55 protein-coding genes and 1 pseudogene are annotated in these 57,671 nt (G+C 52.8%); 36 read left to right on the forward strand and 20 right to left on the reverse strand.

The genetic code is table 11. From position 1 onward, the window contains the following. Positions 1-137 precede the first annotated feature (137 nt). A pseudogene (locus tag Q9291_RS13440) lies at positions 138-467 on the forward strand (N-6 DNA methylase); the annotation flags it as partial. A gap of 22 nt (positions 468-489) precedes the next feature. On the opposite strand, the gene cobC reads toward Q9291_RS13440, so the two are convergent. The 4 genes from cobC to Q9291_RS13460 all read right to left on the reverse strand — a co-directional run bounded on the left by cobC (position 490) and on the right by Q9291_RS13460 (position 4,545). Further along, on the reverse strand, positions 490-1,056 hold the full coding sequence (cobC, locus tag Q9291_RS13445) for an alpha-ribazole phosphatase (protein ID WP_306390632.1): 567 nt from the start codon (positions 1,054-1,056) through the stop codon (positions 490-492). After that, positions 1,053-1,844 (reverse strand): adenosylcobinamide-GDP ribazoletransferase, encoded by a 792-nt coding sequence (locus Q9291_RS13450; protein ID WP_306390700.1) that lies wholly within the window; start codon positions 1,842-1,844, stop codon positions 1,053-1,055. The genes cobC and Q9291_RS13450 overlap by 4 nt, the downstream gene beginning before the upstream one ends. A gap of 57 nt (positions 1,845-1,901) precedes the next feature. Continuing rightward, positions 1,902-2,954, reverse strand: coding sequence for a nicotinate-nucleotide--dimethylbenzimidazole phosphoribosyltransferase (gene cobT, locus Q9291_RS13455; RefSeq protein ID WP_306390633.1), 1,053 nt, complete (start codon positions 2,952-2,954; stop codon positions 1,902-1,904). 130 nt (positions 2,955-3,084) lie between these two features. Further along, the gene (locus tag Q9291_RS13460; RefSeq protein WP_306390634.1) at positions 3,085-4,545 is read right to left on the reverse strand and encodes a DegQ family serine endoprotease; all 1,461 of its coding nucleotides are present in this window, start codon (positions 4,543-4,545) and stop codon (positions 3,085-3,087) included. Between the two features lie 155 nt (positions 4,546-4,700). On the opposite strand from Q9291_RS13460, the gene Q9291_RS13465 reads away from it, so the two are divergent. Then, positions 4,701-5,252: an MOSC domain-containing protein gene (locus Q9291_RS13465; protein WP_306390635.1), complete on the forward strand. Its 552-nt coding sequence runs from the start codon at positions 4,701-4,703 to the stop codon at positions 5,250-5,252. A gap of 59 nt (positions 5,253-5,311) precedes the next feature. Here the strand turns inward: Q9291_RS13465 and Q9291_RS13470 are convergent, their stop codons facing one another. Next, a complete protein-coding gene (locus Q9291_RS13470) occupies positions 5,312-5,779 on the reverse strand; it encodes a DUF2721 domain-containing protein (RefSeq protein WP_306390636.1) in 468 nt (155 codons plus the stop codon). Between the two features lie 338 nt (positions 5,780-6,117). Between Q9291_RS13470 and Q9291_RS13475 the strand changes: the two genes are divergently transcribed. Beyond that, positions 6,118-8,715 carry a chemotaxis protein CheW gene (locus Q9291_RS13475; RefSeq protein ID WP_306390638.1) on the forward strand — a complete coding sequence of 866 codons (2,598 nt, stop codon included), beginning with the start codon at positions 6,118-6,120 and terminating at the stop codon, positions 8,713-8,715. Beyond that, positions 8,716-10,911, forward strand: coding sequence for a sensor domain-containing protein (locus Q9291_RS13480; RefSeq protein ID WP_306390639.1), 2,196 nt, complete (start codon positions 8,716-8,718; stop codon positions 10,909-10,911). Here the strand turns inward: Q9291_RS13480 and Q9291_RS13485 are convergent. Beyond that, positions 10,891-12,012, reverse strand: coding sequence for a mechanosensitive ion channel family protein (locus Q9291_RS13485; RefSeq protein WP_306390640.1), 1,122 nt, complete (start codon positions 12,010-12,012; stop codon positions 10,891-10,893). The genes Q9291_RS13480 and Q9291_RS13485 overlap by 21 nt on opposite strands. Before the next feature lie 232 nt (positions 12,013-12,244). On the opposite strand from Q9291_RS13485, the gene Q9291_RS13490 reads away from it, so the two are divergent. Next, positions 12,245-12,664, forward strand: coding sequence for a YeeE/YedE family protein (locus tag Q9291_RS13490; RefSeq protein WP_306390641.1), 420 nt, complete (start codon positions 12,245-12,247; stop codon positions 12,662-12,664). Between the two features lie 14 nt (positions 12,665-12,678). Further along, positions 12,679-13,098, forward strand: coding sequence for a DUF6691 family protein (locus Q9291_RS13495; protein WP_306390642.1), 420 nt, complete (start codon positions 12,679-12,681; stop codon positions 13,096-13,098). 53 nt (positions 13,099-13,151) lie between these two features. Here Q9291_RS13495 and Q9291_RS13500 read toward each other — a convergent pair whose 3' ends face one another. Further along, positions 13,152-13,277, reverse strand: coding sequence for a hypothetical protein (locus Q9291_RS13500; RefSeq protein WP_306390643.1), 126 nt, complete (start codon positions 13,275-13,277; stop codon positions 13,152-13,154). Between the two features lie 52 nt (positions 13,278-13,329). Between Q9291_RS13500 and Q9291_RS13505 the strand changes: the two genes are divergently transcribed. Continuing rightward, positions 13,330-14,232 carry a LysR family transcriptional regulator gene (locus Q9291_RS13505; RefSeq protein WP_306390645.1) on the forward strand — a complete coding sequence of 301 codons (903 nt, stop codon included), beginning with the start codon at positions 13,330-13,332 and terminating at the stop codon, positions 14,230-14,232. Positions 14,233-14,243: 11 nt separating this feature from the next. Here the strand turns inward: Q9291_RS13505 and Q9291_RS13510 are convergent, their stop codons facing one another. Next, a complete protein-coding gene (locus tag Q9291_RS13510; protein ID WP_306390646.1) occupies positions 14,244-15,599 on the reverse strand; it encodes a sigma-54 interaction domain-containing protein in 1,356 nt (451 codons plus the stop codon). 176 nt (positions 15,600-15,775) lie between these two features. Between Q9291_RS13510 and Q9291_RS13515 the strand changes: the two genes are divergently transcribed. The 8 genes from Q9291_RS13515 to cydX all read left to right on the forward strand — a co-directional run bounded on the left by Q9291_RS13515 (position 15,776) and on the right by cydX (position 23,349). Further along, positions 15,776-16,480: an MBL fold metallo-hydrolase gene (locus Q9291_RS13515; RefSeq protein WP_306390647.1), complete on the forward strand. Its 705-nt coding sequence runs from the start codon at positions 15,776-15,778 to the stop codon at positions 16,478-16,480. Between the two features lie 20 nt (positions 16,481-16,500). Next, positions 16,501-18,180, forward strand: a complete 1,680-nt coding sequence (locus Q9291_RS13520) for a bifunctional protein tyrosine phosphatase family protein/NAD(P)/FAD-dependent oxidoreductase (RefSeq protein ID WP_306390648.1) — start codon at positions 16,501-16,503, stop codon at positions 18,178-18,180. Next, positions 18,177-19,919: a SulP family inorganic anion transporter gene (locus tag Q9291_RS13525; protein ID WP_306390649.1), complete on the forward strand. Its 1,743-nt coding sequence runs from the start codon at positions 18,177-18,179 to the stop codon at positions 19,917-19,919. Before Q9291_RS13520 ends, Q9291_RS13525 begins: the two co-directional genes overlap by 4 nt. 160 nt (positions 19,920-20,079) lie before the next feature. Beyond that, positions 20,080-20,262 carry a YgaP family membrane protein gene (locus Q9291_RS13530; RefSeq protein ID WP_306390650.1) on the forward strand — a complete coding sequence of 61 codons (183 nt, stop codon included), beginning with the start codon at positions 20,080-20,082 and terminating at the stop codon, positions 20,260-20,262. Positions 20,263-20,309: 47 nt separating this feature from the next. Beyond that, positions 20,310-20,528: a cytochrome oxidase putative small subunit CydP gene (cydP, locus tag Q9291_RS13535; RefSeq protein ID WP_306390651.1), complete on the forward strand. Its 219-nt coding sequence runs from the start codon at positions 20,310-20,312 to the stop codon at positions 20,526-20,528. Beyond that, the gene (locus tag Q9291_RS13540; RefSeq protein WP_306390652.1) at positions 20,525-22,078 is read left to right on the forward strand and encodes a cytochrome ubiquinol oxidase subunit I; all 1,554 of its coding nucleotides are present in this window, start codon (positions 20,525-20,527) and stop codon (positions 22,076-22,078) included. Before cydP ends, Q9291_RS13540 begins: the two co-directional genes overlap by 4 nt. Before the next feature lie 11 nt (positions 22,079-22,089). Beyond that, complete coding sequence (cydB, locus tag Q9291_RS13545; RefSeq protein ID WP_306390653.1) at positions 22,090-23,229, forward strand: cytochrome d ubiquinol oxidase subunit II; 1,140 nt, start codon at positions 22,090-22,092, stop codon at positions 23,227-23,229. 12 nt (positions 23,230-23,241) lie between these two features. Further along, complete coding sequence (cydX, locus tag Q9291_RS13550; protein WP_306390654.1) at positions 23,242-23,349, forward strand: cytochrome bd-I oxidase subunit CydX; 108 nt, start codon at positions 23,242-23,244, stop codon at positions 23,347-23,349. On the opposite strand, the gene Q9291_RS13555 is transcribed toward cydX, so the two are convergent. Beyond that, on the reverse strand, positions 23,346-23,807 hold the full coding sequence (locus Q9291_RS13555; protein ID WP_306390655.1) for a hypothetical protein: 462 nt from the start codon (positions 23,805-23,807) through the stop codon (positions 23,346-23,348). The genes cydX and Q9291_RS13555 overlap by 4 nt on opposite strands. Positions 23,808-23,963: 156 nt before the next feature. On the opposite strand from Q9291_RS13555, the gene Q9291_RS13560 reads away from it, so the two are divergent. Beyond that, positions 23,964-24,956, forward strand: coding sequence for an AraC-like ligand-binding domain-containing protein (locus Q9291_RS13560; protein ID WP_306390656.1), 993 nt, complete (start codon positions 23,964-23,966; stop codon positions 24,954-24,956). Here the strand turns inward: Q9291_RS13560 and Q9291_RS13565 are convergent. Next, positions 24,953-25,960: a zinc-dependent alcohol dehydrogenase family protein gene (locus tag Q9291_RS13565; protein ID WP_306390657.1), complete on the reverse strand. Its 1,008-nt coding sequence runs from the start codon at positions 25,958-25,960 to the stop codon at positions 24,953-24,955. The two genes, Q9291_RS13560 and Q9291_RS13565, sit on opposite strands and share 4 nt — an antisense overlap. A 285-nt stretch (positions 25,961-26,245) precedes the next feature. On the opposite strand from Q9291_RS13565, the gene Q9291_RS13570 reads away from it, so the two are divergent. From Q9291_RS13570 to Q9291_RS13580, 3 genes are read left to right on the forward strand one after another with little or no spacing between them, the layout of a single operon-like run. After that, entirely contained in the window at positions 26,246-26,701 is a 456-nt protein-coding gene (locus Q9291_RS13570; protein WP_306390658.1) for a (2Fe-2S)-binding protein, read from the forward strand. A gap of 10 nt (positions 26,702-26,711) precedes the next feature. Continuing rightward, positions 26,712-28,883, forward strand: a complete 2,172-nt coding sequence (locus Q9291_RS13575; protein ID WP_306390659.1) for a xanthine dehydrogenase family protein molybdopterin-binding subunit — start codon at positions 26,712-26,714, stop codon at positions 28,881-28,883. A 21-nt stretch (positions 28,884-28,904) separates the two neighbouring features. Next, positions 28,905-29,885: an XdhC family protein gene (locus Q9291_RS13580; protein WP_306390660.1), complete on the forward strand. Its 981-nt coding sequence runs from the start codon at positions 28,905-28,907 to the stop codon at positions 29,883-29,885. Here Q9291_RS13580 and Q9291_RS13585 read toward each other — a convergent pair. Next, positions 29,838-30,497, reverse strand: a complete 660-nt coding sequence (locus tag Q9291_RS13585) for a nucleotidyltransferase family protein (protein ID WP_306390661.1) — start codon at positions 30,495-30,497, stop codon at positions 29,838-29,840. The two genes, Q9291_RS13580 and Q9291_RS13585, sit on opposite strands and share 48 nt — an antisense overlap. 137 nt (positions 30,498-30,634) lie before the next feature. Between Q9291_RS13585 and Q9291_RS13590 the strand changes: the two genes are divergently transcribed. Further along, positions 30,635-33,139: a sensor domain-containing protein gene (locus Q9291_RS13590; protein ID WP_306390662.1), complete on the forward strand. Its 2,505-nt coding sequence runs from the start codon at positions 30,635-30,637 to the stop codon at positions 33,137-33,139. Positions 33,140-33,222: 83 nt separating this feature from the next. After that, on the forward strand, positions 33,223-34,146 hold the full coding sequence (locus tag Q9291_RS13595) for an extracellular catalytic domain type 1 short-chain-length polyhydroxyalkanoate depolymerase (protein ID WP_306390663.1): 924 nt from the start codon (positions 33,223-33,225) through the stop codon (positions 34,144-34,146). Between the two features lie 12 nt (positions 34,147-34,158). Here the strand turns inward: Q9291_RS13595 and Q9291_RS13600 are convergent, their stop codons facing one another. Next, positions 34,159-34,953 carry a MipA/OmpV family protein gene (locus Q9291_RS13600; protein ID WP_306390664.1) on the reverse strand — a complete coding sequence of 265 codons (795 nt, stop codon included), beginning with the start codon at positions 34,951-34,953 and terminating at the stop codon, positions 34,159-34,161. A gap of 325 nt (positions 34,954-35,278) precedes the next feature. Here Q9291_RS13600 and Q9291_RS13605 point away from each other — a divergent pair, with 325 nt between their 5' ends. Next, positions 35,279-35,725 carry a DUF3429 domain-containing protein gene (locus Q9291_RS13605; protein WP_306390665.1) on the forward strand — a complete coding sequence of 149 codons (447 nt, stop codon included), beginning with the start codon at positions 35,279-35,281 and terminating at the stop codon, positions 35,723-35,725. Here Q9291_RS13605 and Q9291_RS13610 read toward each other — a convergent pair whose 3' ends face one another. Next, complete coding sequence (locus tag Q9291_RS13610; protein ID WP_306390666.1) at positions 35,726-36,676, reverse strand: serine protease; 951 nt, start codon at positions 36,674-36,676, stop codon at positions 35,726-35,728. Between the two features lie 747 nt (positions 36,677-37,423). On the opposite strand from Q9291_RS13610, the gene sbmA reads away from it, so the two are divergent. Beyond that, positions 37,424-38,650, forward strand: coding sequence for a peptide antibiotic transporter SbmA (gene sbmA / locus Q9291_RS13615; RefSeq protein WP_306390668.1), 1,227 nt, complete (start codon positions 37,424-37,426; stop codon positions 38,648-38,650). 202 nt (positions 38,651-38,852) lie between these two features. Next, positions 38,853-39,896 (forward strand): NAD(P)-dependent alcohol dehydrogenase, encoded by a 1,044-nt coding sequence (locus Q9291_RS13620; RefSeq protein WP_306390669.1) that lies wholly within the window; start codon positions 38,853-38,855, stop codon positions 39,894-39,896. Between the two features lie 181 nt (positions 39,897-40,077). Here Q9291_RS13620 and Q9291_RS13625 read toward each other — a convergent pair whose 3' ends face one another. Next, the gene (locus Q9291_RS13625; protein WP_306390671.1) at positions 40,078-40,299 is read right to left on the reverse strand and encodes a hypothetical protein; all 222 of its coding nucleotides are present in this window, start codon (positions 40,297-40,299) and stop codon (positions 40,078-40,080) included. A gap of 119 nt (positions 40,300-40,418) precedes the next feature. Next, positions 40,419-41,279, reverse strand: a complete 861-nt coding sequence (locus Q9291_RS13630) for a Tim44 domain-containing protein (protein WP_306390672.1) — start codon at positions 41,277-41,279, stop codon at positions 40,419-40,421. A 214-nt stretch (positions 41,280-41,493) separates the two neighbouring features. Between Q9291_RS13630 and Q9291_RS13635 the strand changes: the two genes are divergently transcribed. Next, a complete protein-coding gene (locus tag Q9291_RS13635) occupies positions 41,494-41,748 on the forward strand; it encodes a hypothetical protein (RefSeq protein ID WP_306390673.1) in 255 nt (84 codons plus the stop codon). A 15-nt stretch (positions 41,749-41,763) separates the two neighbouring features. Then, positions 41,764-42,024: a KTSC domain-containing protein gene (locus Q9291_RS13640; protein WP_306390674.1), complete on the forward strand. Its 261-nt coding sequence runs from the start codon at positions 41,764-41,766 to the stop codon at positions 42,022-42,024. A gap of 84 nt (positions 42,025-42,108) precedes the next feature. Here the strand turns inward: Q9291_RS13640 and Q9291_RS13645 are convergent, their stop codons facing one another. Beyond that, entirely contained in the window at positions 42,109-42,363 is a 255-nt protein-coding gene (locus Q9291_RS13645) for a hypothetical protein (protein WP_306390675.1), read from the reverse strand. A 73-nt stretch (positions 42,364-42,436) separates the two neighbouring features. Then, entirely contained in the window at positions 42,437-42,952 is a 516-nt protein-coding gene (locus tag Q9291_RS13650) for a YgjP-like metallopeptidase domain-containing protein (RefSeq protein ID WP_306390676.1), read from the reverse strand. Between the two features lie 228 nt (positions 42,953-43,180). Between Q9291_RS13650 and Q9291_RS13655 the strand changes: the two genes are divergently transcribed. From Q9291_RS13655 to Q9291_RS13695, 9 genes are all read left to right on the forward strand, one after another. Then, complete coding sequence (locus Q9291_RS13655) at positions 43,181-43,723, forward strand: hypothetical protein (protein WP_306390678.1); 543 nt, start codon at positions 43,181-43,183, stop codon at positions 43,721-43,723. Next, positions 43,617-45,074 (forward strand): sensor domain-containing diguanylate cyclase, encoded by a 1,458-nt coding sequence (locus Q9291_RS13660; RefSeq protein WP_306390680.1) that lies wholly within the window; start codon positions 43,617-43,619, stop codon positions 45,072-45,074. Before Q9291_RS13655 ends, Q9291_RS13660 begins: the two co-directional genes overlap by 107 nt. 129 nt (positions 45,075-45,203) lie before the next feature. Next, a complete protein-coding gene (locus Q9291_RS13665) occupies positions 45,204-45,383 on the forward strand; it encodes a hypothetical protein (protein WP_306390682.1) in 180 nt (59 codons plus the stop codon). Between the two features lie 191 nt (positions 45,384-45,574). After that, positions 45,575-47,086 carry a sensor histidine kinase gene (locus tag Q9291_RS13670; protein ID WP_306390683.1) on the forward strand — a complete coding sequence of 504 codons (1,512 nt, stop codon included), beginning with the start codon at positions 45,575-45,577 and terminating at the stop codon, positions 47,084-47,086. Continuing rightward, the gene (locus tag Q9291_RS13675; RefSeq protein WP_306390685.1) at positions 47,058-47,501 is read left to right on the forward strand and encodes a response regulator; all 444 of its coding nucleotides are present in this window, start codon (positions 47,058-47,060) and stop codon (positions 47,499-47,501) included. The genes Q9291_RS13670 and Q9291_RS13675 overlap by 29 nt, the downstream gene beginning before the upstream one ends. Positions 47,502-47,504: 3 nt before the next feature. Then, positions 47,505-49,244: a two-component system response regulator gene (locus tag Q9291_RS13680; RefSeq protein WP_306390686.1), complete on the forward strand. Its 1,740-nt coding sequence runs from the start codon at positions 47,505-47,507 to the stop codon at positions 49,242-49,244. A 263-nt stretch (positions 49,245-49,507) separates the two neighbouring features. After that, a complete protein-coding gene (locus tag Q9291_RS13685; protein WP_306390687.1) occupies positions 49,508-51,832 on the forward strand; it encodes an FdhF/YdeP family oxidoreductase in 2,325 nt (774 codons plus the stop codon). Then, entirely contained in the window at positions 51,822-52,208 is a 387-nt protein-coding gene (locus Q9291_RS13690; RefSeq protein WP_306390688.1) for a hypothetical protein, read from the forward strand. Before Q9291_RS13685 ends, Q9291_RS13690 begins: the two co-directional genes overlap by 11 nt. A 127-nt stretch (positions 52,209-52,335) precedes the next feature. Continuing rightward, positions 52,336-53,787: an aminotransferase-like domain-containing protein gene (locus Q9291_RS13695; RefSeq protein WP_306390690.1), complete on the forward strand. Its 1,452-nt coding sequence runs from the start codon at positions 52,336-52,338 to the stop codon at positions 53,785-53,787. 39 nt (positions 53,788-53,826) lie between these two features. Here the strand turns inward: Q9291_RS13695 and Q9291_RS13700 are convergent, their stop codons facing one another. From Q9291_RS13700 to Q9291_RS13710, 3 genes are all read right to left on the reverse strand, one after another. Continuing rightward, a complete protein-coding gene (locus tag Q9291_RS13700; protein WP_306390691.1) occupies positions 53,827-54,279 on the reverse strand; it encodes a DoxX family protein in 453 nt (150 codons plus the stop codon). 17 nt (positions 54,280-54,296) lie between these two features. Next, the gene (gene bufB, locus Q9291_RS13705; RefSeq protein WP_306390692.1) at positions 54,297-55,958 is read right to left on the reverse strand and encodes an MNIO family bufferin maturase; all 1,662 of its coding nucleotides are present in this window, start codon (positions 55,956-55,958) and stop codon (positions 54,297-54,299) included. Between the two features lie 72 nt (positions 55,959-56,030). Next, positions 56,031-56,300, reverse strand: coding sequence for a hypothetical protein (locus tag Q9291_RS13710; RefSeq protein WP_306390693.1), 270 nt, complete (start codon positions 56,298-56,300; stop codon positions 56,031-56,033). Between the two features lie 415 nt (positions 56,301-56,715). On the opposite strand from Q9291_RS13710, the gene Q9291_RS13715 reads away from it, so the two are divergent. Continuing rightward, the gene (locus tag Q9291_RS13715) at positions 56,716-57,618 is read left to right on the forward strand and encodes a bestrophin family protein (protein ID WP_306390694.1); all 903 of its coding nucleotides are present in this window, start codon (positions 56,716-56,718) and stop codon (positions 57,616-57,618) included. Positions 57,619-57,671 lie beyond the last annotated feature (53 nt).

Genomic DNA, 57,671 nt, shown 5'->3' on the forward strand with positions numbered 1-57,671 from the left:
CCGGATGAGTTTTACTTTAAACACCTGCCCGCAACACCCAAGGCAGCTTAAACAGAATCGCAAGATATTTCACTTAAAACTTCAAAGATTCTGTCCAACTAAACGGGGCCACCTCTCTCAAGCGCTGTAAAAAGCCAGATGATGTGTTGTTTATTAACGCTAGTGACCACTTTGAAAAAGGTAAACGCCAAAACCGTTTGCTGGATGGTCACATAGACAAAATTGTAGAAACCTATCAATATCGCAATGAGATTGAGCGTTATTCTCGCCGTGTTTCAATGGCTGAAATTGAGAAGAATGATTACAACCTGAATATCTCGCGCTATATCAGTACTTCAGTGGCGGAGCAGGAAATTGATTTGCGCCAGGTGAATGCCGATTTATTAGCTGCCGAAGAAAAAATCAAGGCAGCTAAAGACAAACACAATGAATTTTTAAAGCAGTTGGGGTTGCTAGCCTTACCCTAAGGTCGCACACATCAGTTCTGGATTAGCGATTCACAAACTCAATATTGGGAATGCTGCTCGAAAAATCCAGCCGGGTCAGGCTGGCATAATCGACATGAAACCTGAAGAGGCCTTTAAGTTGCATATTGATTGTATGCGCAATCAGCGCGCGGATCATGCCGCCGTGGGTGACTACCAGTACATGCTGGCCTGCATGGCGAGCGCTCACTTCTTCTAGAAACTGGACACCACGTTGTTGCAATGCGGCAAAAGTTTCACCGTTAGGCGGGGCCATTTCGGCATAGTTCTGCGCCCAGACATCAAACAGCTCGCGGGGGATATCGTTCCAGGATTGCATTTCCCAGTCACCAAAATGCAGTTCCTTTAAGCGCTCGTCATGCAAAATGCCGTCGAAGCCCAAGGCATGCGCCAGTTTGCTGCAGCGCTGCAAGGGGCTGGCATACACGGCATCTATTTTTTCGTGCATGAGTTTCTGCCGGACTTGCGAGAGTTCAGTGGCAAAATTGATGGACACATCGACATCACTCTGGCCATAGCAAATGCCTTCGGCGATTTGTAAACTGGTGTGCCGGACTAAAGTAAGCTTCATGCCACATGTTCCCAGGCCACGAGGCCCAAATAAAAAGCGAGTTCGGTGAGTTGTTGCGTGGCGCCCAGCGTATCGCCGGTGTAGCCCTGCAAATTGCGTAAAATTAAATTACGCCACCACATCCAGATGGCCAATACAGGCAAGCCGGTGAGTAATACAAATCGCATGGCCGCAGCCGGGGAGTGGTTGACACCCAGCATCAGGCTGAATCCCAGCCAGCAGAGCAGGCCAAACACGCTGGCATAGACCAACTCAGCGTGCGTTAATGTCGTCGCTATGGGTTTGGATTTACCCGCAAACCGCACATAGCTGGCTGTGGCCATGATGTACACAGCCATCAGACGGCTCAGCGCATGGGCAGTGATCATGGCAAACGGCAAAATGGCGGGGGTGAGCGCAGACAAGGCCTGAAACTTGAACAACAACATGCCCACCAGCGCAATGGCGCCATAGCTGCCCAGCCGGGAATCCTGCATGATTTCCAGTCTACGTGCGCGGTCCATGCCTCCGCCCAGGCCATCCGCACTGTCGGCCAGGCCATCTTCATGAAAAGCGCCGGTGAGGTAAATGGTGGCTGCCATGCTGCACAAAATCGCCAGGGCTGGGGGAAACAGCCAGCTCGCCAGCCACCAGAAGATGGCTGCCAACAGGCCGATCAGCACACCGACCAGCGGAAAATATCTGGCCGCATGCTGCAGTTCACTTTCCTGAAAATCAGGCAGTGACGGGACTGGCAGGCGTGTAAAAAAGCCAACCGCCAGCAAAAAATAACGCCGCTGTTGTGACAGGCTTGCGCGCAGTGATTGAAAGCGGTTTTGCACAGAATTCATCTAAACATCAGTGTTTCAGGTGGACGCACTGCTTTGACTGACGCCAGCGCTTTCAAAGCTGGCCATTTCATTTAAAAAGGCCAGAGACGATTGCAACAAGGGGTAAGCCAGCACCGCACCGGTGCCCTCGCCCAGCCGCAATGACAAATGCAGCAAGGGCTGCGCTTTTAAATGGCTGAGCATGGCACTGTGGCCGCTCTCGTCAGAGCAATGCGCAAATACGCAGTAGTCCATCACACTGGGGTAAAGTTTGGCCGCCACAAGCAATGCAGAGGTGGCGATAAAGCCATCAATCAGCAACAGCGTGCGCGCCTCGGCGGCAGCCAGCAATGCACCCACCATCATCGCCACTTCAAAGCCACCAAAGGTAGTGAGCACTTGCAACGGATTTTGCGCATCGACATGATGGGTTTGCAATGCGGTGGTCAACACACTGAGTTTCCGCTGCAATCCGGCATCATTCAAGCCGGTGCCACGCCCTACACACTGGTGCAAGGGCAAACCGCAGAGCAGGCTCATCATGCAACTGGCACTGGAGGTGTTGCCGATACCCATCTCGCCCAGCGCCAGCACATTACAGCCCTGGCTGATTACATTACGCGCAATTTGCGCACCGCGCTGAATGGCTTGCGCACACTGGTCATCGGTCATGGCTGGCTGATGCAGGAAGTTGGCGGTGCCCATCGCAATTTTGGCATCGATCAATTGCGGATGTGGCTCAAAGATGGCATTGACGCCACTGTCGACCACACTCAGGGAAAACCCATGCTGGCGCGCGAACACGTTGATGGCGGCACCGCCGTTCAGAAAATTCAAGACCATTTGCGAGGTGACCGCTTGTGGGTAAGGGCTCACACCCTCCTCAACCACGCCGTGGTCTGCAGCAAACACCAGCATGCCTGGTTGCCTGAGCGCCGGGTGCTCGGCCTGCTGCACCAGTCCGATCTGCAAGGCCAGGGTTTCGAGACGGCCAAGCGCGCCCAGCGGTTTTGTTTTTTGGTTGATCTGATGCAGCAATGCTGCGTGGAGAGCTTCATCCGCGATGGGGGCAATATTAAATGTATGCATATCTGCATTCTACCTGAGCAACTGGCGTTGCCAAACCACCACCGCCAGTGAAGATAAAAAAGCCCCGCACATGCGGGGCAACAGGGAATCACATCCACAATATCCAGTGATTTTTATTCACTGGTGATTGCTAACTGATTTTCACGGGTACGTAAATTTTAGTGTCTCCGCGCATCACCAGTAATGCCACATTCTTGGCGTTTTGATCCAGCCCTTTTCGCAGGTCATTCACACTGCTGACCTGGTCACCATTCACCGCCAGAATCACATCCCCCGGCTGTATGCCAGCCAGGGCCGCCGGGCCATGCGCAACTTGCTCTACCAGCAAGCCTTGCTTCACTTGCGCCTGGGCCAACTCTTGTGCAGAAAGCGGGCGCACACTTAAACCTAATCTCGCCTGCTGGTCTTCGGCAGGCACAGCAGTTGTGGCGCCCGCCACCTGCATTTCATCTACTTTAACACTCAGTGTTTTGAGCTGCTTGTTACGCCAGACTTCCATTTTGGCTGAACTGCCAGGGGCCATATTGGCCACCAGAGGCGGCAGCTCGCTGGAGCGGTCTATGCTTTGCCCATTAAATTTGAGAATCACATCTCCTGGCTCCAACCCGGCTTTATCAGCAGGGCCATTTTTTTCCACATTGCTGACCAGCGCGCCATCCGGCCTAGTCAGCCCGAAGGAGCTGGCCAGATCCTGATTGATGGACTGGACACCCACACCCAGGCGACCGCGACTGACCTTGCCTTTTTCAACCAGCTGCTGTTCGACCCCCATGGCCACATCAATCGGAATAGCGAATGACAGCCCCTGATAGCCCCCACTGCGGCTGTAAATCTGCGAGTTGATACCAATGACTTCACCATTTAAATTAAACAGCGGGCCGCCAGAGTTACCGGGGTTGATGGCCACATCGGTTTGCAGAAAAGGCACATAGCCTTCATCTGGCAGCGCACGCGACTTGGCGGAGATAATGCCGGCAGTCACCGTATTTTCAAAGCCGAACGGCGCACCAATCGCCACCACCCAGTCGCCGACGTGACTGTTCTGGATATTGCCGATTTTTACGGTGGGTAAATCCTTCGCCTCAATTTTAAGCACAGCCACATCGGTCAGCTTGTCTACGCCGATCACCTTGGCTTTAAACTCGCGCTTGTCAGTCAATTTGACGGTGACTTCGTCGGCTTTATCCACCACATGGGCATTGGTCAGAATCACCCCGTCAGACTTGACGATAAAGCCGGAGCCCATGCCGCTCACCGGCGTTTCCGATTGCGGCATATTGGGTTGAAAGCGGCGGAAAAACTCGAACATCGGGTCATTTGGATCCACACCGGGGATGGCGGCTGTTTTCACGGTGCCTGTCACACTGATGTTGACCACTGCCGCGCCCTGACTGTCCGCAATGCTGGCGAAATTGGGCAGGGTAATATAGGCGCTTGGCGCAGTCATGCGTTGCGCGGTGACCGGCGCAGTCGCCTGGGCCTGAGTCATCAAAGGGGACTCTTTGACCAAGTAGCCCGCACCAAACAAGGCTGCCACGGCCAGCGGTACGGTGATCCAGTGTTTGGCTTTTGATTGAAATATTTCTTGCATGTGGGATTCCTTTCCTGCAAATGAATGACATTACTTTTTAAAGCAAATTCACTTGGTTAGAATCGGCCGACGCCCTGAAGTTTCCTGGCTTTTGTATCAAAATGTGTCGGGTTTGGCAGGCTGACAACGCACGCACTTTCGGGCAAGATGCGTGCATGTATACAGACTCTTTGCGCCAGTTGACACTGCAATTTGGTCAACCCGGTCTCTTGCAGGCCATTTATTTGCGACCACAACGTGGACAACCCTGTGTTTCGGTGCAACAGGCCGAGGCATTGGCCAGACAGGGCCTGCGCGGAGACTACACCGGTGAACGGGGCTCCTCCCAGCCACTGGGCAGCAAGCGCCAGGTCACGCTGATCCAGGCCGAACACCTGCCGGTGATTGCCGCGCTCACAGGAAAATACAGCCTGGATGCGGCTGTATTACGCAGAAACCTGGTGGTTTCCGGACTCAACCTGCTGGCAGCCAAAAGTTTGTTTAAAGACCAGCCACTGGTGTTAACGATAGGGGAGGTGATCCTGCAAGTCACTGGCCCTTGCGAGCCCTGTTCAAAAATGGAAACGGTGCTGGGCAGGGGTGGCTACAATGCCATGCGCGGCCATGGCGGCATCACCGCCAGGGTGATTCAGGGTGGCCTGTTACAGACGGGCGCCACCGTAAGCTACCAGCCGGAAAGTCCCCTGCCATCCCAGCACGCACCATGACGATGCACAGCCGGGTGAGGCCTGCGGTCACAAACGGATGCTTGCGGGCTTTTATCAGGCTAATCGGCAGGGGGGGGATTAGCCTGCTGATCGAGTTGTTTAAATGGCACAATCACTTCTCGCGAAGCCAGCACAATCTCGCGCAAAAAACTGAGCAGCGCCAGAATCAGGGAGGCCATGGAAATAATAAACGAGACCATCACCAGATGCGGCATGCGAAACCCGGTTTCTACCGAAATAAACATACTGGCAATGGATACGCAAATACACAAGGCCGCAAACGTGGCCAGGCCAATCGCCCGCCGCAGCCATTTGGTACGCCGGACAATGATCCTGAGTTCATCTTTGAATCGCTCTCTTTTTTCTGCCGGAGAGTCCGTCAAAAAGCGCGCACGGTCTATCGAACGCCCCAAACGGCCAATCAACACCCCTAGCACAGAGCCTATGCCTGTCAATAAAAAAACCGGGGCAACCGCGTCGCGAATCGCCTCGGAAACATTGTGAATTTCAAATGCACTATTAATCATTCTTGCTCCTTCATGCCTTTACGAGCAGTTCTTGTGCCCGTTTAAAAAAAATCAATCATCCTCCTATAATGGCACAAATAACAGACATTCTCGCTGCACCAATCTGGTGAAATCCGCTCCATCTCAGTGCAAAACGGCCTCATCCATGGCTGTTTTATGCCCAATAAATTGTGATAAACATACTTTTACACGCAGTCTAGATGGCGTCTGCGGTTCAATTCAGAAGAAAGAGGCCAATTCCCCCTGCTTATCCCATCCCACACCTGCGGTTTCAGGAACCGTTTTTGCTCTTAAAGTCCCGATGTAGACCCGAACAGCCCGGTTTTTGAAAGTAAAAGATGTACAAACAGCCCCTGACAGAAGAGCTCGCCAGCCATTTTAAGAAAGTGAACGACTTTCGTGCACGCATTTATCAATTACAAAACGCTTGGGACAGCCTGGCATTGCTTGCCCAACTCTCTGGCACCGGTTCGGAAATGGAGCATACGCGCAGTGCATTTAACACTATTTCGAACGATGTGTTGCATCATCTATCCAATGAAACTTTGCACAAAACAGCAGCACAACTTTCATCCAAGGCATTTGTGATCATTAATTTGCTGGTACGAAACCTGTTTGAACGCACGGCGGATATTGGCTTTTTTGCCACCGATGATGATGTGAGGGATTTTCTGCAACACCATGCAGCAGGCGCGCTGGAAGCAAGACATACCGACAATATCGCGATCCGTTTTCAGGAGTACCAGAAAAAATATACGGTGTATGAAAATATTGTATTGTTCGACGCGCAAGGCAAACTGATTCATCAGCTGGAGTCTGACCAGACTACGCTGGACGATCAGCATCCGATTGTCGCGCTGGCACAGCAGTCCGACGCCCCTTACATCGAGCGATTTTATGAAACAGAAATTAACGGACGCACATATAAATCATTGGTGTATGCCCATACAGTGCGTAGCAGAGACGGACGTACGGTACTGGGTGTACTGTGTTTGTGCTTTAAATTTGTCAATGAACTGGATACTATTTTTCGCAATCTGATCAGCCACGATGACTGGGCGATTGGTGTATTACTGGATGAACAGCGCCATGTGATTGCCTCCAGCGATGCTTACCAGATTCCATTAGGCGCAACTTTGTGTGCTGAACCGGCGCAGGACTGGTTTATTTGCCGCTTCTCCGGTCGCGAGTATCTATGTGTAACCAAACAGTCTGAAGGCTATCAGGGCTATCTTGGCCCCGGCTGGCTGGGACAGGCGATGATTCCGCTGGAACAGGCCTTTAATCACACCATGCGTGAAGTGGTCGAGCATATTGACCCGGATGTGCTGCGTAAAGTCATGCGCAGCCCGCTGATTTTTTCTGACAGCCTGCTCAATATCCCCAAGCAGGCTGCCAGCATTCAGAGCAAACTGAACCAGTCAGTCTGGAACGGCAATATCTGGCAAAGCAATTATGTCGATACCCAGCAAAAAAACTTCTCGAAAACCCTGTTGTGCGAGATCAGCAATACCGGACATAAAACCCAGCAGATCATTGAACAGATGGTTTCCGAGCTTTACCAGACCGTGGTCTCGGTGATGCTGGAGAACTCCAGTTTTTACGCGCAACTGGCCGTCGACATCATGGACAGAAACCTGTATGAACGTGCCAATGACGTTCGCTGGTGGGCACTGACATACAGCTTTCGTGCGCTGTTAGGCCAGAACCATCTTTCTGTAGATGATAAAAAGAAGGTCAGCAGTATTCTTGGCTATATCAACAGCTTGTATACGGTGTATGACAACCTGATCGTGTTTGACCGCAAAGGCGAGGTCATCGCAGTGTCTAACCATCGCTATGAAGCCTTGGTCGGCACACCGTTGCAGGAAGAGTGGGTGGGCCGCACACGCAGTTGCCAGTCAACGCAGGATTATGTGGTTTCGCGCTTTGAGCAAACGGCCTTGTATGAGGGCAAGCACACCTACGTGTACGCTGCACCCGTCCGTCATCTGGATGGTAACAGCATTGTGGGCGGCATTGCCATCGTATTTGACAGTGCACCACAGTTTGAGGCCATGCTGAAAGATGTGGTTCCTAAAGATGGTGACAACCTGCCGGTGGCGGGTAGTTTCACAGTGTTTGTCAGCGAACAATCACACGTGATTGCCAGCAGTCGGCGCGACATCGTCGTCGGCAACAGCTTTGAACTGATGCCGGCCATTGGCAAACTGCAAGAAGGAGAACAGCTGTTTGATATTGCTGTCGATCAAAACACATACTATGCAGTTGGCGCACATGCCGCCTATGGCTATCGCGAATACAAAGGTCCACAAGACAGTTATCGCAACAAAGTGGTGGCGATGATTTTCACACCGCTGGGCAAAGTCGATGAAATCAACCAGCGCATCAGTGCAGAGTCACAAATTATTCATAACAAATTCAATCCGAATTTGTTTTTGGAATATGGTCAGGAAACACAGGAATACGCGACTTTTTATGTAGGCAATACCTGGATGGGCATTGAAACACGGCATGTACTGGAGGTCTGTGACGAGGGTCAATTGCGCACATTGCCTGCTGCCGCGCCATTTATCGCAGGCATGCATGCCTATCGTGACGAGGTGATTCCGGTGATAGATCTCGCGCGCATGTTGGGGCATGCACATTACTTTACCGACTATCGGCAAATGATCGTCATCGAAGACAAAGCACGTAATCTCAAATTTGGACTGTTTGTCTCGGCACTGGGTGAAATTCCCTATTTATCACAATCACAAATCCAGCCTATGCACAGCCTGTTTAAAGGGGGCAGCCATAATCCAGGCATTGCGATTGCCAATATTGCACAAGCGGATGCTCATCACAGCATGCTCACATTGGTCACAGCAGAAAGTCTGTGGCAAAAAGCGGTCGCCAGACACGCGGTACAAGCAGACGCGTTGGCGGTTTCCTGAATGAAACATCCAAACATTCCGCATTTACTACAAAACGAATTGATGGACCCAACACTCACTTCAAACCAGCAACGACTTCTGGATACCCTTCTGGATAATCTGGACGGCATGGTCTATCGCTGCCTGTATGATTTGAACTGGACCATGACCTATATCAGCAAGGGCTGTGAAGCATTGACTGGCTATCCAGCGCAAGCTTTGCTTAATAACCAGCAAGTCTCCTACGAAAATATCACCTATCCTGAAGACCGTGCCCGAGCCAGAGAAACTATTGCGCAAGCCGTTACCCATGGTCAACGCTTTCAATTGGAATACCGGATTATCCGGGCCAATGGCGACATTATCTGGGTGGCCGAGCGCGGCAGTGCCATTTTTGACCAATCGGGACAAGCGATTGCACTGGAAGGGATTATTCAGGACATCAGTAACCGCAAGCGCATAGAGCAGGATCTGTTCAGTGCAGAGCAGAAATACCGCTCGATGTTTGAGAACTCCACACTTGGCATGTTTCAAACCACCAAGTCAGGCATGTACCTGAATGCCAATCAGGCACTGGCAGACTTATATGGCTATGCCTCACCGCAGGCGCTGATTGGCTATCTGAACAATATCAGCACGCAATTGTATGTTTCTGACAGCCGTCGTGCCGAGTTTACCGAAGCCGTGCGTGCGCAGGGTCGTGTGCAGAATTTTGAATCGCAGGTTTATAAACATGATGGACAGCAAATCTGGATTTCAGAGAATGCCCATGCCGTACATGATGCAGAGGGCGAAATTCTCTACTATGAAGGCACGGTGGAGGACATCACCGAGCGCAAGAACAATGAACACATCATCCGTCAGCAAGCGGTTACTGACAACCTGACAGGCTTACTGAACCGCCATGCGTTCAGTGGCAAACTGGCGAGTCTGATTGCAGAAGCAGACAAAGCGCATCGCAAAATTGCGATCGCGTTTATCGACCTTGACCACTTTAAACTGATTAATGACACGCTGGGTCATCGGGCCGGTGACAAGTTGCTGGAAAAGATTGCGCAACGACTGATTCAATGCACACGCCCGACCGATGCGATTGTACGCTTTGGCGGTGACGAATTTGTCATGCTTTATCCGGGATTGCGTGCTGCGGACGATGCCGAACCGCTGCTGGCACGCGTCATGGAAACCATCTCGCAACCGATAGAGATTAATGATTATGTGTTTAACATGACGTGCAGTGTTGGTGTCAGCATTTATCCCGACCATGCTACCGAGAGTGACGCGTTGCTGAGTTGTGCGGATTCAGCCCTGTACAGTGCAAAAAATGCCGGTAAAAACAAGGTACAGTTATTCAGCGGCCTGTTGGCAAAACAACTGGGGGAGCGCAATGAAATTGAATATGGCTTGGGGCATGCGCTGCAACGAGAAGAGCTCATGCTGTACTATCAACCGAAAATTGATATGAAACACGGCGGCGTCAGCGCGCTGGAGGCCTTGATCCGCTGGCAGCACCCTGACCGGGGACTGGTGCCGCCAGACCAGTTTATTCCTGTGGCCGAAGAAACCGGCCACATTTTTGCGATTGGCGAATGGGTATTGCAAACCGCCTGCCGCAAAGTCAAATCCATGCAGCAGGAATTCGGCTACCTGATCCCGGTATCGGTCAATGTTTCCCCGATTCAGTTTTTACGCGGCAACCTGGTTGAAACCGTGCAAAGAGTGTTGCGGCAAGAGCGCATTCCACCCTATCTGATCACCCTGGAAGTGACCGAGAACGCGCGCTTCAAAGATGAAGTGATGTTCATGCGCACACTGGAACAACTCAAGCGTCTGGGGGTATGTATTGCGATTGATGACTTCGGTATTGGCTATTCGAACATGGCTTACCTGAAAAACTACCCGATTGATGAGCTCAAAATTGACAAGGCGTTTGTCTGCGATCTGGAACAAAGTGTGACCAATGGCAATATTCTGCTGGCGTTGATTAACCTGGGTAAAAGTCTGCACAAATCGGTGACTGCCGAAGGCATTGAAACCGAATATCAGCATACTTTCCTGTTGCATAGTGGCTGCGATCTTGGACAAGGCTTTTATTACAGCAAACCCCTGTCTGAACAGGCGCTTTCGGCATTTATGCTGGAACAGCAAGCTCGGCTGGCCCATCTGGATCGTATTCCGGAAGACACTGCTATTGGCCTACCTGACCAGCCGTTCTGAGGGCTGTTCGGCGGTCACCGGCAGCGGCGGTGCCATGTGCAGGGTTTGCGCGGGCAAGGCAAGTTGTGCCCCATGTGCGAGAATAATTTCGGCAATTTTTAGCAACACATCCTGTTTGACCGCATGGTACTCCACCCATACCCGGGTCCGCGTAAAGGCATACACCATAAAATCGAGTGAGGCGCTGTTGAAGGTAACAAAATTGACAATCAGCGTTTGCGTCGCATCAATGTCCGGGTGCTGTTCCAGCATGTGTTTAACTGCACTGACGATGCCAGCCATTTTGTCGAGGTCTGCAAAACGGATACCGATCACCTCATGAATGCGTCGATGGCTCATGCGAGACGGGTTTTCGACGGTAATGGTAGTAAATAGCATATTGGGCACATAAATCGGATTTTTGTTAAACCGCCTGATCCGGGTATGCCGCCAGCTGATCATTTCTACTGTACCTTCAATGTCCTTGTCTGGCGAGCGTATCCAGTCGCCCACGCTGAACGGCCTGTCGAGATAGATGGTCAGGCCGCCAAAAAAATTAGCCAGGATATCCTTGGCGGCAAAACCAATGGCAATCCCGCCTATCCCACCGGCAGCCAGCAATCCCGACACGCTGACCCCCATCGTTTGCAGCAGCGTGATCAGCGTAATCACGAACACCACCAGATGCCCCAGCTTGGACAAGGCGTCTACCGTGGTCTGATCAACGTCGGCCTCGGACCTCGTGTTGCGCATCAGGTATACCTGGCGGAACTCATTGATCGCCCGCCAGAAAAACCAGGCAACGCTGAATAACAGTCCAATATTACGTGCCTGCGTCACGACTTCCAGCAGTTCTTCCCACTGTTGGGCTTTGGCGTAGATACGCACCACATAGCTCAGCCCAAGTAGCCACAGCGCCAGCGGTACAGGTTTGATGGCTGCATACGTCACAATATCGTCCAGCGTGCTTTGGGTGCCGGCGGCGGCCCTGCGCCATCGCCGCAGTACAAAGGTCGCCAGACCATGCAGGATCAGTGTCAGTACAAATACCAGCAGCATCCTTGTAAATACCGGTTCTTTAAATAATGGCACATGCCAACTCTCAATCCATGCTTGTAACATCACACTCCAGACAATACCCTTAAAAAATTAATTTTATATCAATACAATGATATGACTGCATCATTTCATGAAAGATCACAAGTCTTTAGGAGGACACCGCGATATCCTCTCTGTGACCAGCCACTGACATCAGGCGCAGCGATTGCGTATAATTGACAGTGTGGCAAACGAAACCCGGCCATGTGCATTCAACGGGAATCTGGTGATATGACGCAAAGGCAGTGACCAAGACATGACAGCATTTACTCCATGGCAATCCCTGATCGGCGGCCTGCTGATCGGCCTGTCCGCAGCGCTGATGGTGCTCTATCTCGGCAAGATTGCCGGAATCAGTGGCATCGTCGGCCAGCTTTGGCAGGGCGCCAAATCAGACCGGCAATGGCGAGGCGCATTCACCCTGGGCTTGTTACTGTCACCGCTGCTGTACCAACTGATTGCCCCCTTGCCTGCAATGTTGATTACCGCCGATTGGCCGCAACTGGTAGCAGCCGGCTTACTGGTTGGATTTGGTACGCGCCTCGGTTCAGGTTGCACCAGTGGGCATGGAGTATGCGGCCTGTCACGCCTGTCCATACGTTCCCTGGTGGCCACCCTCACTTTCATGGCAACAGCCATCGTGGTCGTCTGGCTGACCAGACATGTGCTGACTTAACGGAAGGATTCCCCATGCGCACTATTTCCCTGATCGCTTTTTTTTCCGGCCTGATATTTGGCATCGGCCTGATCATCGGCGGCATGACCAATCCGGCCAAAGTGCTGGCATTTCTGGACATCACCGGCGACTGGGATCCTTCGCTGATGTTTGTGATGCTGGGGGCCATTGCCGTCAGTTTTTTTGCCTTCAGGCAGGCCGCCAGAAAATCCACCAGCCTGTTGGGCTGGCCGGTCAATCTGCCGGACACCACACGGATAGACCGCAAGCTGGTGATGGGCGCAGTCTTGTTTGGCGCAGGCTGGGGCCTGGCCGGATTTTGTCCGGGGCCTGCCATGGTCGCATTGCTGTTTGGCAGTGCCAAACCGTGGATTTTTGTGACCAGCATGCTGGCTGGTATGTGGCTGCACAGCCGCTTGTTTGGAAAAGGCTGATTCACATAGCGTTGTCACTGCGCGCAATGCGCGGCAGTCTATTGCTCATTGAGTCACTTGACGGGAGTCGGCTGGTATTGCTGCGGAGTTTGCTCTCGCAAGGACACCAGACCAATTGCAGCGCATGGCAAGTCTGCCTGCCATGCCATCGCCCAGTCATCCAAAAATGTTATCTTCAAGCCATTACTATCCTATTTTATGGAATAGCTCTGTGTTGGAAAGCCAATCATCATGCTAAACAAAGTCGAAATGCTGAGAATTTTCTGCGCAGCTGCAGAAACCAGCAGTTTTAAAGAGGCCGCTATCCGGCTTGGCGTTTCGCCACAAGCCGTCAGTAGGGCCATCAGCGCGCTGGAAACACAACTGGGCGAAGTGTTATTTTTCCGCAATACGCGCCATAGCCAGATCACGCCGTTTGGCATTTCACTGGCGCAACGTGCCAGACTCAGCCTGCATCAACTGGATGCTATTTTCACCCCTGCCGAAGCCGCAGACAATGGCCTCAGCGGCGTGGTGCGCATCGCTGCGCCCAATGCGCTTACCCATTCCAGCCTGCCCATGCTGATCAGCGAATTGCTTGCATTGCATCCACAGTTACAGATCGAACTCTGTTTTTCAGATGACCACAGTGATGTAGTGGCCGAGCAAATTGATATCGGCATACGCGTAGGCATCATGCGTGACAGCCAGCTGATTGCCAAAGTGGTGGCACAATGCCATTTTTGCATGGTGGCCGCCCCCGCACTGATTGCACGCTATGGCATGCCCCAAACACTGGAAGCACTGGGAGAATTGCCGACCATTGTCATGCTGGACCCGAAAACAGGCCGACCCTGGCCATGGTTTTTAAATGCGGGCGCCACCTGGCACCCCAGGCAACCCGTGATCGCCAGTAACGATGCCATTTATGAATACCAGGCGGTATTGGCTGGCACCGGGATCGGGCAATTGGCCAGCTTTCTGGCGACCCCGCATATTCAGGCGGGCACGCTGGTGCAAGTGCTGCCAGAAATCACGCCCACACCATGGAATGTATATGTCTATCGTGCCAACAAATCCCCGGTACCCGCCAGAATACGTCTGGTCTATGACTGGCTGGCGAAAGGCCTGGCCGACACCCTGCACAAGCCATAGGCAGTCATGGCTCAAGCCTTGATGGCAGACTGTTTGCGATAGCGCCACAGTGTCGTGCGCCCGACGCCCAGGCGTTTGGCAGCCAAGGTTAAATTGCCAGCACAAGCTGTAATTTCTGCTTCAATGATGTGCGCTGACAAAGCCTGGCGGGGCGATTTCGCCGTGTCCTGCGTTGCTGCGACACTGGTCTGAATCTCCGGCGGCAAATCAGCCACCTGAATGTAATGGCCATCACTCATCACCAGCGCATAATGCACAGCATTGCGTAACTCACGTACATTCCCCGGCCAGTCGTACGCCAGCAACTGTTGCATGGCAGACTCGGTGACCTGAGGCAATGCCCCCTGCGTAAACTGTTGTTTCAACAACTGGCGCACAATCAGCGGGATATCCTGTTTACGGGCCTGTAAATCCGGCAGAAAAATGGGGATAACCCGCAAACGGAACAGCAAATCCTGTCGAAACCTGCCCGCCTTCACCTCTTCACGCAAGGCCTTGTGCGTCGCCGTGACAATCCGCACATCCGTCTGCAGCGGCCGCTCGGCACCGACCGGTAAATACTCGCCGGTTTCCAGCACACGGAGCAATTTGGCTTGCAGTTCAAATGGCAATTCTGCAATTTCATCGAGAAATAAAGTGCCGCCATGCGCACGTTCAAATAGCCCGGCATGGTCACGCACAGCACCACTGAACGCGCCTTTCACATGCCCAAACAACTCGCTTTCCAGCACGCCCGCATTTAAAGTTGCGCAGTTGATCGCAACAAAAGGGGCATGACTGCGCGCACTCTCACCATGAATAGCCTTGGCCACCAGCTCTTTACCAGTGCCTGACGCCCCGCGGATGAGCACCGGAATATCGGTCGCAGCCACCCGTCGTATCATTTCCAGCACTTTAAGCATTTCTGGCGAGTGGCTGATCAGGCCATATTTTTCACTCAACTGCTGCAAGGGCAAATCAGTCGCAGCCAACGCGCGCTGCGGAATCAGCACCTCCAGCCCGCCATCAAATCCACCATCTTCGCTCACATACGCCATGGCATACTTGAGTACTGCCTGCGTACGGCCATCGTTGCGATGCAATAACAGAGGGGCTGCCTCAACCTTGCCAGAATCGATTAACCCGCATCCGCGCATACACTGCACGCAGCGGTTGGCGGTGAGGCAACTCTCCCCTTTCAGCTCGGCTTCACCAAACCCCAGCAACTTCTCGGCCCCGGGGCTCCAGTAACTGATTTTCTTGTGCTGATCGACGGTAAACACCGCCGCATCAGGCATGATCAAAGAAATCATACGCGCAAGTGACTCGCCCTGCGCGCGACTCAGTCCACGGGCAGTTGCGAAAAATTCAGGGGTAATTTGTTTCATCCTTTATTATGAAACAAATAATTGAAACATATCAAGTGTTTCATTGAAACACGATACACTATGAGATGACATGGAAAATATCGTTAACCCTTTGAAATATATTAAGAAATTACATAACCCTCTCCATGGCACCGGTTTTGCTATATTTTTGTAAGTCTTACTCAGGAGAAGCCCTCATGATTTTTCAGCAGTTTTTTGAACCGGACAGCAGCACATTCACCTATCTGCTAGGCTGTGAGCAAACCCGCCAGGCGGTATTGATAGACACCGTGGAGTGCGACGTAGAACAGTATGTGCAGGCATTAGCCTCGCATGGCCTGACGCTGGTATACACCCTGGAAACCCATGTGCATGCTGATCATGTCACCGGCGCAGATACCTTACGTAAAAGATTGGGCAGCAAGAGTGTGGTCCACCGCGATGCAGGGGCCATGTGCGGTGATTTGCTGGTGACCGACGGTATCCACTTATCGGTTGGCCATATGGATATTGAAGTGCGTTACACCCCGGGGCATACCAACGGCTGCGTCAGTTATTACGTGGGAGACCGTATTTTCACAGGGGATGCACTGCTCATCGGAGGGTGTGGCCGAACCGACTTTCAGCAAGGCAATGCCGGACAACTCTACGACAGCATACACAGCAAAATTTTCAGCTTGCCGGATGAAACACTGATTTTTCCAGGACATGACTACAACGGCAACACGGTCTCTAGCGTCGGCCAGGAGAAACAGAATAACAAACGTCTGGGTGGTCAACAATCGCGTGAAGCATTTATCGAGATCATGGCTAATTTAAAACTGGCGTATCCCAAGCATATTGATGTCGCCCTTCCCGCCAATCAAGCTTGCGGAAACATCGCAGTCAAGCAATCCGCCTGAACCAGCACAGGAGCATAATAATGAAAACAGGGAAGATTAATCAGGAAATTTCAGTGGCTGACCAGCTATTGGTCAGTGATCTGCCGTCATTGGCTGCGCAGGGATTCAAGTCTATTTTTTGCCATCGCCCCGATGGCGAAGGCCCAGACCAGCCCAGTTTTCACGAAATTGATGTCGCGGCCAAAGCGCTGGGGCTGCATACTGCCTACCTGCCGGTGACCAGCGGAAAAGTCAGTGACGAGGATGTCGCCGCTTTCGCCAGTCAATTTCAACACGCGCCCAAACCGGTGCTGGCTTATTGTCGCTCTGGCATGCGTGCCATCACCTTGTGGAGTTTGCAGGCTGCCGCAAGCACGCCCTTGCCTGAACTGCTGAGCATTGGCCAGCAGGCAGGCTATGACTTGTCAGGCTTAACCCTACGCCTGGCGGCGGGTAAGCAAGGGGGCGAGGTGCCGGTGAGTCACTACACCGTGGTGATTATCGGTGGCGGTGCTGCCGGGATTGCCGCCGCCTCCAGCCTGTTATCCAGAGATCCATCGCTAGAGATTGCATTGATCGACCCGGCGGAGACGCATTATTATCAACCCGGATGGACCCTGGTGGGTGGCGGTGTGTTTTCAGCGGAAAGTACCGTCAAAACCATGGCCTCCGTGATCCCCGCTGGCGTGAAATGGATCAAAGCGGCCGTGGCCGGATTTGATCCGCAACAGGACCGCGTGATTCTCGAAGGCTGCCGCCTGGTCAGCTATGAAAAGCTGATCGTCTGCCCCGGCATCAAGCTGAACTGGGGCGCCATAGAAGGCTTGAATGAAACGCTGGGACGCAATGGCGTGACCTCTAATTACCGCTATGACCTTGCGCCCTATACCTGGGAGCTGGTCAGCCAGCTGAAACATGGCAAGGCGGTATTTACCCAACCCCCCATGCCGATCAAATGTGCGGGCGCGCCGCAAAAAGCCATGTATCTGTCTGGAGACCACTGGTGGCGTAGCGGTGTACTGAACGACATCCAGATTGATTTTTACAATGCCGGCGCAGTGCTGTTCGGCGTCAAGGAGTACGTGCCTGCCCTGATGCAATATGTAGAGAAGTACCACAGTCATCTGCATTTTTCACACCGGCTGACCAAGGTGGACGGGCAGGCCAAACGCGCCTGGTTTGCGCACACCCTTGCCGACGGCAGTGTGCAGGAAGTGGAAACCGACTTTGACCTGCTGCATGTGGTGCCGCCACAACACACACCCGACTTTATTCGTGTCAGTCCACTGGCGGACACAACGGGCTGGATAGATGTCAATCCGGACACTTTGCAACACAAGCACTTCCCTAATATTTATGCGCTTGGCGATGCCGCCAACAGCCCCAATGCCAAAACCGCAGCGGCAGCACGCAAGCAGGCGCCGGTTGTGGCCACCAACCTGCTGTTTGATTTGCGGCGCGGCCAAAAACGCGCAGCCTACGATGGCTATGGCTCCTGCCCGCTGACGGTTGAGCGCGGCAAGGTGGTACTGGCCGAGTTTGGCTACGGTGGCAGACTGCTGCCCAGTTTTCCGCAGTGGCTGTTGAATGGTCAACAGCCTTCACGGCTGGCCTGGATACTCAAAGAGCGATTATTGCCGCCAATCTACTGGAAAGGCATGTTGAAAGGGCATGAATGGCTGGCCACACCGCAAGACGTTGCGCGTCAGGAACAGGCATGAGCGGATCCCCACGTGCGCGCGCAGGCTGGCAGAAAGTCCTGCCGATCGTGCAATGGGGCGCACAATACAATCGGCAACAGGCTTTCAGTGACCTGACAGCGGCTATCATTGTGACGCTGATGCTGGTGCCGCAGGCGCTGGCTTATGCCATGTTATCTGGCCTGCCGCCAGAAGTTGGCCTATATGCAAGCATGTTGCCGCTGGTGGCGTATGCACTGCTGGGCACTAGTGGCACACTGGCTGTCGGCCCAGTGGCCGTCGCAGCGCTGATGACGGCCAGTGCCATTGCACCATTTTCAGCACAAGACCCGGCACTGGGCCTGCAAGCGGCAGTGATTCTGGCTTGCATTTCAGGACTTTTTTTACTGCTTGCCGGACTGTTCAAGCTCGGATTTCTGGCCAACTTTCTGTCGCACCCGGTGATCGCTGGATTTATTGCAGCGGCCAGTGTGTTAATCGCCACCAGTCAGTTACCGACCCTGCTGGGAATAGACGCACATGGCGACAATCTCACCGACCTCTGGCTGAGCATCTCCGCACACCTTCATCAATGGCATCCGGCAACCGCCCTGTTTTCGGCAGGCACCATTGCGCTGCTGGTGCTCACTCGATTGTATGGCACTCGCTGCCTGCAGCAGTGGGGCTTCAACCCATTCTGGGCCCAGACACTCAGTCGTGCCGTGCCCGCCATGCTGGTGATTGCCGGCACCCTGGCCATGCATACCCATTTACCAGGATTGGCTGAGATTAAGACCGTGGGCCATATCCCGGCAGGCTTGCCCGATTTAGCATTGCCGACAATGTCGCCCTCACTTTGGCAAGCATTGCTGATGCCAGCGATCATGATTTCGATTGTAGGCTATGTCGAATCGATTTCAGTGGCGCAAAATCTGGCCATGAAACGCCGAGAGCGTGTCCGGCCAGACCAGGAACTCATTGCATTGGGCGTGGCTAATCTCGCCGCCAGCATCAGTGCCGGGCAACCGGTGACGGGGGGAGTTTCACGCTCGGTAGTCAATATGGATGCAGGTGCGCAAACGCCTGCCGCCGGCCTGATGACCGCCATCGGCATGTTGCTCGCCACAGTATTTCTGGCTGGCTGGCTCAGTGAACTGCCACGACTGATACTGGCGGCCTCCATCGTGGTGGCGGTGCTCAGCCTGTTTGACCTGTCGGTTTTTTTTCACACCTGGCAACGTAACCGCAGTGACTTTGTGGCACTGTTGATGACATTTGCCATCACTCTGTTTATCAATGTCGAAACCGGCATCAGCGCCGGGGTACTGCTGTCGATTGGCTTGCATTTGTATCGCAGCAGTCGTCCGCATATGGCGATTGTGGGGCAGGTGCCGGGCACCGAGCACTTTCGCAATGTTGACCGTCATCAGGTGGCACTGTGCCCCGATGTGGTGACATTGCGCATAGACGAAAGCCTGTACTTTGCCAATGCCCGCTACCTGGAGCAAAAAGTATTGGAAATTGTTGCAGATACGCCTACACTAAAACATCTGGTACTCATGTGCTCGGCAGTCAATGCGATTGATGGGAGTGCGCTTGAAGTACTGGAGATGATAAATGCCCATTTGCAATCTTTGGGGATAGGTTTTCACCTCTCCGAGGTCAAGGGACCTGTGATGGATATTTTGCAACGCAGCCATCTGCCTGAAAGGCTGAATGGTCATATCTATTTGACGCAGTTTAAAGCCTACGAGGCCTTGGCATGCTTCCAGCCAACATGAAATACCCTGACCACCAAGCCGAGGCATGCCCGCTACCCGCTGCGACAATTTGCCCTATCGCGGGGCCAAGGCATCCGCGATACCATCCCCTCGGGAGCATACCGGATACAAGGCAGTGAACCAGACAAGTTTAAACACCCCATCCTCACAGGAGCACACCATGCAAAAAAACATTGGCAATATTGACCGCGCACTCAGACTCATCGCTGGCGGAGGCCTGCTGGTCTGGGCACTGGCATTCAGTGGCCCGCTCTGGGCCTATCTCGGCATCATCCCGCTGGCAACCGCATTGATCAAATGGTGCCCGCTATATTCTTTGATCAATATCAAGTCTTCAAAATAAACCATCCATTAATGTGTATCGCTAAAGACAGTTCGAAAGGATAAGCCATGTGGATTAAACGGTGGCTGTCGCATTATCGCAACAGTGTGTTGTTCAGGCACCTGAGCTGGGTATTATGTCTGAAACTGCTGTTGCTGTTCTTGCTCTGGCAGGTGCTGATTAAACCCAACAAGCTGCACCCGGATACCGCGATGGTCATAGACCATATGCTAGGCAGCACCCATGCTCCAGCCATTGCCCAACCCGCCTCAGGAGAATCACAATGATTTCACACGAACTGGTTGATTTGTCGCGGCTGCAATTTGCCGCTACCGCCATGTACCACTTTTTATTCGTACCGCTCACCTTGGGCATGGTATGGATGCTGGTCATTATGGAAAGCGTCTACGTCATGACCGGCAAGGTCATCTGGAAAGACATGACGCGCTTCTGGGGCAAGCTGTTTGGCATCAATTTTGCGCTGGGCGTCACCACCGGCATCACGATGGAGTTTCAATTCGGCACCAACTGGGCCTATTACTCGCACTATGTCGGCGACATTTTTGGCGCACCGCTGGCCATTGAAGGCCTGATGGCGTTTTTTCTCGAATCGACGTTTATCGGCCTGTTTTTCTTTGGCTGGGATCGCCTGTCCAAACACAAACACCTGATGGTGACGATGCTCTTGGCGGTTGGCACCAATTTATCTGCATTATGGATTTTGATTGCCAATGGCTGGATGCAAAACCCGGTCGGCGCCGCATTTAACTGGCACACCATGCGCATGGAAATGACCAACTTCTGGGATATTCTGATGAACCCGGACGCGCAGGTGAAATTTGTGCATACCGTGTCGGCAGGCTATGTCACCGGCGCCATGTTTGTGCTGTCGATCTCCAGCTGGTATTTGCTGAAAAACCGCAATATGGAATTCGCCAAGCGTAGTTTCAGCGTGGCCGCTGCGTTTGGGCTAGCCGCTTCGGCCAGTGTGATTGTGCTGGGTGACGAATCTGGCTATACCGTGGGCGAGGCGCAGCAAACCAAAATGGCCGCGATTGAAGCCATGTGGGAAACCAAACCCGCACCGGCCGGACTCACGCTGATTGCGGATATCAATGAAGCGGAAAGCAAAAACAACTGGGAAGTAGAACTGCCATATGTAATGGGCATTATCGGCACCCGCTCCCTGAGCAAGACCATTCCGGGGATTGACGAGATCAAGGCCAAAAACCGCGAGCGGATTATGAACGGTATTCCAGCCGTAGTGGCGCTGGAGCAATTACGTGCCGACCGCAATAACACTGACGCCGAAGCCACCCTCAAAGCGCATCTGCATGACCTGGGTTTCGGTTTGCTGCTCAAACGCTACACCGACCACGTGGCCAGCGCCACCCCGGAGATGATCACACAAGCGGTCAATGACACCGTACCACGGGTCACCCCCATGTTCTGGGCATTCCGCGCCATGGTGGGTCTGGGATTCGCCTTGCTGGCTTTGTTTGCACTGGCCATGTGGAGCAGCATCAAAGGCTGTTTTACCGAAAAACCCTGGTTGTTAAAGTGGGCGTTATGGATGTTGCCTGCCCCATGGCTTGCCGCCGAACTTGGCTGGTTTGTCGCAGAATATGGCCGCCAGCCCTGGACCATTTACGGCGTATTGCCAACCCACTTGTCGGTTTCCACCCTGAGTGTGGAAAGCCTGTATGGTTCACTGATCGGCTTTGTCGGCTTTTACACGGTGCTGCTGGTGGTTGAAATGTATTTGATGGTGAAATTTGCCAGACAAGGCCCCGGTTCTTTAGGCACCGGACGCTATGACCAAGAAGTACATGCCTGAGGAGCATACACATGGACTATGTCACATTAAAAATTATCTGGTGGTTATTGGTGGGCGTGTTACTGGTCGGCTTTGCCATCATGGACGGTCACGACATGGGCGTGGGCACACTGTTGCCGTTTGTCGGCAACAGTGACGATGAACGCCGGGTGGTGATTAACACCGTCGGCCCGCACTGGGATGGCAACCAGGTCTGGTTTATCACCGGCGGCGGCGCGATTTTTGCCGCCTGGCCACTGGTGTATGCCACCGCATTCAGCGGGTTTTACTGGGCGATGCTGGCCGTGTTGTGGGCTTTGTTTTTCCGTCCGGTGGGCTTTGATTACCGCAGCAAAATCCACGACGCGCGCTGGCGCAGCACCTGGGATTGGGGCTTGTTTATCGGCGGCGCCGTGCCACCACTGATTTTTGGCGTGGCTTTTGGCAATCTGTTACAAGGGGTGCCCTTTGAGCTCAATCAGATGCTGATCTCGCATTACAGCGGCAGCTTCTGGCAACTGCTTAACCCGTTTGCATTGCTGTGCGGGGTGGTCTCCAGCGCCATGATCACCATGCAAGGGGGCATGTATCTGGCCCACCGTACCGAAGGTGCGATTCAGCAACGCACCATCACATTGGCAATCAGGGCAGCATGGTTAATGGCTGCAAGCTTTGTCGTGGCCGGTCTCTGGCTGCGTTTTGGAGGGATTGAAGGCTTTATGCTGACCTCCAGCCTGGATCCTGCAAGCTTGCCCGACCCACTGGCAAAAGAAGTGGTCCGCTCCGCCGAAGGCTGGTGGCAGAATTATGAAAAACAACCGTGGATCTGGGCACTACCCTTACTGGGCATGGGTGCCGCACTGCTGGCCAGCAAACTGGTCAGTGCAGGCCATACCTTGAGTGCCTTTGTGGCCTCATCAGTCAGCATTCTCGGCGTGATCGGCACCGCTGGCGCGGCTATGTTTCCGTTTATCATGCCGTCCTCAACCCAGCCCAATGCCAGCTTGACGGTTTGGGATAGCGTGTCCAGCCACCTGACCTTGCAGATCATGTTTTATGCCACCCTGATTTTTATGCCCCTGATTATCTATTACACCAGTTGGGCCTATCATGTCATGCGCGGCAAAGTCACCGTGGCTGATATACAAGCCAACAGTCATCAGGCTTACTAAAGGAGAATACATATGTGGTACTTCACCTGGATACTGGGCGTCGGCTTTGCCGTGATGCTGGCCATCCTCAATGCCATGTGGCTGGAGTCAGGTGATGACCAGCGCGATGAGCCACTTTAGCGTGATTCACCAGCACTTGACGGCGCTTGCCAAAAACTGCGCAAGATGAATACCGCGGCCTTACCAAAGCCGTAGCTGGTGGTCACAATGCTAGCCAGCAGATAACACTGAAACAGCATGGGAGGCGGCAGTTGCGGATTATCCAGTGCTGGAAACACCGCCATCAGCAGAAACAGGCTGGAGTTGGTAAATGCGCCAATCACCATGGCCCAGCGCACATGCCAGGGCAAGCGGACACGCGAAGCAGCAATCCCCAGAATCAATGCTGTCATCAGCAGAAAATCGATATGTGCCTGCAGCAGACGCGTGAATTTTCCGGCAAATACGGATTTCAGCACAGGCACACCAAAGTTAAGGCCTACCATGCACCATGCAAGTAATAAGGCCATCAATAACCATAAAGCTGCCCCGGTGAGCAGCATGCGGTGTTCATGCTCGCTAGAAGTCAACGGTTGCATACATTCTCCTCTTGTTTAAATGTGCCATAGCTTAGGCCACATCTCAACGGCATGCTTGATGCGGACGGTGGTCAAACTTGACTACAGCGGAGATATCGCAGTTGCCAAGCCATACCGCTTGTGTCTAAATAGCCCTACCAAAGGGAGAGACATCGCATGCAGGTAACAGCACAAAAAGTGGGGGACTTGGGGCGCAGATTCAGTACGGCGGATATCCAGCCCTGGCACAAAAAAGCGTGGCTACGTGAAGTGATTGGGCGCGAATATGCAGATGTTGAAATTATTCCGCCTGCCACAGCACCGCTGTTTAATGAGATGACACTCTACCCATGGCAGTCTGGACAATTGTCGGTGATCCACTCCGGCAGCATTCGCATTGAGCGGGGTAAGCGTGAAATTACCCAAGCCCAGCTCGATAATTATTTCGCAGTGCTGCTGCTTGATGGGCGCTACGCCTTGCAACAACAAGGCAAAGAGGTTTTTTTAAATCCTGGAGACATCACGCTGTATGATGCTACCCGCCCGCACCAGATCCATTGCCCACAAGATTTTTCCAAGCTGATTATTTCCATTCCACGACCATTGCTGCATCAGCAACTGCCCGCAGCCGGCCTCTGCACCGCCATACATATTGATGGTCAACACGGCACAGGCGCAGTGCTGTCTGCATTGGTCCGCACGCTGGCCAGCCAAGTCGCACGACTGTCTGTTGACAGCTTCAATACCAGCATAAAAAGTGTGATAGATTTATTGTGCATGGCCTGCCATGCGCATGACCAGGGCCCCTTGTATTTATCCCGCAGCGGGACGTTGTCGCTGATCAGGGTCAAGGAATTTATTGCTAGCCACCTGCATCAGGGTGAACTCGACAGCCAGACGATTTCTGCTGCAACGGGCTTATCCAGCCGCTATATCAACCAGCTATTTGCCGAGGAAAACACCTCGTTAATGCGTTATGTCTGGCAACAGCGACTTTCCCTCAGCGCACGCGCACTCCACCATAGCAGCCAGCGCCATCAGAGTGTTTCCGAGATCGCGCTGGCCAGTGGCTTTAATGATTTTTCGCATTTCAGCCGTGCTTTCAAAAAGCAGTTTGGATTATCACCGCGCGCCTATCGACAACAACCCGGCACGCAGCCCCGGCACTAAATCTGCAGGCATATTTTGCCAAAGTGACGACTCCTTTCCTGATACTGGAATGCCTGCACCATATCTTCCAGCGCAAATACTTTATCCACCACCGGATGCATGCTATTGGCATCAATGGCTTGAATCATGGCCTGCTGCTGTGTGCGGTTACCCACCAGCACACCTTGCAGTCGCAACTGTTTGATCAATGCCATCACCAGTGGGAAGTGACCTGCCAGCCCGGTTAAAATCCCGATCACCGAGACATGGCCACCCACCCGGGCAGCCAGCATGGATTGCTCCAGGGTAGCCGGACCACCGACTTCGACCACATGGTCCACACCGCATCCATCCGTGATGTCGCGTGCCAAAGTACCCCAAGCTGGTGTAGCTTTATAATTAATCAGATGATCGGCGCCCAGCGCTTTGAGTTTTTCCAGCTTTTCTTCGCTGGAAGAGGTTGCAATCACCGTCGCGCCTGCCAGTTTGGCAAACTGCAAGGCAAAAATAGACACACCGCCCGTGCCTTGCACCAGCACCGTATCACCGGGCTTTAAGTGGTCATCCGACATGAGTGCCCGCCATGCTGTGAGTGCGGCAGTGGTCAAGGTAGAGGCTTCGATATGCGTCCAGCCTTTGGGGGCCAGCGTGAATGACTCCACGGTGGCGGTGACCAACTCGCGTGCATAGCCATCCACGCCATCCCCGGGTACAGTGGCAAAGCCTTCCACAAGCGGCTCGCCGGATTGCCAGGTCGGGAAAAACGTACTCACCACAGAGTCGCCAACCTTAAATGCCGTCACACCAGCCCCCACCGCGACCACCTCCCCGGCACCATCCGCCATGGGAATACGGGGTTCGCTCGGCCCCCACATGCCGCTGACAACTGCAAAATCATGATAGTTCAGGGAGTTGGCGTACAGGCGTACGGTGACTTCTCCGGCCTTGGGCAAACGGGCTTCTCGCGAACCCACTGTGACGTTGGCGTAGCCGCCACCCGCTTGCAAAATAATCGCTTTCGTCATGACAGCTCCAATCTTGTTGTTTTAACAAAAAAATCCGCTCAATCCTGTTGAGCGCCGTATATATGGTTTGCTTTCTTATCGCGCCGACCCTGAGCATAGTCAGCATGATTGTGGCGCAAACTGCCACGGCCTATTGCATCAAAAAGTGGAATTATCAATTCCAGCTACGTCCATACAATCATGCATGTTCTTATGCCATGATATGCTTCAAACTCTACGCACTCAAATTCCATGTAATAGATGCTTTGCTCGTACCCATATGTTTGAACCTCAGGAAATCGCCCTATGAAATTGAATATCAATGGTCAAGACACCGAACTCAATGTCAGTGACGACATGCCTATTTTATGGGCGATTCGTGATATTGCTGGCTTAACCGGCACCAAATTCGGCTGCGGCATGGCGCAATGTGGCGCCTGTACCATCCATCTGGATGGGCAGGCGATTCGCTCCTGCGTGACGCCCGTCAGCGCGGCGGTCGGCAAAAAAATAACCACGATTGAAGCCATGCAGGATGATAAAGTCGGGCAAGTGGTACAGGCTGCCTGGCAAGAAATTGACGTGGTCCAGTGTGGCTACTGCCAGTCTGGCCAGATCATGTCGGCCACCTCATTACTCAGGCAAAATCCCAAACCCACAGATGCGGATATTGATAACGCGATGAGTGGCAATATTTGCCGGTGCGGCACCTACCAGCGCATCAAGGCAGCCATCCACGAAGCCGCCGAGAAATTGGCTTAAGGAGCGCACAATGTCAACCAATATCAATCTCTCCCGCCGCACGTTCATTAAAGCCACTGCCTTTGTTGCAGGCGGTTTGGTCATTGCGTTTTCCATTCCTTATGCCAAGCGCTTTATGCAAAAAGAGCAGGCGGCTGCACCGGGGCAGGACAAACCCTTGCCCGTACCCAATGCTTTTCTGCGCATAGGCACTGACGATTCGATTACCGTCATGCTGGCGCACAGTGAAATGGGGCAAGGTGTGTGGACCACCCTGCCGATGCTGATTGCAGATGAACTGGATGCGGACTGGAGCAAGATCAAAGTGGAACATGCGCCAGCAGCCCCCGATTACATTCACACGGCCTATGGCATTCAAATCACAGGCGGCTCGTCAACCACCTGGTCTGAATTTGATCGCTATCGTCAGGCAGGGGCGTTGACACGTGCGCTGCTGATACAGGCTGCGGCAAACACCTGGGGCGTTGCTGTGGATAGCCTGCGTACCGAAAACGGCTTTGTACGCAACGGCGAGCAAACACTCAGTTATGGACAATTGGCTGAAAAAGCCGCAGGACTCGAGACACCCACACACGTCACCCTCAAAACCCCGGATCAATGGAAATTTATTGGCAAGCCCACCCGCCGTCTGGACAGTGCAGAGAAAATCAATGGCACGGCCAAGTTTGGGCAAGATATCCAGTTTGAAGGACTCAAGATTGGCATGGTGGCGCGTTCACCGGTTTTTGGTACCACACTGGCATCCGTGGATGACAGTGCTACCCTCAAAGTGTCTGGCGTGATTAAAGTGGTCAAAGTGCCGACCGGTGTAGCGGTGATTGCCGACCATTACTGGGCCGCCAAACAGGGCCGCGACGCACTGAAACTGACTTGGCAAACCGAAGGCAAGGAAAAACCGGATTCGGCCGCCTTACTGAAGCAGTATTCAGCGCTGGCACAACAACCCGGCCTCAGTGCCGCCAAAGCCGGGGATACGGCACAGGCACTCAAACAGGCCGCACACACCGTGACTGCCGAGTATGTCTTGCCTTATTTGTCGCATGCGCCGATGGAGCCGCTTAACTGTGCCGTTAAAATTACGGAGGATGGCTGCGAAATCTGGACTGGGACACAAATGCAAACCACCGATCAGGGAGCGGCGGCCAAGATACTCGGCATGCCTCCGGAAAAAGTCATGATTCATACCCAGTTTTTGGGAGGCGGCTTTGGCCGTCGCGCCAATCCGCGTGCTGACTTTGTCTCGGAAGCGGTAGAAGTCGCCAAGGCGGCAGGCATGCCGGTGAAAACCGTGTGGAGCCGTGAAGACGATATCAAAGGGGGCTTTTACCGCCCGATGTTTGTCCATCGTGCCAGCATTGGTATGGACGCTGACGGCAAGCCACAGGCCTGGCAACATACGCTGGTTGGGCAATCGATTATTCTGGGCACGCCGTTCGAAAAAGTCATGATTAAAGACGGCATCGACGCGACCTCGGTAGAGGGTGTGGCTGATTCCCCCTATGTCAAAGACTTGCCCAACCATCAGGTCGAACTGCATACCATGCCCTCTGCCGTACCTGTCTTATGGTGGCGCTCGGTCGGGCATAGCCACTCGGCCTTTGTGATGGAAAGCCTGATTGATGAGCTGGCCCATACTGCGAAGCAGGATCCCGTCGCCTATCGCCGCCAGTTGCTGAAAAACCATCCGCGCCATCTGGCGACACTGAATCTGGCTGCCGAGAAAGCGGGGTGGGACAAGCCACTGCCAGAAGGCATATTCAGAGGCATTGCCGTACACGAATCATTCGGCAGTGTTGTCACCCAAATTGCCGAGGTGTCGGTCAAGGAAGGCCAGGTCAAGGTACACCGCATGGTAACGGCGATTGACTGCGGACTGGCCGTGAATCCGGATGGCGTCAAAGCACAAATGGAGTCCTCGATTGCGTTTGGACTGGGTGCTGCGCTCAGTAGCGAGATCAGTTTTAAAGACGGTGAAGTGGTGCAATCCAACTTCCATGACTATCAGGTATTGCGCATGAAAGACATGCCCAAGGTCGAGGTATACATCGTGCAGAGCAGTGAAAAAATGGGCGGCGTCGGCGAACCCGGCCTGCCACCAGTCGCTCCGGCGGTCACCAATGCCATTTTTGCGGCGACAGGCAAACGCCTGCGGTCGCTCCCCATTGCCAACCAGTTGGCCTAACAGTTCAGGTCACTCACATTGATGCAATCTTCTGATCTGGATGTACTGCAACGCGCGCATGACTGGCTACGGCTAGGCCATCGTGTACATTTGTTCACGGTCATTCAAACCTGGGGCTCAGCCCCCCGCCTGCCTGGCGCCATTCTGGTGGTACGCGATGATGGACATTTGGTAGGCTCGGTGTCAGGCGGGTGTATTGAAGATGATCTGGCAGACCATGCCCGCAAAGGCACGCTGCCTGACCATGCGAGCATTCTGGAGTACGGTGTCAATCAAGCGGAAGCCCAGCGTTTTGGGATTCCCTGCGGCGGGCAATTGAAAATTTTTGCCGAACCCTTGCATGCTGCCGAACAGTTGGCGCCGATGCTGCAAAGCCTGACTGAACGGCGGCTGCTCAAGCGCTCCATTCACCTGTACACAGGCGAAGTGGTATTGCGCCATGTCAAGCCGGAAGGCCAGCCCAATATCGACGGTGAATGGTTTCACACCTACTTTGGCCCGCAATGGCGACTGCTGGTGATTGGGGCCAATCAGCTGGGTTCAATATTGGCGGCCATGGCACAGGCGCTGGACTTTCACGTGCTGATCTGTGACCCGCGTGAAGAAATGCGTGCAGAATGGCATGTGGAAGACGCAGACTGGCTGAGCGGCATGCCGGATGATGTGGTGCTGGATATGCAGCCGGATCACCACACCGCGATTGTGGCGGTGACGCATGATCCGAAACTGGACGACATGGCCTTGCTGGAGGCGCTGAAATCGGACGCGTTTTATGTCGGGGCGCTGGGCGCAGTCAAAAACCAGGAAAAGCGCAAACAACGTCTGCGCAGCTTTGATTTAAATGAACAGGAAGTCAACCGCCTGCATGGTCCGGTGGGCTTGCGTATTGGCAGCCGCACCCCGGCTGAAATTGCAGTCTCCATTCTCGCCGAGCTGATTCAGGTCAGAGCCCAGTTACAAATCAATGGTCTTGCGGCCGAAACCCGTCTCGCCGCTGCCTGAGCGCGCTTCGCGCAAGGCCTCCGGCGTATCAATATCCTGCAAAATACCGTGGTCGGTACATTCCAGTAGCGTGATTTCCTCCGCATACTGTTTGAGCACTCCGCGCGCGCCCTGATCTCCTTGCACAGACAGCAATGCTGGCGTGAAGCGACGGGAGAATCCGACAGGGTGTCCTCTCTTTCCCTGAAACACAGGTTGCACAATCTGCGCCCCCGTCTGTATGTGCTGCGCCACGGCAAAGATGGTGGCAGGCTTAATCAATGGCATATCTGCCAAAGCCAGCACATAGCCGGACAATGCAGGGAATAGCGCTTGTGCCGCCTGAATGGCATATTTCAAACTGTCAGCCATCTCGTGTGCATCACACATCACCACCTGTAGCCCCAAAGCCGACAATGCAGCATGCAGGGTGCTGTTTTCAGGGCGAATCACAGCCACCACAAAGGGAATGACCTGCCGGAGATGACGCGCCGACACCTCAGCCACAGTGGCATCCTGTTCAAAGGGTTGCAACAGTTTATCCGCATCGCCAAAGCGGCGTGAAAAGCCTGCGGCCAATAAGATGCCGACCACAAGCGGCGGCGGATTCAACGTGATCTGTGCATTTTGCATACCCATGCAGATTAGGAGATTTGTTGCGCAGACGTCAACCTTGATTTGGTCTACACAGCCCGAGCATTCGGCTAGCAAGCCGAAATGTTGCAATTGATGTACACTCGACTGCGTTGAGACAACTAAAGACGATGAATATGTCTGTCACCCAACCCGCAAACGCTGAAACCATCATGCAAACAGCTGGCGACCTGCATGATATGCATGCCTTTCTGCCAGCCATATCAGCACTGTTTGACCTAATGCCGGACAGCGTCATTCTGCATGATGCACAGGGCACGCCTGTCTATATCAGCCATGCACTCAAGCAAGATCTGGAGATTACATCACTGACAGAGCTTTCGGCATGCTTTAGCCCTGCGCAACGCGAAGAGTATAACCAGCAATTAAAAGTGACCATGAGTAGCCAAGAGGCCACTCAGATGGTGTGCCACTTTGACCATGGTAAATTCAGTCTCGATATCAACAACGTTATTAGCTTTTACCCCATCATCAACCGGCAGTTGCAATGTCTGGGGGTATTGGCACACAGTTATCACCATGCGTTACAGCAACACTTGCAAGAGATTTCCTCACACGCGCAAAAAGCCTACATGCGTTCTTTGCTGGATGGGTTTCCTTTTCCAATCTGGATGAAAAACCGCTCTGGCATGTTTGTCAGTGTCAATCGGCAGTTCTGCAGAGAGTTTGGGTTTGACCACCCACGCGATGTGCTGGGTAAAAATGATTTCGACCTGTTTGATACCGAGATGGCACAACAATTCAGAGCCGATGACCAGCACGTGCTGCACACCGGCCAGGAAAAACGGATTGTTGAGAAAATTCGCAAGGCCGATGGCACGCTTTATTGGGGCTATACCCACAAAACGGCCGCGCGCACCAGTGAGCACGTGATCGGCACGGTTGGCTTTACCCGTGATGTTTCAGAGGAACGCAGACTGCAAGCAGAAATTGCCGAACTTGAAAACGAATACGCCTTGCTGATGAACAGCATCCCGATTGCGATCATGGTGTACGACATGTCACTCCGCCGCCTCCTGGTCAATGACTACTACTCGAAACTGATTCGTACCGACGGCCGCGCATTTCTTGGCAAGACCCCGGCAGAGACGTGGAGCCCGTTTGTGGTCAACCTGACCGCCGATGACTACATGCATCATATGCATACCGTGATCGCGACCGGGGAACCCGTATTTTTTGATATGGTACATACCCGCGATGCCAGCGGTCACAGTACCCATGATGTCAGGCTGATCCCGCGGCGTAACAAAGATAATGAGATTTGCGGCGTCATCGCCGTTGTGCAGGATGTGACCATGGTGCATGAATCACGCCTGCGCAACGAACACCAGGCCCACCATGATGCGCTGACCGGACTGCCCAACCGTATTTTGCTGGCCCAAGAGCTGGAAGAGGCGACCAGCCATGCCCGGCAGGTAAACGAAAAATTTGCATTCCTGATGCTGGATCTGGATGGTTTTAAATCCATCAACGACTCGATGGGCCATGATATTGGCGACAAACTATTGCAGGAAGTCGCGCAACGACTGCAAACACTCACACCAGATGACGGCTTTTGCTGCCGACTGGGCGGCGATGAGTTTGCCATGATACTGCGCCACATGCAAGACCTGAGCCAGGCCAAAACTCTGGCCAGCCACTGCTTGCAATCCCTGCACCAGAGTTACCTGATTGATCAGGTTGAATACTATATTTCTGCCAGTATCGGCATTGCGGTGTACCCGGATCATACCGCCAACAGTGAGGATCTGATCCGCTTTGCCGATACTGCACTGTATGGGGCCAAAGATGGCGGGCGCAATAGATGGTGTTGCTATGACGTCGGCTTTACCCATCAGGCTGAACGGCGATTTCATGTGGCAAATGCTTTACGTACGGCCATCAGGCAGCAAGAACTGTCATTGGTGTTTCAACCGATTGTCAATATGTCAGATCGCCGCATCCATGGCGTGGAAGCGCTTTGTCGCTGGCATTCAAAAACACTGGGGGTTGTTAGCCCGGCAGAATTTATTCCGATTGCCGAGCATACTGGTCTGATGCTGGTGCTTGGCAAAACCATCATGGCTTATGCATTCGATGCTGCCTACCAGATCAACTACCTGTCCAATCCCGGCATACGTGTGTCAGTGAATGTGTCGGCCCGCCAGTTCAACGACCCCAAGTTTGTGGAGCAAGTCGGTCAACTGCTATTACAGCACCAATGCCAGCCACAATGGATTAAACTGGAAATCACCGAGAGCCTGCTGCTGGAGTACTCGCACGACGTATTGATCAAACTCAATCAGCTCACTGGCATGGGCATGCTGATTGCACTCGATGACTTTGGTACCGGGCACTCGGCACTCAGCTACCTGTTCAAGTTTCCCTTGCAGCAGATCAAAATTGACCGCTCCTTTATTCAGGATATTGAACTGAACCCCACCAGTGCCAAGTTAATCAAGGCCATCATTGCCATGGTCGGCAGTATGGAAAAAGAACTGGTGGCAGAAGGGGTGGAAACACAAAAACAAGCCGAATTGTTGCAGCAATTTGGCTGCAACATGGCCCAGGGCTTTTTGTACTCAACGCCGCTGGCACTGGACTCACTGCTGAGTCTTGCACATAAACAATATACGCTTTGATACCGCGCTGTAGCCAGCAAGTCAACCTGCTGGCTTCAAACAGCGTTAGGCAATCTTAACACCCACCATTGAGGGAGCCTGTCATGCCTTTATCACGCCTTGTCTGCCTCTGCCTGCTGTGTTATTGCATGCAATTTCATGCCGTGTGCATGGCGGCAATACAGTCCGGAGACAGCGCATTTGAAACGGCGGCCGGAGTTGAGAAGCGCGCCTATCTGGTACATGTACCCCCGCAATATGACGGCAGTAAACCGATGGCATTGGTGCTGGCACTGCATGGCGGGGGTGGCAATATGCGCATTCAGGCCAACGAATCTTACTACCACCAGCTTTCGGCGGCTGACCAGCATGGCTACATTGTGGTGTTTCCTAATGGCTACAGCCGTTTACCCGGCGGCCGGCTGGCCACCTGGAATGCAGGCAAGTGCTGTGGTGCCGCACAACAAAAAAACATTAACGATGTGGCTGTCATTCGGCAAATCATTCACGAGATGCAACAGCGCGCCAATATTGACCCCCGCCGCATCTATGCACAAGGCATGTCGAACGGTGGCATGATGGCTTACCGGCTGGCTTGCGAGCTTTCAGACCTGATCAGTGCAGTGGCTTCAGTGGCTGGCACGGATGGCACCCTGGAATGCAATCCATCCCAGGCCGTATCGATTTTACATATCCATGCACTGGATGATGACCATGTGCCGTTTCAAGGGGGCGTTGGCGAAAAGTCACCGACAAAAGTGTCGTTCAATGCCGTCCCTGCGATTGTGCAAAAATGGATCCGTTTACTGCACACCTCCTCAAGCCCTGAACGGGTACTTGCTGTACCAGGCGCATACTGTGAACTGTATGGCGGTGGCAATCAACAAAGCGAGGTCAAGCTCTGCGTCACCGAGCGCGGTGGCCATGCCTGGCCAGGCGGCAACAAAGTCAGAGGCGGTGACGCTGGCAGCACGGCCATCTCTGCCAACGATCTAATCTGGCAGTTTTTCAGCACACACGTCCGATAGTTGCTTGCAAGCCTAAAACGGAATGCTGTAACCAACGTATGCCAACGGCTGCAAGCGGGTTTCCGTGATCGGGCTGTCATACTGGGCATGGCTCAGGCGCGTGACAAAAGCACCAAACAAAAAAGAGTGGGTTTGCATGACCGGCACCACTCCATTCACGCCCATCTGTAACTCCACACCGGAATCTGCACGGTATTGCGGACGCGTAGCACTGGCTTCACTGGCTGCGACGCCAAAATAATAATCGTTGAATTTCTGATTATTCCAAGTCACACCCAACAGTCCATTTAATCGTAACTCTGGGCTACGGATCAGGCTTTTAATGTATTGCAACTGCACCTGCTGGCCATTGCTGTGGCCACTGGCGTCGGCAGTCCATTGCGCGTTAAAGGTGCCCAGCTCGGTTTGCCAGCGCACATTGGGGCCAACAAAAATCGAAAAATCACGGTCTTCCATTCCGCGCGTACGTCTGCCATCTTTGGCATCCCAGCCAAACCTCGCCTCGGCCGCAAGACCAACACGCAGGCGCTTGTCCTCGCTATCCAGTAACCACACCCCTGCCTGCAAGGCATTAATATAAAAACGGTCGCCATAGTTGGCATTGATAATCGGCAACACCAGTGCCCGGTATTCGTCAGCGCCGGACGTTTTAGGTAGCACCCCGAGCCCAATACCATACAAGTTCCTGGCGCGGGGCACTGCGGTTTCAGTCTCACGGTCTATGCCCGATTCGGCCTGTGCCCGTGCAGAAAAAAGGACCATGAAAAAGATGGCTATGCGGAAAAACATGCGCGGAAATTTTATCATCTGTAAACTCTCGGTAAATGGCTATTAACAAAGTGTGCGGCATTCTGGGGGCAGCGCTTACTCCCTGTCATAGATTGCCGCCACTACCGCAAGTTCAGGTCGGTTTGGCCTTATGGGTGCCTCTAAAAATTCAAATTACTAAGCTAGCCTTGGCGCGAGTAAAAAAATTTGACGCCGCATATAGTTGATATGTAAGGAGACATTTTTTATGAGCAACGCAGTATCGCAACGGAATTTGAGTTTTTAGAGGTGCCCTTATACAAAACCGACACAAAACCAAACACAGAAATGACAGTCTGAGTCCTCTGACCCAAGGAGAAAAGTCGTGAACAAACAGCAGATAAAACTTGCCAGTATTCTCACCATCGTAGGCGCATTGCCATTCGTGGCTGCCGTCGCTGCACAACTGGCAGGCGTCAGCGCTTATCACACCAGCTACTTTAGCCTGACCTATGGCGCAGTCATACTGTCTTTTCTGGGGGGCATGCATTGGGGGGTATTTTTATCGCAGGCGCATGTTGCTCGCATCAACTTACTGGTGAGCAGCAATCTGTTTGCCTTGCTGGCGTGGCTCTCGTTACTGATGCTGGTGCCGTTGACCCAATATTTAATTCAAATCACCTGCTTTTTGGCTTTGCTGCTGATTGATCGCAAACTGGCGGCAGATGGCATGATTGAGCGCTGGTTTTATAATCTGCGTAAACAGGTCACGCTGGTGGTGGTCGTGTGTTTGGCAACGCTGGCAGTGTTAACCTTCAAACACGCACTTTAGCTAGCTGCCGTTTTTCAATTGCTGAATTTTCAGTGTAATCTGGGCGCCCTGCTCTTTATCCAGCGCGCTGACAGGCAATTGCAGTGACTCCAGTGCCGGCAGATCTTTTTGCGCAAAGGCCACGCGAGATAAAGCCAACATGGCGTCAAGGTCACGCTGGTTTAACACATAAGCCTTGCGCAAGTCGCGTTTGGCCAGCTCCAACTGTTGCAAGCCTTCTTCAGCCAGGCCAAGAAAATACCACGCATCGGCTGAGCCAGGCTCTTCAGCAATCCACTGGCTGGCAATCACTTTTAGTGTCTGCCACTCCTCATTCTGGTAAGGAATCACCACCTGCATAAAGTACGGACGTTGCGCCATAGGCAAAGCCCAGAATGGCATCTCCTGCGTTTTCAGAGAAGTGATCTCAGGCGAGGCCATCAACTCCTTGATCCACTCTACCGGCAAGCTGTAATAAAAAGCACGGTGCCCCGGGCTTTTAAAAGTCGTCAATCCAATCAGGTTAAAGTCCTGATCAAATAACGCCCCGCCGCTAGACCCCATTGAAAAGGAAGCGTTGGATCGCACAATCAGGCCGCCATCATAGCGATGGATGCCTTTAATATTGCCATAGGAAGGCTGAGGCACTGGCGCGGCCGCTGGAAAGCTGAGGCTGAACACCTCCTCTTCATACTTGAGCGTCGTGCTGTCACGCATTGGAATCGGCTTAAATGGCAGCGGGTCAAATTTCAACAGGCAAATATCTCGCCTCCAGTGAGCCTTAAGCGCAATCGGCTGATAACCATCCCGGAATTTGGCAATATTCGCACCATTACTGTTTGCCAGTACATGACAATTGGTTGCCACATACTCTGGACTGACCACCACACCAGATCCTCTGCCATTGGAGCCGCCGGGCATGTCGGTAGTCACCATGACAATGGAATGACTTAACTCCAGGGTCTCTACCATGCTCGGCTGTGCTTGCGCCAGAGCCCGGCAAAAGAGCAATCCAACGGCAGTCATTATTAGTGGCTTCATCATCAATCCCGGATTTTTATAAAGGAATAAGTTAACAACCCTGAAAATATGACCATGCGCCCATGCAATTGTTTGCTGATCGCGAAAATATTTATGTGCGTAAAGCATTTCTGACAAACAAATCAGAGATTACCTACTGCTTGCTTGTAGCCAAGCGTCTTTATCATTACATTACTGGTCTTGATTCAGCACACCGTATCACCCAGCCCAATGGTTGGCGTAAGCGCATTTTTACGTCATAGATAAAGCGTTTGCAGTTCGGATAAATGGCCTCTAAAAATGTACCCTCCAAAATCATACATGGTTCCCAAGATGATCTTTGTCAATGTATTGGCACTCATCATGATCACCTTTGAACAACACGCCCCGGCAGAGGTTAAAACCAACCCCACAGAGCCACTGATGCAAACACATACTGCACTGCCGCAATTGCAGGCAGTGCCCTTCAAAAAACAAGTAAACGCATCGCAAAAACCTGCTGCTGCCAAAAGAACGGTTTTACATACGCACAAAAACAAAAGACATCGGGATCCGCACCTGATCAGCGTCAGCGCCACGCCGATAAACTGCTGCTTCAGGGGAAACCTCTAGTACTTAAAAGCCTCCATTCGGAGGCTTTTTTGTTGCAGGTCTTTGTCGGAGGCAATACACTGGCAAAAACATCATTAAGAAAAATCTATGTTCAAGTCCTTTTTTCCTGATTCGCGCTGGTTCTGGCCTTCTGTCATTGTCTGGTCCATTATTTGTTGTGGTGTGTGGTTTGAATTTAGTGCTGCCTTGGGCACTATGCTGGGTCTGTCTATTGATGAAAAGGAGCCGGTGATCGGATTGGGGCATTTTGTCACCGATGCGTTCAAGCTGTTTTATCTCTATTACGCCATCAGCGTGGCACTGTTTGCAGCCTTCTGGTTTAAATACCAGCCGAGCCGCTGGCAATGGTGGTCTATCGTGGGCTCAGCCTTTATTCTGTTTTCAACTTACTATTCGGTGCAAGTGTCGGTCGCCATCAATAACTGGCGCCGTCCATTTTTTGATGCCGTACAGGCCGCGCTGTCACCCAACTCAAAGGTGACGACAGCAGAACTGTATATGCTGATGCTGCAATTTGCCGAAATCGCGTTTGTGGCAATTTTCATTTATGTCATCACGCGCTTTTTTGTCAGCCACTATATTTTCCGCTGGCGCACGGCCATGAACACCTTTTACACCAGCCAGTGGCCGCAAGTGCGCAATATTGAAGGTGCTTCGCAACGGGTGCAGGAAGACACCATGCGCTTCGCCACCATCATGGAAGGCCTGGGCGTCTCGATGGTTGAAGCAGTCATGACGCTTTTCGCGTTTTTGCCTGTGCTGTGGAGTCTCTCTTCTTACGTCAGTGAGCTACCGGTATTCGGACAGATACCTGCGCCCTTGTTCTCGGCAGCGATTGCCTGGTCACTGTTTGGCACATTATTACTGGCCGCCGTGGGGATCAAACTGCCGGGGCTGGAGTTCAAAAACCAGCGCGTAGAAGCAGCCTACCGCAAAGAACTGGTTTACGGCGAAGATGATGCGGCGCGTGCGCAACCGGCAACACTGTCAGAGCTGTTTGCAGATGTTCGCAAGAACTACTTCCGACTGTATTTTCACTATATGTATTTCAATGTGGCGCGCAGCCTGTATTTACAAGCAGACAATATCTTTGCCTACCTGATTCTGGTGCCAACCATTGCCGCAGGAAAAATCACCTTTGGTCTGCTGCAACAAATACTGACGGCATTCTCGCAAGTCAGTAATTCATTCCAGTATCTGGTCAATTCCTGGACCACGATTGTCGAACTGTTGTCTGTCTACAAACGACTCACCGCATTTGAAGCGGCGATACAGCATGAGGCATTGCCCGAGATTGAGCGGACAACGCATTAATTGCTTTCACCAAAAGGGCCATCAGGCCCTTTTTTATTGCCTTGCAGAATCAAGGCCATCATCCCACATTGCACCATTCTGAATTCCATTTAAATGTCTGTATTGAAACGAACAAGCTTTATAAAATAGATGCATTAAGCTGGTTGCGATTGATGCTTCCTGCAGCAAAACCCCGTGATGACATCTGGAATCGGAGAACACCATGAAAACAGCCGCCTATGGCGTACAAAACGCGACCACGCCAGTCGCCCCCATGAGCATAGACCGTCGTGAGCCAGGCCCACACGATGTACTGATAGATATTGCATATTGCGGCATTTGTCACTCAGACATTCATCAGGCCAGAAATGAATGGGGCGGTGGCTCACTTTACCCGATGGTGCCGGGCCATGAAATTGTGGGCCGCGTCAACAAAGTCGGCACGCATGTAACAAAATTCAAGCTGGGGCAACTGGTTGGCGTCGGCTGTATGGTCGACGCCTGCCGCCACTGCGAAGAGTGCCATGCCGGTGAAGAGCAATACTGCGACAACACGGTGTTTACATATAACGCCAAAGATCCAAAACACGGCGGGCTGACCTTTGGCGGCTATTCAGAACGCATTACCGTGGATGAACACTTTGTGCTTAGCGTACCGGAGAATCTGGACACCAAAGCGGTGGCGCCATTATTGTGTGCGGGCATTACCCTGTATTCACCCCTGCGCCACTGGGATGTGCAGCCAGGGCAGAAAGTCGGCATTATCGGCCTCGGCGGCCTCGGCCATATGGGGGTGAAACTGGCCGCAGCCATGGGTGCGCATGTGGTGATGATTACCACCTCTGCCAGCAAAGCCGCGGACGCCACCAGATTGGGCGCACATGAGGTGCTGATCTCAAAAGATGCGGATGACATGGCCAAACATGCGGCCAGTTTCGACCTGATTATCGATACTGTCCCGGTCGCCCATGATCTCAACCCCTATATCGGCTTGCTCAAACGTGACAAAACCATCGTCCTGGTGGGGCCGCTGGACCCGCTGGAGGTGCATGGCGCCAACCTGATCACCAAGCGCCGCCAGGTGGCTGGCTCATTGATTGGCGGCATTGCCGAAACCCAGGAAATGCTCGATTTTTGTGGCAAACACAATATCGTGAGTGATGTGGAAATGATATGCGCCGCTGACATCAATGAAGCCTATGCGCGCATGCTGAAAAGCGATGTCAAATACCGCTTTGTGATTGATATCGCTTCGCTTAAATCATAAGTTTGTATGCGCGGCGCGCGACAGCTTGGCGCAGGCAGCCTCATTATCAGGCAGCCCGGTGTTTACCTACCTAATCAAGGACTTCCGGCATTAGCCAACAAACACTCCAGAGAGTTATCCACAAAAAATGTGGAGAGAATGCTGTCAGTGCATGTGGAGGCCAAGAGTGCAAGCGTCAAGCTTAATCTTCTTCATCCGTTGTATCCAGACTAGGCCTGGGCTTGTTGGCATTACATTCAAATCCGGCCTTTTCAAGTGCAATACGATAATCACAAGTCGGCAAATGGCCTTCGAGCAAGCCGTTGATTTTGGTGGTCTCCTGCTTGCAGAACACGCACCGATAGCGGTGTGCCTGCCCTTCGTAATGCTCTTGCGGATAGTCGATATAAAATGATTTTTTCATAGCTCTCTCCAAGTGACGAATTTATCGTACGCCGAGTAGGCGTCAGAGGCAAGGCTCGAAAAGGCAATAAAAAAGACCTGGCCCCGGCCAGGTCTTTTGAGTACGGCCAATGGACGCAATCAGGCCACTTGCTGTATCCCTGCCAGCAACCAGGGAGCATTGCTACGCTGCAAGGCTTTCTGCAAATGCCAGATTTCATCAATCTGCTCGACAGGGCCATCATTCTCACGCAACTGGCCGGTATAGCGTACGCTGGCGATCGTGTAATCACCTTCAGTCACCACTTCCAGCAGCTCTGCATCAATGCTGACCACATCCGTCACCTGCGTGGCGTCACCGCGTTCCTGCATTTGCAGGCTGATTTCGGCATACACTTCCGGCGTCGTGTATTCACGTACATCATTCAGATCTCTGCGATCATTGGCGGCCTGCAAACGGATAAACCAGGCCTTGGCACTGCGCAAAAAACCCTCCATCGGGAAATCATCAGGAATCGTCAATGCCTGTGGTGTGCCTGCGCCAGTGCTGATACCACTGGTGATGCCGCTATTGTAGGTATTTTCGCTGCGAAACCCGGCGGGCGGATAACCACTGCCCGCACTCGCATAGCGCATGTTTGCAGGCTGGGGTTTGCGCAACTTGTTGACCAGAAATACCAGGAATGCGGCACCGGCCACCACCATGAGTATCATGCTCAGATTATTGGCAAAGTCGCCCAATCCACCATGGGAGAAGAGTGTGGCTAATCCAGCACCGATTGCCAGCCCGGCCAAAGGCCCCAACCATCGGTTGGCACCGCCTGGTTGCGCCGGGGCTGCGGGTTGCGGCGCAGGCTCAGGTGCGCGCTGCATTTGCTTGGTGGGTGCAGACCGGTTTTTACCAAAGCTGCTGCCTCCGCCAAACCGTTTGGCTTCTGCCACGCTACCCAATAAACTCAAACAGGTCAGTACAACCATCCATACCATCCAAAAACGTTTCATGTGTTCCTTTAACATCAAGATTAAAAACAGACCATACGATCATGCCCCTCCCGTCATTGTACGCAGTAAACTGAATGCCGGGATACTTGTCTGACTGATATAGACATGACAAGGTTGCATTGCAATACCCTAGGCACGCATAAGCATGAAATGCCTTGGTCAAGCCAGCCATGCTGCCGCATAATAAGCAAATACAGGCATTGAAAGGAAACATATGTTTAAATCAACACTGTTCAAAGTAAAACAATGGTTGTGGACCCGATGGCAATCCCTGCTGGGCACCGACCGTGCCTACACCAGGTATCTCAAGCATTTCGAGCATTACCAGACCAAGGTAGTCGATGGTGCATTGCAACAATCCCTGAATATCCAGCCCATGAGCAAAGAGGCTTTTTTATCAGCCTGGCAAAAAAAACCGCTCACACCAAAAGCAAAATCTTGTGGCTGTTCATCTGGCGGCTGCCACTAGGGCCTCATCCCGCTCATGGAAATGACCAAAGTCTATGCCGGGAAGTTACGTGCCATCGGCTATGATGCAGCCAAGCGCCTGTTAAGGATCGAACTGGAAGATGGCAGTGCACTGGAGCATGCCAATGTCGGTGCAAGTATCTGGCATGCGCTGCAAAATGCCGGTGCGCAATGGAGTTACTACCGGGACCATATTGAAGAAGAGTTCACCGCCAGGCGCGTGTCAACGCCTTCTGTCACTGGCGGTAAAAATCCGCTGGATGATCTGTTCGGCTAGATAGCAGGCAGGCATTATCTACAGCCGCTTGCATGCAGATTAAGTCCCAGCCTCAACAATAGTAGACGCAATGATGATGCACACTTACATTGAAAAATCCGAAGACATGTCCATCGTATTGGGGCCCTCGGAAACCGGCGCAGCCGCTGGCTGCTCGCTGAGCCACGCCGCATAGGCGCGCTGCTCGGCAGCAGATAATGCCAACACCTCATGTTGGCTCAAGCTTTGAAATGACCGACCATCTGTAGTCACATCTTCACTCGCCTGCGCCCGCAGGCTCACCATACAGGCCAGCAGCCCCAATAACATCCAATCCTTCAACGTAAACCTAAACCACATGCCAACAACCTCGACAAAATCATCCAGCAACAGATTCTATGCCAGTATACTTCACTGCTTCAATGGGAAAACGTCATGAATGGGTAGTGTTAGCCAAGGCTTGCCATAACAAATATACCCGGCAGTCAAACTCATATTGCGGATACTCGGGTTCCATATGCATGCATAGCTGGTAAAAAGCCTTGTCGTGATCCCGCTCCTTCAAATGCGCCAGTTCGTGTACCACGATCATTTTAAGAAATGCCAGTGGCGCAGTTTTAAAAAATGCCGAAATGCGGATTTCTTTCTTAGCCTTGAGCTTGCCACCCTGTACCCGTGAAATGGCAGTGTTCAAGCCCAGCGTTTGTTTTTCGATGGTCAGGCGGTTATCAAAAGTGACCTTGTCCAGCAAGGGTGCATTTTTGAGGTAACGTTGCTTGAGATCAACACAAAAATCATACAAGGCTTTGTCACTCTGAATTGCGTGCTGCTGCGGATAACGCTGCTGTAAATAGACCCCTAACTGTCCTTGCGCGTGCAACTGCCCGATCTGGGCATGCAAATGGGCAGGATAATTCGGCAGGTATCGCTGGATTAATTGTGTGGACATATGCTCATATTAAAGCGGAATTACACCTCGTGGGTCAACGTGGTCTGATTACAAGTTTCCAGTATGGCATCCCGCATGTGTATGCAATAGCGCAAAAAACCAATCCACATCCATAGTTGCTAAGATGGATTATGTAGGTGTAGAGTTACTCATCAGGCGATCATACTGGACGCTTGACAGGGTCAGGCAGTCATCACTGGCCTGGGCTTGGATAAAAAAAGCCATCTCATGAGCATGCATAAAAAGATAATCACCCGCTTTGCCTTGGTGCAATGGATAGAGCTTGTGGTCGCGCTGACGTTACTTGGCGGCCTTGTTGCTTTCAATATTTACAATGAGCATGCACAAGTCGAAGCCAACGAACATGACCGGCTGATTACGCAGGCCAAGGTCATTTCAAAAAACATCGAATTCCAGTTTCAAGGAGCAAACCAGGCGCTGCTGGCCATTATGCAGGCAATACCGGAGTGGCAGCGCTCCCCGGAGTTAGCCACTAACCGCTTGGCCAGCATGGCAAATGTGATGCCCGGTATTCGCGGCTTCGGTGTAATCGATGCCAAAGGCACGCTGATGTATAGCAATTTTCCGCAGTATATTGGCATGAACTTCAGCCACCGCGACTACTACAAAGCGGTCAGACAATCGCCCGATGCGGAAATGCTGTATGTTTCACCGCCGTTTAAAGGCATGCGCGAATATTGTCATCAACCTGACACGCATGATCCCCGGCAAGCACGGCGAGTTTGCTGGCATCGTCACAACCACACTTGACCCTGCGTATTTCAAACCATTGTTGGCATCGGTACTTTACGCGGCAGATAGTCGAAGCTCGCTGGTACATAGCAATGGCGCACTGTTTATCAGCGCACCGGAAACCGGTATACGGCAAGGAATGAATCTGGCAGTCCCCGGCTCTTTTTTTTCCCGGCATATGCGCAGTGGCAAAGCCGTCACGGTATTTAGCGGGCAACTTTACTCCACTAGAGAGTACCGCATGATTGCGCAAACAACACTGCCGTATCATCACTTGAAGCTGAATAGCACTTTGCTGGTGGCCGTCAGCCGTGATCTGGATAGGATCTTCAAGCACTGGCGGAATAGCGCGATCATCCAGGCAAGTTGCTTTATGATTTTTAGTGTGATCTCGCTGGCAATCTTATTTTTCTACCAGCGCAGTGAGCGTAAATACGCAAAAATTGCCTCTGATGCATCCCATGTGATCTTTCAGTCTGAAAAGCTGTTTCGCTCCACCTATGACTCTGCTGCTATCGGCATGGCCCTTGTCGAACTCACCGGCCGCTTTATGCAAGCAAACCGCGCTCTGTGCCAAATTGTCGGTTTCGACGAGACCAGTTTATGCCAAAAAACCATCCAGCAAATCACGCACCACGATGACCTGCAAATCGACCAGTCACTGATGCAGGAGCTGCTGACTGGTCAGCGTGATAACTACCAGATTGAAAAGCGCTTTATTCACCACAATGGTTTTATCCTATGGACGCTACTGACTTACTCATCCCTCAAAGACGAGACCGGCGACATCTTGCACCTTGTAGTACAAATACAAGATATTACCGAATACAAGTCCCTACAGGAAAAACTGCAGGCACAAGCCAATCACGACTTTCTGACCGGACTGCCCAATCGACGCTACTTTATGGACAGAGCCAGCGACGAGCTTGCAAGATGGAATCGTTATGGCGGCTCCCTTACTTTTCTGATGATAGATATTGATCACTTCAAAAGAATTAATGACAACTACGGCCATCACGCGGGAGACAGTGTGCTGCAACGGTTCAGCGAACTATGCAAACTGCAGTTACGCGATATCGATTTAATATGTCGATATGGTGGTGAAGAATTTGCTGTGTTGTTACCCGAAACCAACCTCGAGCAAGCGCTTGAAATCGCAGAACGTCTGCGCGCAAGTACCGCCAGTAGTGCATTTACACTAAACAGTCAGCAGTCTATTCATCTGACCATTTCGATTGGTGTTGCAGTAGCACAGGGGAAGCAAGCCAGCCTAGAGCGATTACTGGTGAAAACGGATGCCGCTCTCTACAACGCCAAGCAGTCAGGACGAAACAAGGTCAGTGTTGCACCCTCCAGGGCCGCTTGTTAACCCAGCACTCGAGGGCGCCCTTTGCTGAAATATATGCTCACGTAATCGCCACGCAGATTGGTTGATTTAAACTAAACGCACACAACAAAAAGCCTGTTACAGTTAACAGCCCTACCAGGAGAACTGATCATGAACAAAGCACTGAAAGACGCAAAACTCGAAGCCCATCTGGATGCCATTGAGCAACACAAAGCCTTGCTGGAAAAACTCCACCTGAACGCCAATGAACATTTGGACCAAGTAGGAAACTCTCTGGAGCAACTGACCTTGACGCTGGAGGAGTATCTCAAACTGCTTGGCATCCCATAACGTCCGATACAAGAGTACACTATATAAAACCTGCAACAAGCGGTGACCGCATCAGCATTAAACACGTAGCGCAAACCATGCCTGCCAAAGCAGACTTAGGGCAACACATCAGGCGATGTTTTTATCAAGTGCTCTGCACCGCAACACTGTAAAAACATCAAACAAATGTTGGTTGAGGCAAAGGGGGGGTCATGCATGATGATATTGGAGATATCGAGCGCGCCAATCAGCGCTTTCGCCAGGTAGTGGAGGCAGCGCCGACCGCGATGGTCATGGTCAACAAAGCCGGTATCATCGAAATGGTCAATACGCAGACCGAACGCATTTTTGGTTACAGCCGCGTTGAACTGTTAGGCCAGCTGATCGACATCCTGCTGCCAGAACGCTTCCGCCAGCAGCACCCGCATCACCGTGCTTCGTTTTTTTCCGATCTGAGCCCACGCGCCATGGGCACCGGCCGCGATTTGTACGGCCGCCGCAAAGATGGCAGCGAGTTTCCGGTAGAAGTCGGACTCAACCCGATTGAAACTGACGATGGCGTGAAAGTACTCTCGGCCATCACTGACATTTCCGCCCGCAAGCGCATGGAAGAACGCTTCCGGCAAGTAGTTGAAGCGGCACCCAATGCGATGGTCATGGTCAACAAAGCCGGTATCATCGAAATGGTAAATATGCAGGCCGAACGCATTTTTGGTTACAGCCGCGTTGAACTGCTAGGCCAACCGATAGACACCCTGCTGCCAGAACGTTTCCGCCACCAGCACCCGCATCACCGTGCTTCGTTTTTTTCCGACCTGAGCCCACGCGCCATGGGCACTGGCCGCGATTTGTATGGCCGCCGCAAGGATGGCAGCGAGTTTCCGGTAGAAGTCGGACTCAACCCGATTGCAACCGACGATGGCGTGAAAGTACTCTCGGCCATCACAGATATTTCGGCCCGGATCAAAGCGAGTGCAAAACTGGCCGAGCACCGGGATGAACTGGAGCGCAGTAACAAAGAGCTGGCGACATTTGCCTATGTCGCATCCCATGATCTTAAATCACCATTACGTGGCATTTTTCAGATATCACACTGGATTGAAGAGGATCTCAATCATGGGCAAATGGACGCCATTCCCGGGCATATGTCCTTGTTACGCGGACGCCTGCGCAGGATGGAAAATTTGCTCGATGACCTGCTGGCCTATTCACGTGCCGGGCGTCTGGAGGGCAGTGTAAGTCAAATCGAGCTCGGCAAGCTGGCGCAAACCATTTTTGAGATGCAAACACCCCCCGAAGGGTTTACCCTTGAAGTTGCCGAAGACCTGCCCACCTTTTACACCTTGGCAACCCCTCTGGAGCAGGTACTGCGCAACCTGTTTACCAATGCAATCAAACATCACGACAGGTCACAAGGTCACATTCATCTGGACGCCCGCCTCGCCAATAAACAGTACTATGAATTCAGTGTGACGGATGACGGTCCGGGCATTTCACCAGAATATCAAGAACGGGTTTACATCATGTTTCAGACCTTGCGCCCCCGCGATGAAGTCGAAGGCAGCGGCATGGGCCTGGCGCTGGTAAAAAAAATTGTCGAGGCCTATGGCGGCTCGACCAACATTGTTTCAGACGGAAAACGAGGCTGTTCTATACGATTTACCTGGCCAATCAATATAGAAGAGAGGTTGATCCGTGCAAATCCTGCAGAAGCAAAACTATAGGGAAGTGTCACTGCTCATCGTCGACGATGACGACATTGACGCCATTGCACTGGAACGCGCATTGCGTAAATTACGACTCTTGAACACTGTATTTCGTGCACGCGATGGACGCGAGGCACTGGAATTATTGCGGTCGGGTACCGTACCGTCGCCCTATATTATCTTGCTTGACCTTAACATGCCGCGCATGAATGGACTGGAGTTTCTCGAGGTATTACGCACAGATCCGCTACTGACGCATGCGGTGGTTTTTGTATTAACCACCTCAAAATCAGATGAAGACCTGGTCGCAGCTTACCGCAAACATGTCGCAGGCTATGTGTTCAAGCAACACATGGATAGAGATTTTCTTGAGGTGATGGGCTTGATTGAGCATTATTGGCGGCTGGTGGAACTACCTGTGACAAAGGAATAAAGCATGCGACTACTACTGGTGGATGATGATGAGCTGGATAGAATGGCTGTGGTTCGTGTTTTAAAAAACCCAAATTTAGTCAAAGACATTGTGCACGCCAGTACCGCGGTGAAAGCACTGAAACTCTATGAAGAAAGTACGTTTGATATCGTCTTGCTTGACTATCGCTTACCCGATATGGAGTGTCTCGACGTGTTAAACCAACTCACGCAGCACACCGAAAAACACGCCGCCGTCGTCATCCTCACCGGCATGGAAGACAACGAAGCCATCGAAAGAAACTGTATTTTTGCTGGCGCCCAAGACTTTTTACTTAAAAAAGAGCTTTCTGAACGTCATCTCACCAAAGCACTGGTCCATGCCCAGGCACGTCATGCGCTGAATAGTAAGCTGATTGATACGCACAAACGCCTGAAATATCTGGCCGAAAATGATCCGATGACGGGGTTGTCGAACCGCTACTATTTTGAAGAGCACTTGCGTGGAGCCATTCAGCGCGCGCATCGTCTGAACTTCCAACTGGGCCTGATTTATTTGGATATCGATAACTTTAAAATGATTAACGACAGCCTGGGACATGACTCCGGCGATCAACTGTTACAGCAGATTGCGCAACGCTTGCTGGACGTGGTCCGGGAAGGCGACGTGGTATGCCGTTTGGGTGGCGACGAATTTGCAATCATCGTCCACGATCTGGAAACTGAAACCTCGGTCGGCGCGCTGTCGCAGCGTGTGATTGAAAGCGTGCGGGAGCCTATTGTCTTGAACAACACCGAGCAATTTGTCACCTGTAGCATCGGAATAGCCACTTTTCCCCGCTGTGCGACCAATGCCGAAGACATGTTGAAGCGCGCCGACCTGGCGATGTACCAGGTCAAACGTGAAGGACGCAATGGCTTTAATTTTTTCAGCGAAGTGTTGCAAGACCAGATCCTCAACCGCATTATGCTTGAAGGAGAGCTCCGTTCCGGGCGGCTGCAAAAACAACTTGTGCAATATTACCAGCCAGTGATCAACGCAAGAAATTTCCAGGTCTGTGGTGCAGAAATGCTGATGCGCTGGAACCACCCAACCCGAGGCCTGCTGCCACCCGCGGCCTTTATTGATGTGGTTGAAGAGCTCGGATTTTTGGCTGCAATTGATACCCGAAACAGAGCGCTGGCGTGCATGCAGATTGCCCAATGGCGTCAGGCTGGGCTCATCGATGCGCAATTTGTATTAGCGGTGAATGCCAGCGAACAATTGTTACGTCAAGAAAACATGCATACTGACATTCAGCGCGATATTGAACTTGCTGGTCTCTCTGGCGAATGCCTGACGATAGAAGTCACTGAAAGCGTGCTTGTTTCAGATTTAGAGAGAACTTCCCGTCTTTTAAATCGCATCAAGTCACTAGGCGTAAAGATCGCACTGGATGACTTTGGCATTGGCTACTCATCGATGTCCTATTTAAAATGGTTACCTGCTTCCATCTTAAAAGTGGATCGCTTTTTTGTACAAAACGCGCCAGAAAATGAAGCCGACAGGCGGATACTCAAAGCCATCATCATCATGGCAAAGAGCCTGGATCTCGATGTGATCGTCGAAGGGGTGGAAACGATGGAGCAAGCAACACTATGTCGTGCGCTGGGCGCAGACATGCTGCAAGGATTCCTGTTTTCGATTCCATTGTCGCCAGATGACTTTGCGGCACTTTTAAATACGCATGATCCAGCATGCTATACCCGCAACTTTCCTGCATAGCGGTCTTGGCAAAGTTCACGTTTTACAAAACAAGGCTGATCTCAAGCCGAAGGCAGCGAACAGCGTCCACTCAACGCACGCAATCACAGCACTCGCTCAGTGGCATCAAGCGTGCGCAAAAAACACTGTACCCTAAAAATTCTCCGATTCTGTATCTGGTTTGCTGGCGTTAGCTGGCTTACGATTGCAATCATCATTATTCCGCATACGCGCTGACCAGCCTTGGGCCTTAATCAGCCAGCCTTTGCAAACCATCAGGACCTATGTCGCAACCCAAAGCCTCGATCAAGCCTTATCATCACCCTGCCGCTGGCTGGGGTGCCCTGAAGCAAGTCGCCGCGCAACTCGCGCTGCAAAAAATTCCGGTCAAGGGTGTGATGACCCTGCTGGCGCAGAACCAGCCAGACGGCTTTGACTGCCCGGGCTGCGCCTGGCCGGATAAAGAACATACCTCTACCTTCGAGTTTTGCGAAAACGGCGTAAAAGCAGTGGCTGCAGAAGCCACAGCCAAGCGCGTACCGCCCGCTTTTTTTGCCAGACACACCGTGACCGAGTTGATGGGCTGGAGTGATTTTGACCTGGAAAATGAAGGCCGCCTCACCCACCCGATGCGTTACAACCCGGCTACCGACAAGTACGAAGAAGTGTCGTGGGATGACGCGTTTTCGATGATGGCCAACCATCTCAACGGATTGGCCGACCCGAATGAAGCCATTTTCTATACCTCTGGCCGCGCCAGCAATGAAGCGGCGTTTCTTTACCAGCTATTCGTGCGCGAATTCGGCACCAATAACTTCCCGGACTGTTCCAACCTCTGCCACGAATCCACCAGCATCGCCTTGCCTGCAACAGTCGGCATCGGCAAGGGATCAGTCACCTTGCATGATTTTGAGCATGCCGACACCCTGCTGATTTTCGGCCAGAACCCGGCCACCAACCACCCGCGCATGCTGGGCGAGTTGCGTGAAGCCGCCAAGCGCGGCGCGCGCATTGTGGCGATCAACCCCTTGAAAGAGCGTGGCCTCGAGCGTTTTGCCGACCCGCAAAGCCCGTTCGACATGCTGTCATTCAAGGGCAGCCAGATCAGCAGCCTGTTTATCCAGCCCAAACTGGGCGGCGACCTGGCCCTGATCAAAGGCATGATCAAGTTTGTCATCCAGTGGGATGACGAAGCGATCCAGCACGGCACCGAGCGGGTGGTGGATGTGGCATTCATCGCCGAGCACACCCGCAATTTCGAAGCGATTGCCGCCGATGCGCGCCAGGAAAGCTGGGCAATGATTGTCGAGGAATCTGGCGTACCACTGGCGCAGATTGAAGAAATCGCCCGTATTTACGCCACCGGCGACCGCGTGATTGCCACCTGGGGCATGGGCATTACCCAGCACAAACATGGCGTGGCCACCATCAAGACGCTGGTCAATTTAATGCTGTTGCGCGGCAATATCGGCAAGGAGGGCGCAGGCCTGTGCCCGGTGCGCGGCCATAGCAATGTGCAGGGCAATCGCACGGTCGGCATATATGAAAAGATGCCGATTGAGTTTCTCGAGAGTCTGGAACGCGTATTTGACATCCGCGTGCCCAAAACCCCGGGCTACGACGCCGTCGGCGCGATTGAAGCGATGATCGCAGGCAAGGTTAAATGCTTCTTTGGCCTGGGCGGTAACTTTTCGATTTCCACCCCCGATACCGACCGCACCTGGCAAGGTATGCGCAATTGCGAGATGACTGCGCACGTCACCACCAAGCTGAACCGCAGCCACCTGGTCCATGGCACACAAGCCTTGATATTGCCCTGTCTGGGCCGCACCGAGATCGATACGCAAGCCAGCGGCCCGCAAGGCGTGACGGTCGAAGACTCGATGAGCATGGTGCATGTCTCCTTCGGCATGAACAAACCGGCTTCGCCACAGCTGCTTTCCGAGCCCGCCATCGTCGCCCGCCTGGCACAGGCTACGCTCAGGCACAGCAAAACCCCGTGGCTGGCACTGATCAGAGATTACAGTAAGATCCGCGACCTGATCGAGCGGACTATGCCAGTGGCGTTTAAAGACTATAACGAACGTATCAAGCGCCCTGGCGGTTTCCGCATGCCGGTGCCATCCAGCGAGCGTATCTGGAACACGCCGTCGGGCAAGGCCGAGTTCACTCTACAGGCGATTCCAAGCAATTCGCCTATCCATCAGGCCCGCGCACACTATGGCAACCAGTTGTTTGTGCTGATGACCACGCGCTCGCATGACCAGTACAACACCACCATTTATGGCATGGATGACCGCTATCGCGGCGTGTTTGGCCAGCGCCGTGTCATTTTCATGAACCCTGAAGATATCGCGCGCCAGGGTCTTCAAGCTGGTGACTGGATCAACCTGATCAGCGTCTGGCAGGACGGCGTCACCCGCCGTGCCGACAAGTTTCTGGTCGTGTCTTACGACATTCCGGCGGGCTGCCTGAGCGGCTACTACCCCGAAACCAACAACCTGGTGCCTCTGCAAAGCGTGGCTGATGATTCACGCACACCGACCTCCAAGTCAATTCCGGTGATCATTGAAAAAACCACTGCACCCGAGGTGGCTCATGCTGCTTGAGCACGATGAGGCACTGGCAAGCCTGTTTACTACAGAGCCTACACTGGCAGCCACTGAGCCGGGGGCGTCTGGCCAGGCATCGGCTGAGTTGCTATCGGCTGAGTTGGTATCCGCCGAATGCATGCCGCTGGACCCTGGCGCAGTCATGCTACTGAGCATTCTGGAATGTTTGAATGCCGAGCACGCGCAGGGTCGCGCCCAGGTTTCACTGGCCGCCCTGTGCAAACGGCTGGAACTGCGCATGAGCACCCTGCAACGCCTGATGACCGCGCTCAGTGAACAGGCGCTGGTGCACGTGCATATCCACAAAGAACGGCTGGTTGCCAGCCTGACCGCCGAAGGCGCGGCAGTCGCCCTGGCCTTGCAGTCGGCCTGAACACGCTTCACCCCAAGCAAGACACCAGTCCAACTGTTAGCCACATCAGCGCAGGCGGCATGCACGGATCAGGCATCGCTACCGTATAATGGCAGGTATCTAAGACACCCTCCCAGCTTGGCCACCCATGAAGCTTTATGTCTCGTTTGCTGCCCGCATACGCGCAATGATCGATGAAGGCGTATTACGGCCGGGAGAAAAAATTTTCTCGGTGCGGCAAGCCAGCCAGAAATACGGGCTCAGTATCAGCACCGTATTGCGCAGCTACCTGTTGCTGGAGCAAGAGGGCGTGATCAGCAGCCATCCGCAATCCGGCTATTACGTCACACCGCGCAAGCGCCTGCAACAAAAGCCCACCTCGCCACTGGCCAAAGACCTCAACCTGTCCGAAGTGGATGCCAGCAAGTTAGTCCTCACTACGCTTAAATCCATCCGCGAATTTGGCACCGTCCCGCTGGGCTCACCGTTCCCCGATCCGCAGCTGTTCCCGCTGCGCAAAATTCACCAGTATGAAAAAGCCCTGACTGACGACGCAGGTGAATGGGGCGTACTGAGCGACCTGCCCCCTGGTAACGAAATGCTGCGCCAGCAGATTGCGCGCCGCTACCTGGCCAATGGCATGGATGTGTCGCCGGACGAGATTGTGATCACCCACGGCGCCACCGAAGCCATTACCCTCTGTCTGCAAGCCGTGGCCAAAGCGGGCGATACCATTGCACTCGAATCCCCCGGCTATTACGCGCTGGCACATACTGTGGAACGCCTGGGCATGAAAGTGGCTGAACTGCGCACACATCCCAATACCGGCATCGAGCTCGATGCCTTGCGCGCGATGACTGACAATGTGCGCATCGCTGCCGTCATCCTCACCACCAATTTCCAGAACCCGCTGGGCTTTGTCATGCCCGACTCCAAAAAACAGGCCCTGGTAGCTTTTCTTGCCGAGCAGAATATCCCGCTGATTGAAGACGATGTCTACAGCGAGCTCTACTTCAGCGAGCACCCGCCGCTACCTGCCAAAGCCTATGACCGCACAGGCATGGTGCTGCATTGCGCATCGTTTTCCAAATCGCTGGCACCGGGTTACCGTGTCGGCTGGACCAGCGCCGGACGTTACCGCCAGGAAGTCGAGCGCCTGATGTTTCTCAACAGCCTCTCGCTCACTTCGGCGCCACAAATTGCCATTGCCAAGTTCATGCAGCGCGACAGCTTCGAGCAGCACCTCAAGCAATTACGCCACACGCTGCGTTCCAATTACGTGCTGATGCGCAATGTGATTGAGCAAAGCTTCCCGGCAGGGTCACAGCTCTCGGTGCCGCAAGGTGGCTATGTGATCTGGGTTAAACTCCCCCCCAGCATTGATGCCCTCGCACTCTATCGCGCGGCGATTGACAACGGCATCACGGTCGCCCCCGGCACCATCTTCTCGCGCAAAAAAGAATTCACCCATTACATCCGACTCAACTTCAGCCACCTGTGGACGCTTGCGATTGAACAGGCCGTGCGTGAGGTGGGTGCGCTGGCCTGCGCCATGCTGACTGCAAACCCATCCACGCAGGAAACCACCCCGGACGCGTGAGGGCAGTGCCCAGATAGCCTTTTTTCTGTCCAGACGGCTTTATTTGTTTGCGTACATCCGCTCCAGCAGATAATCCAGCGAAGCCTGGCCTGCGCCGCAGATGGCCAGCCAGGTAAACACGGCAAAGTAAGTGGCCTCTTCAAACCCGAGCAGGGTTTCCAGCGAGTCAACGTCCGACAGTTTTGCCGAAATAATCGCCACCACCATCACCACGGCCAGTGCGCCCCCGCAAATTCGGGTCATCAGCCCCAGTATCAGGCCAAGCCCGCCCAGAAACTCCCAACCCGAGACAAAAGGCGTCATGAACTCTGGAAAGGGAATGCCCCAACTCTCAAAATTTTCAATAATCGCTGGCAGATTATTCAGCTTGCCCCAGCCGGTGAGCATAAAGGTGTAACCCACCACCACGCGGGCGACCAATGGGCCCAGCCATTCAAAATGTGCGGCCACTTGCTTGGGCCAGGCAATCAATCCATCAAATAAAACACGCATCTTTTTTCTCCTGTTGTTTATGGGGGGGGGTCTGCCGCATCCGTTGCGGCCAGCAACCCGTTTCTCATCCACTTCGAAAAATAGTCCAGCACTTTTGGGCCATCCGCCGCATCCATTACCGAGAGCGCCTCGCCCACTGTGGCACCATTAAACAATGCCGTTAACAGGGCAAATTCCTGCGCCTCTAGCGTCATGCGCCACACCACATCTTCATGCCGAAACACCACCAGAGACTCGTCAGCATGCTCGACTGTCACTGCTGGCACCTCATCCATCACCGCCTGGTAATAGGCGTTGACTGCATGCTCAAACCGAACCAGCGCCAGGGCAGCCCTGGGGCGCAGTTTCAAATCCATCAGGCTTTCCGCAGTGAGTCCCTGTAATTGGGAGACCTCGAGCACCGCGGTTTCAGGCGGGTCTGTCATTTGCGCCACCAGGGTTTCCAGCTGACACAGTCCGTGGGCAAAACGATCATCCGGTAAATAGGTTTTTATGAACGCGGGTAGCTTGAGGGCAAACCGGCCAATATTGAAATGCTCCGGTTGCACCGCTGCAATAAATTCATTCAGCAGTTGGGTAAACACCGGCTGCGTCAGGTAATGCGCCAGTACCGCATAATCTTCCGCCACCACGTCAAACAAACGGTAACGGTAGGCATCGGCATACACCGACAGCTGCGCATGTGGCGCAAAATCGGCCTTGGCACGTATCCACGTGGCTGGCAGGCTGTCAAAGCGATCGCCCAACACAATGGCCTGCTGCAATCGGGTCTGCGCATGCATCAGAGGCATATCCGCTGGCCGGGCAATATCCTCAACGGGCCGAACTGTTTGCGGCAGCACATGGTCAGCCGCGTGACGGGCGGCCAGCCGCGCCTTGTCCAGTTCGGCGAGCAGCACCGGAAATTCCGGGATATGGTCATCCCACTCAATCATGGTGTTGGGTACTCGCCCGGCACGGTGCACCACATGTTTGTACAGCGCCCACACGGCATCGGTCACATGGTCATCATGGGTATCTACGATATGGGTTTCTTTATTTCGATGCCCGGAAAGGTGAATCTGGATCACGCGCTCCAGTGGCAAGGCATCGAGGTATTTCTGGGCGTCCAACCGGTGGTTGTAGCAGCTCACATAGACATTGTTCACGTCGAGCAGCAAATGGCAGTCAGCCGCCTGAGCCATCGCCGCAATAAATTCAGCTTCCGGGATCGTCGAGTGCTTGAACTCCAGGTAGGTGGACGGGTTTTCAAGGGCAATTCTGCGCCCCAGCCTGTCCTGCACCTGGCGGATACGCTGCACGATATGCTTGAGCGATTCTTCCGTATAAGGCAGTGGCAGCAAATCATGGGTATTCTTGTGGGCTACACCTGTCCAGCACAGATGGTCCGACACCCAGGCCGGTTGCACCCAGTCGATCAGCGCCTTCAGCTTGGTCAGATATTCAGAATTAAGCGGGTCTACATTGCCAATCGACAGTGATACCCCATGCATCACAATCGGATACAGCTCTTTGATACGCGCCAGATTGCGTTTCGGCTTGCCATCGGTATCCATAAAGTTTTCCGAAATAATCTCAAACCAGTCCACCTGTGGCTGGTGTTCAAAAATAAACGGATAATGCGTGGGCCTGAGGCCCAGTCCAAAACCCAAAGTGGGCAGAGGGTTGGTCAGTTGCATGACAGCTAGCTCCTTTCAAAACAGCAGGGCCACTGCCCCGCCGCCTTGATGCTATTCAATAAAATGAACAGATTATTTGCTGCTATCCGTTGCGCAAGACCCTTTGCCTTTACACGCATTTTTGCCATCACCGCCCTGACCTTTGCAGGCGTTATGGCCTTTGCATGCATGCTTCTCTTTGCCGTCTGCAGTTTTACAGTTGGCCTTCTCCATCTTGGCGTTATCCTTGCCGCTACAGCCGGACTTGCCTTCATCACCAGCAAAAGCGGGGGCAGCGCTCATTACAGTCGCGGTGAACAGACCTAACAATGCTGCGGTCGCCAATTTTTGAGTGTTTTTCATACGATCTCCTAAAGGAATAAATTAAAAATTAAACAGAAAATTTGTCCTGCACCCTTTAGTCGAACCAAACAAATACCCCTTACATCCTTTTTTAAAAAAATTTAGAAAAGACTTTTGCACTAAGCAAAGTAAATCCTGAAAACGCATCCTTTAGCCATCCTCGCGCAGTGTTTTAGCAGGCAATGCGCGCAAAGCGGAGATTCATATGAGTGAGTGATTAAAATGGATTCCCGCTTGCGCGGGAATGACGGGTATTTGGTTATTTTCTCAACAATAGTCGCTTTTTTAATGGGTGCAAAAGTCCCTATAAATAATATTCAGCCGGTGTTGGCGCGGGGCGAACAAGCCTGGTGCAGACTTACCTGACGGTATGCAACGAATTCGTCAGGCTATCGGAAAGGGTAATCGCCTCGCCATGTTAAACTCATGCCTGTTTCTAAACGCATCGCATACCATGATTCAATACAACCCCAAAGACTGGATAATTTTCATCTTCCGTTTTCATGAGTCGGATACCTTCCGGCGGCTCATCCCCATGATGATTTTCATCGGGCTGTACGCGGGTGGCATTGCCTATCTCGAAATAGAATATTGGAAACTGGCTGATAGCAGCCATGTGAAAAACCTGTCACTCATTCATACTACCGTCGGCTTTGTCTTGTCATTATTGCTGGCCTACCGGACCAACACCGCTTATGACCGCTGGTGGGAGGGTCGAAAAGCCTGGGGCGGTCTGGTCAATAACAGTCGCAACCTCGCGCTCAAACTGTCCGCTTACCTGACTGACGACAATGACCGCGCATTTTTCAGAAAAATCATCCCGGCCTATGCCGCTGTACTGTCGAAACATCTGTTGAATGAAGATGTCAGCAAAATGCTGTTCGAAGGTCTGGATCTCGAAATTGATCACCATAAACACCACCCCAACCAGGTGGCCAAACGCCTGTTTCAAAAAGCCAACGCACTCTACACCACAGGCAAAATCAGCGGCGACCAGTTTTTTATCATCAACGAAGAACTGAAATCATTTACTGACGTATGCGGCGTATGTGAACGTATTAAAAATACGCCTATCCCCTATTCATACAGCGCGTTTATTAAAAAATTCATCTTCTTCTACGTGATCACCCTGCCGTTTGGCTTCGTATTTAGCCTGGGGTATTACGTGATCCCGGTCGTGGTATTTATTTTTTACGTACTCGCCAGCCTGGAACTGATTGCCGAAGAAATTGAAGACCCGTTTGGCACGGATACCAATGATTTGCCCACGCCCAAAATGGCCGCCAATATTAAAAAGCACGTGGAAGAACTGCTGTAACCACAAACTATTGAGTACACAGTAAAAAAGCCGCACATGGCGGCTTTTTTACT

Origin of the sequence: Methylophilus aquaticus (assembly GCF_030769565.1) — a bacterium.
Classification (GTDB): Bacteria; Pseudomonadota; Gammaproteobacteria; order Burkholderiales; family Methylophilaceae; genus Methylophilus; species Methylophilus aquaticus.

Bases quoted from the DNA above. Each gene is read 5' to 3' on its own strand.
- Q9291_RS13685 (WP_306390687.1), top strand. From the start codon at position 49,508: ATGTCGCAACCCAAAGCCTCGATCAAGCCTTATCATCACCCTGCCGCT.
- Q9291_RS13475 (WP_306390638.1), top strand. From the start codon at position 6,118: ATGTACAAACAGCCCCTGACAGAAGAGCTCGCCAGCCATTTTAAGAAA.
- Q9291_RS13575 (WP_306390659.1), top strand. From the start codon at position 26,712: ATGTCAACCAATATCAATCTCTCCCGCCGCACGTTCATTAAAGCCACT.
- Q9291_RS13620 (WP_306390669.1), top strand. From the start codon at position 38,853: ATGAAAACAGCCGCCTATGGCGTACAAAACGCGACCACGCCAGTCGCC.
- Q9291_RS13630 (WP_306390672.1), bottom strand. From the start codon at position 41,279: ATGAAACGTTTTTGGATGGTATGGATGGTTGTACTGACCTGTTTGAGT.
- Q9291_RS13570 (WP_306390658.1), top strand. From the start codon at position 26,246: ATGAAATTGAATATCAATGGTCAAGACACCGAACTCAATGTCAGTGAC.
- Q9291_RS13495 (WP_306390642.1), top strand. From the start codon at position 12,679: ATGCGCACTATTTCCCTGATCGCTTTTTTTTCCGGCCTGATATTTGGC.
- Q9291_RS13555 (WP_306390655.1), bottom strand. From the start codon at position 23,807: ATGCAACCGTTGACTTCTAGCGAGCATGAACACCGCATGCTGCTCACC.
- Q9291_RS13600 (WP_306390664.1), bottom strand. From the start codon at position 34,953: ATGATAAAATTTCCGCGCATGTTTTTCCGCATAGCCATCTTTTTCATG.
- Q9291_RS13560 (WP_306390656.1), top strand. From the start codon at position 23,964: ATGCAGGTAACAGCACAAAAAGTGGGGGACTTGGGGCGCAGATTCAGT.
- Q9291_RS13485 (WP_306390640.1), bottom strand. From the start codon at position 12,012: ATGTTACAAGCATGGATTGAGAGTTGGCATGTGCCATTATTTAAAGAA.
- bufB (WP_306390692.1), bottom strand. From the start codon at position 55,958: ATGCAACTGACCAACCCTCTGCCCACTTTGGGTTTTGGACTGGGCCTC.
- Q9291_RS13715 (WP_306390694.1), top strand. From the start codon at position 56,716: ATGTTAAACTCATGCCTGTTTCTAAACGCATCGCATACCATGATTCAA.
- Q9291_RS13540 (WP_306390652.1), top strand. From the start codon at position 20,525: ATGATTTCACACGAACTGGTTGATTTGTCGCGGCTGCAATTTGCCGCT.
- Q9291_RS13690 (WP_306390688.1), top strand. From the start codon at position 51,822: ATGCTGCTTGAGCACGATGAGGCACTGGCAAGCCTGTTTACTACAGAG.
- Q9291_RS13490 (WP_306390641.1), top strand. From the start codon at position 12,245: ATGACAGCATTTACTCCATGGCAATCCCTGATCGGCGGCCTGCTGATC.
- Q9291_RS13515 (WP_306390647.1), top strand. From the start codon at position 15,776: ATGATTTTTCAGCAGTTTTTTGAACCGGACAGCAGCACATTCACCTAT.
- Q9291_RS13460 (WP_306390634.1), bottom strand. From the start codon at position 4,545: ATGCAAGAAATATTTCAATCAAAAGCCAAACACTGGATCACCGTACCG.
- Q9291_RS13530 (WP_306390650.1), top strand. From the start codon at position 20,080: ATGCAAAAAAACATTGGCAATATTGACCGCGCACTCAGACTCATCGCT.
- Q9291_RS13510 (WP_306390646.1), bottom strand. From the start codon at position 15,599: ATGAAACAAATTACCCCTGAATTTTTCGCAACTGCCCGTGGACTGAGT.
- sbmA (WP_306390668.1), top strand. From the start codon at position 37,424: ATGTTCAAGTCCTTTTTTCCTGATTCGCGCTGGTTCTGGCCTTCTGTC.
- Q9291_RS13665 (WP_306390682.1), top strand. From the start codon at position 45,204: ATGAACAAAGCACTGAAAGACGCAAAACTCGAAGCCCATCTGGATGCC.
- Q9291_RS13670 (WP_306390683.1), top strand. From the start codon at position 45,575: ATGCATGATGATATTGGAGATATCGAGCGCGCCAATCAGCGCTTTCGC.
- Q9291_RS13695 (WP_306390690.1), top strand. From the start codon at position 52,336: ATGAAGCTTTATGTCTCGTTTGCTGCCCGCATACGCGCAATGATCGAT.
- Q9291_RS13610 (WP_306390666.1), bottom strand. From the start codon at position 36,676: ATGGTAGAGACCCTGGAGTTAAGTCATTCCATTGTCATGGTGACTACC.
- Q9291_RS13465 (WP_306390635.1), top strand. From the start codon at position 4,701: ATGTATACAGACTCTTTGCGCCAGTTGACACTGCAATTTGGTCAACCC.
- cydP (WP_306390651.1), top strand. From the start codon at position 20,310: ATGTGGATTAAACGGTGGCTGTCGCATTATCGCAACAGTGTGTTGTTC.
- Q9291_RS13480 (WP_306390639.1), top strand. From the start codon at position 8,716: ATGAAACATCCAAACATTCCGCATTTACTACAAAACGAATTGATGGAC.
- Q9291_RS13580 (WP_306390660.1), top strand. From the start codon at position 28,905: ATGCAATCTTCTGATCTGGATGTACTGCAACGCGCGCATGACTGGCTA.
- Q9291_RS13625 (WP_306390671.1), bottom strand. From the start codon at position 40,299: ATGAAAAAATCATTTTATATCGACTATCCGCAAGAGCATTACGAAGGG.
- Q9291_RS13660 (WP_306390680.1), top strand. From the start codon at position 43,617: ATGTTTCACCGCCGTTTAAAGGCATGCGCGAATATTGTCATCAACCTG.
- Q9291_RS13650 (WP_306390676.1), bottom strand. From the start codon at position 42,952: ATGTCCACACAATTAATCCAGCGATACCTGCCGAATTATCCTGCCCAT.
- Q9291_RS13565 (WP_306390657.1), bottom strand. From the start codon at position 25,960: ATGACGAAAGCGATTATTTTGCAAGCGGGTGGCGGCTACGCCAACGTC.
- Q9291_RS13520 (WP_306390648.1), top strand. From the start codon at position 16,501: ATGAAAACAGGGAAGATTAATCAGGAAATTTCAGTGGCTGACCAGCTA.
- Q9291_RS13710 (WP_306390693.1), bottom strand. From the start codon at position 56,300: ATGAAAAACACTCAAAAATTGGCGACCGCAGCATTGTTAGGTCTGTTC.
- cobC (WP_306390632.1), bottom strand. From the start codon at position 1,056: ATGAAGCTTACTTTAGTCCGGCACACCAGTTTACAAATCGCCGAAGGC.
- Q9291_RS13680 (WP_306390686.1), top strand. From the start codon at position 47,505: ATGCGACTACTACTGGTGGATGATGATGAGCTGGATAGAATGGCTGTG.
- Q9291_RS13505 (WP_306390645.1), top strand. From the start codon at position 13,330: ATGCTAAACAAAGTCGAAATGCTGAGAATTTTCTGCGCAGCTGCAGAA.
- cobT (WP_306390633.1), bottom strand. From the start codon at position 2,954: ATGCATACATTTAATATTGCCCCCATCGCGGATGAAGCTCTCCACGCA.
- Q9291_RS13635 (WP_306390673.1), top strand. From the start codon at position 41,494: ATGTTTAAATCAACACTGTTCAAAGTAAAACAATGGTTGTGGACCCGA.
- Q9291_RS13470 (WP_306390636.1), bottom strand. From the start codon at position 5,779: ATGATTAATAGTGCATTTGAAATTCACAATGTTTCCGAGGCGATTCGC.
- Q9291_RS13585 (WP_306390661.1), bottom strand. From the start codon at position 30,497: ATGCAAAATGCACAGATCACGTTGAATCCGCCGCCGCTTGTGGTCGGC.
- Q9291_RS13590 (WP_306390662.1), top strand. From the start codon at position 30,635: ATGTCTGTCACCCAACCCGCAAACGCTGAAACCATCATGCAAACAGCT.
- Q9291_RS13595 (WP_306390663.1), top strand. From the start codon at position 33,223: ATGCCTTTATCACGCCTTGTCTGCCTCTGCCTGCTGTGTTATTGCATG.
- Q9291_RS13525 (WP_306390649.1), top strand. From the start codon at position 18,177: ATGAGCGGATCCCCACGTGCGCGCGCAGGCTGGCAGAAAGTCCTGCCG.
- cydX (WP_306390654.1), top strand. From the start codon at position 23,242: ATGTGGTACTTCACCTGGATACTGGGCGTCGGCTTTGCCGTGATGCTG.
- Q9291_RS13645 (WP_306390675.1), bottom strand. From the start codon at position 42,363: ATGTGGTTTAGGTTTACGTTGAAGGATTGGATGTTATTGGGGCTGCTG.
- cydB (WP_306390653.1), top strand. From the start codon at position 22,090: ATGGACTATGTCACATTAAAAATTATCTGGTGGTTATTGGTGGGCGTG.
- Q9291_RS13640 (WP_306390674.1), top strand. From the start codon at position 41,764: ATGGAAATGACCAAAGTCTATGCCGGGAAGTTACGTGCCATCGGCTAT.
- Q9291_RS13655 (WP_306390678.1), top strand. From the start codon at position 43,181: ATGAGCATGCATAAAAAGATAATCACCCGCTTTGCCTTGGTGCAATGG.
- Q9291_RS13700 (WP_306390691.1), bottom strand. From the start codon at position 54,279: ATGCGTGTTTTATTTGATGGATTGATTGCCTGGCCCAAGCAAGTGGCC.